Origin of the sequence: Sphingomonas kyeonggiensis, assembly GCF_014204495.1 — a bacterium.
GTDB classification, from domain to species: domain Bacteria; phylum Pseudomonadota; class Alphaproteobacteria; order Sphingomonadales; family Sphingomonadaceae; genus Sphingomonas; species Sphingomonas kyeonggiensis_A.
In genome coordinates this window covers 288,357-346,027 of record NZ_JACHLN010000003.1, presented here as the reverse complement: position 1 = coordinate 346,027, position 57,671 = coordinate 288,357, and the positions used below count along the sequence as shown (strand labels likewise).

Annotated in this window: 48 protein-coding genes and 1 tRNA gene (2 of these 49 cut by a window edge); 28 read left to right on the top strand and 21 right to left on the bottom strand. The window is 67.2% G+C overall.

Annotated features, from left to right (window positions below; genetic code table 11):
* On the top strand, positions 1-252 hold the 3' end of the coding sequence (locus tag HNP52_RS15850) for a TetR/AcrR family transcriptional regulator (RefSeq protein WP_184168601.1). The gene continues 327 nt to the left of window position 1, outside the view; the window shows 252 of its 579 coding nt (coding positions 328-579); its start codon lies off the left edge, out of view; the stop codon is at positions 250-252.
* A 96-nt stretch (positions 253-348) separates the two neighbouring features.
* On the opposite strand, the gene HNP52_RS15845 is transcribed toward HNP52_RS15850, so the two are convergent.
* Both HNP52_RS15845 and HNP52_RS15840 read right to left on the bottom strand, forming a co-directional pair.
* Complete coding sequence (locus tag HNP52_RS15845) at positions 349-2,232, bottom strand: methyl-accepting chemotaxis protein (RefSeq protein ID WP_184168600.1); 1,884 nt, start codon at positions 2,230-2,232, stop codon at positions 349-351.
* A gap of 74 nt (positions 2,233-2,306) precedes the next feature.
* Positions 2,307-4,199 (bottom strand): methyl-accepting chemotaxis protein, encoded by a 1,893-nt coding sequence (locus HNP52_RS15840; protein ID WP_184168599.1) that lies wholly within the window; start codon positions 4,197-4,199, stop codon positions 2,307-2,309.
* Between the two features lie 262 nt (positions 4,200-4,461).
* Here HNP52_RS15840 and HNP52_RS15835 point away from each other — a divergent pair, with 262 nt between their 5' ends.
* Positions 4,462-5,742, top strand: a complete 1,281-nt coding sequence (locus tag HNP52_RS15835; RefSeq protein WP_184168598.1) for an alginate export family protein — start codon at positions 4,462-4,464, stop codon at positions 5,740-5,742.
* A 116-nt stretch (positions 5,743-5,858) separates the two neighbouring features.
* A complete protein-coding gene (locus HNP52_RS15830) occupies positions 5,859-6,209 on the top strand; it encodes a hypothetical protein (RefSeq protein WP_184168597.1) in 351 nt (116 codons plus the stop codon).
* Positions 6,210-6,223: 14 nt separating this feature from the next.
* On the opposite strand, the gene HNP52_RS15825 is transcribed toward HNP52_RS15830, so the two are convergent.
* Together HNP52_RS15825 and HNP52_RS15820 are read right to left on the bottom strand one after the other, a co-directional pair.
* Positions 6,224-6,838, bottom strand: a complete 615-nt coding sequence (locus HNP52_RS15825; protein ID WP_184168596.1) for a response regulator transcription factor — start codon at positions 6,836-6,838, stop codon at positions 6,224-6,226.
* Positions 6,839-9,511: a PAS domain S-box protein gene (locus HNP52_RS15820; protein WP_184168595.1), complete on the bottom strand. Its 2,673-nt coding sequence runs from the start codon at positions 9,509-9,511 to the stop codon at positions 6,839-6,841.
* A gap of 210 nt (positions 9,512-9,721) precedes the next feature.
* Here HNP52_RS15820 and HNP52_RS15815 point away from each other — a divergent pair, with 210 nt between their 5' ends.
* The 5 genes from HNP52_RS15815 (at position 9,722) to HNP52_RS15795 (ending at position 15,110) form a co-directional block, all read left to right on the top strand.
* Positions 9,722-11,152 (top strand): amidohydrolase, encoded by a 1,431-nt coding sequence (locus tag HNP52_RS15815; protein ID WP_409372638.1) that lies wholly within the window; start codon positions 9,722-9,724, stop codon positions 11,150-11,152.
* Complete coding sequence (locus HNP52_RS15810; protein ID WP_184168594.1) at positions 11,152-12,459, top strand: amidohydrolase family protein; 1,308 nt, start codon at positions 11,152-11,154, stop codon at positions 12,457-12,459. Before HNP52_RS15815 ends, HNP52_RS15810 begins: the two co-directional genes overlap by 1 nt.
* Positions 12,460-12,521: 62 nt before the next feature.
* Entirely contained in the window at positions 12,522-12,890 is a 369-nt protein-coding gene (locus tag HNP52_RS15805; RefSeq protein WP_184168593.1) for a hypothetical protein, read from the top strand.
* Positions 12,891-12,959: 69 nt separating this feature from the next.
* Positions 12,960-13,664 (top strand): response regulator transcription factor, encoded by a 705-nt coding sequence (locus HNP52_RS15800; protein WP_184168592.1) that lies wholly within the window; start codon positions 12,960-12,962, stop codon positions 13,662-13,664.
* A 3-nt stretch (positions 13,665-13,667) separates the two neighbouring features.
* Entirely contained in the window at positions 13,668-15,110 is a 1,443-nt protein-coding gene (locus HNP52_RS15795; protein WP_260396184.1) for a HAMP domain-containing sensor histidine kinase, read from the top strand.
* A gap of 8 nt (positions 15,111-15,118) precedes the next feature.
* On the opposite strand, the gene HNP52_RS15790 is transcribed toward HNP52_RS15795, so the two are convergent.
* Positions 15,119-17,674 (bottom strand): TonB-dependent receptor, encoded by a 2,556-nt coding sequence (locus HNP52_RS15790; protein ID WP_184168591.1) that lies wholly within the window; start codon positions 17,672-17,674, stop codon positions 15,119-15,121.
* 334 nt (positions 17,675-18,008) lie between these two features.
* Complete coding sequence (locus HNP52_RS15785; protein ID WP_184168590.1) at positions 18,009-20,468, bottom strand: PhoX family phosphatase; 2,460 nt, start codon at positions 20,466-20,468, stop codon at positions 18,009-18,011.
* A 364-nt stretch (positions 20,469-20,832) separates the two neighbouring features.
* Here HNP52_RS15785 and HNP52_RS15780 point away from each other — a divergent pair, with 364 nt between their 5' ends.
* Genes HNP52_RS15780 through HNP52_RS15770 form a run of 3 tightly spaced genes read left to right on the top strand, consistent with a single transcriptional unit; the run spans position 20,833 to position 22,060 of the window.
* On the top strand, positions 20,833-21,156 hold the full coding sequence (locus tag HNP52_RS15780) for a hypothetical protein (RefSeq protein WP_184168589.1): 324 nt from the start codon (positions 20,833-20,835) through the stop codon (positions 21,154-21,156).
* Positions 21,153-21,620, top strand: coding sequence for a GspMb/PilO family protein (locus tag HNP52_RS15775; protein ID WP_184168588.1), 468 nt, complete (start codon positions 21,153-21,155; stop codon positions 21,618-21,620). The genes HNP52_RS15780 and HNP52_RS15775 overlap by 4 nt, the downstream gene beginning before the upstream one ends.
* On the top strand, positions 21,611-22,060 hold the full coding sequence (locus HNP52_RS15770; protein ID WP_184168587.1) for a hypothetical protein: 450 nt from the start codon (positions 21,611-21,613) through the stop codon (positions 22,058-22,060). Before HNP52_RS15775 ends, HNP52_RS15770 begins: the two co-directional genes overlap by 10 nt.
* A gap of 156 nt (positions 22,061-22,216) precedes the next feature.
* On the opposite strand, the gene HNP52_RS15765 is transcribed toward HNP52_RS15770, so the two are convergent.
* From HNP52_RS15765 to gspG, 6 genes are read right to left on the bottom strand one after another with little or no spacing between them, the layout of a single operon-like run.
* A complete protein-coding gene (locus HNP52_RS15765; protein WP_184168586.1) occupies positions 22,217-22,699 on the bottom strand; it encodes an energy transducer TonB in 483 nt (160 codons plus the stop codon).
* A gap of 16 nt (positions 22,700-22,715) precedes the next feature.
* On the bottom strand, positions 22,716-24,773 hold the full coding sequence (gspD, locus tag HNP52_RS15760; RefSeq protein WP_184168585.1) for a type II secretion system secretin GspD: 2,058 nt from the start codon (positions 24,771-24,773) through the stop codon (positions 22,716-22,718).
* An 11-nt stretch (positions 24,774-24,784) separates the two neighbouring features.
* Positions 24,785-25,615 carry a type II secretion system protein N gene (locus HNP52_RS15755; RefSeq protein ID WP_184168584.1) on the bottom strand — a complete coding sequence of 277 codons (831 nt, stop codon included), beginning with the start codon at positions 25,613-25,615 and terminating at the stop codon, positions 24,785-24,787.
* Complete coding sequence (gene gspI / locus HNP52_RS15750; protein WP_311768490.1) at positions 25,615-26,106, bottom strand: type II secretion system minor pseudopilin GspI; 492 nt, start codon at positions 26,104-26,106, stop codon at positions 25,615-25,617. The genes HNP52_RS15755 and gspI overlap by 1 nt, the downstream gene beginning before the upstream one ends.
* Positions 26,103-26,585: a prepilin-type N-terminal cleavage/methylation domain-containing protein gene (locus HNP52_RS15745; RefSeq protein ID WP_260396183.1), complete on the bottom strand. Its 483-nt coding sequence runs from the start codon at positions 26,583-26,585 to the stop codon at positions 26,103-26,105. The genes gspI and HNP52_RS15745 overlap by 4 nt, the downstream gene beginning before the upstream one ends.
* Before the next feature lie 5 nt (positions 26,586-26,590).
* Positions 26,591-27,028 carry a type II secretion system major pseudopilin GspG gene (gspG, locus tag HNP52_RS15740; RefSeq protein WP_311768489.1) on the bottom strand — a complete coding sequence of 146 codons (438 nt, stop codon included), beginning with the start codon at positions 27,026-27,028 and terminating at the stop codon, positions 26,591-26,593.
* A 195-nt stretch (positions 27,029-27,223) separates the two neighbouring features.
* On the opposite strand from gspG, the gene gspL reads away from it, so the two are divergent.
* From gspL to HNP52_RS15720, 4 genes are read left to right on the top strand one after another with little or no spacing between them, the layout of a single operon-like run.
* Positions 27,224-28,243, top strand: a complete 1,020-nt coding sequence (gspL, locus tag HNP52_RS15735; RefSeq protein ID WP_311768488.1) for a type II secretion system protein GspL — start codon at positions 27,224-27,226, stop codon at positions 28,241-28,243.
* Positions 28,240-28,737: a type II secretion system protein GspM gene (gspM, locus tag HNP52_RS15730; protein ID WP_184168581.1), complete on the top strand. Its 498-nt coding sequence runs from the start codon at positions 28,240-28,242 to the stop codon at positions 28,735-28,737. Before gspL ends, gspM begins: the two co-directional genes overlap by 4 nt.
* Before the next feature lie 5 nt (positions 28,738-28,742).
* Entirely contained in the window at positions 28,743-30,218 is a 1,476-nt protein-coding gene (gene gspE, locus HNP52_RS15725) for a type II secretion system ATPase GspE (RefSeq protein WP_409372652.1), read from the top strand.
* Positions 30,219-30,221: 3 nt separating this feature from the next.
* Positions 30,222-31,448 carry a type II secretion system F family protein gene (locus tag HNP52_RS15720; RefSeq protein ID WP_184168579.1) on the top strand — a complete coding sequence of 409 codons (1,227 nt, stop codon included), beginning with the start codon at positions 30,222-30,224 and terminating at the stop codon, positions 31,446-31,448.
* Between the two features lie 89 nt (positions 31,449-31,537).
* Here the strand turns inward: HNP52_RS15720 and gspN are convergent, their stop codons facing one another.
* Positions 31,538-32,158, bottom strand: coding sequence for a type II secretion system protein N (gspN, locus tag HNP52_RS15715; protein ID WP_260396231.1), 621 nt, complete (start codon positions 32,156-32,158; stop codon positions 31,538-31,540).
* Between the two features lie 95 nt (positions 32,159-32,253).
* Here gspN and HNP52_RS15710 point away from each other — a divergent pair, with 95 nt between their 5' ends.
* From HNP52_RS15710 to HNP52_RS15700, 3 genes are all read left to right on the top strand, one after another.
* Positions 32,254-33,294 (top strand): penicillin-binding protein activator, encoded by a 1,041-nt coding sequence (locus HNP52_RS15710; protein WP_184168578.1) that lies wholly within the window; start codon positions 32,254-32,256, stop codon positions 33,292-33,294.
* Between the two features lie 76 nt (positions 33,295-33,370).
* Entirely contained in the window at positions 33,371-33,943 is a 573-nt protein-coding gene (locus tag HNP52_RS15705; RefSeq protein WP_311768487.1) for a type II secretion system protein GspJ, read from the top strand.
* Complete coding sequence (locus tag HNP52_RS15700) at positions 33,940-34,815, top strand: general secretion pathway protein GspK (protein ID WP_184168577.1); 876 nt, start codon at positions 33,940-33,942, stop codon at positions 34,813-34,815. Before HNP52_RS15705 ends, HNP52_RS15700 begins: the two co-directional genes overlap by 4 nt.
* A gap of 198 nt (positions 34,816-35,013) precedes the next feature.
* Here the strand turns inward: HNP52_RS15700 and HNP52_RS15695 are convergent, their stop codons facing one another.
* Positions 35,014-36,471 (bottom strand): alpha/beta fold hydrolase, encoded by a 1,458-nt coding sequence (locus HNP52_RS15695; protein WP_184168576.1) that lies wholly within the window; start codon positions 36,469-36,471, stop codon positions 35,014-35,016.
* A gap of 111 nt (positions 36,472-36,582) precedes the next feature.
* Between HNP52_RS15695 and HNP52_RS15690 the strand changes: the two genes are divergently transcribed.
* On the top strand, positions 36,583-38,013 hold the full coding sequence (locus HNP52_RS15690; RefSeq protein ID WP_184168575.1) for a LytTR family DNA-binding domain-containing protein: 1,431 nt from the start codon (positions 36,583-36,585) through the stop codon (positions 38,011-38,013).
* Between the two features lie 126 nt (positions 38,014-38,139).
* On the opposite strand, the gene nagA is transcribed toward HNP52_RS15690, so the two are convergent.
* Together nagA and HNP52_RS15680 are read right to left on the bottom strand one after the other, a co-directional pair.
* Entirely contained in the window at positions 38,140-39,264 is a 1,125-nt protein-coding gene (nagA, locus tag HNP52_RS15685; protein ID WP_184168574.1) for an N-acetylglucosamine-6-phosphate deacetylase, read from the bottom strand.
* Between the two features lie 81 nt (positions 39,265-39,345).
* Entirely contained in the window at positions 39,346-40,089 is a 744-nt protein-coding gene (locus HNP52_RS15680; RefSeq protein WP_184168573.1) for a GntR family transcriptional regulator, read from the bottom strand.
* Between the two features lie 222 nt (positions 40,090-40,311).
* On the opposite strand from HNP52_RS15680, the gene HNP52_RS15675 reads away from it, so the two are divergent.
* On the top strand, positions 40,312-43,017 hold the full coding sequence (locus HNP52_RS15675) for a TonB-dependent receptor (RefSeq protein ID WP_184168572.1): 2,706 nt from the start codon (positions 40,312-40,314) through the stop codon (positions 43,015-43,017).
* A 284-nt stretch (positions 43,018-43,301) separates the two neighbouring features.
* Here HNP52_RS15675 and HNP52_RS15670 read toward each other — a convergent pair whose 3' ends face one another.
* A complete protein-coding gene (locus HNP52_RS15670) occupies positions 43,302-44,627 on the bottom strand; it encodes a PAS domain-containing sensor histidine kinase (protein WP_184168571.1) in 1,326 nt (441 codons plus the stop codon).
* Positions 44,617-46,017 carry a sigma-54 dependent transcriptional regulator gene (locus HNP52_RS15665; protein ID WP_184168570.1) on the bottom strand — a complete coding sequence of 467 codons (1,401 nt, stop codon included), beginning with the start codon at positions 46,015-46,017 and terminating at the stop codon, positions 44,617-44,619. Before HNP52_RS15665 ends, HNP52_RS15670 begins: the two co-directional genes overlap by 11 nt.
* 159 nt (positions 46,018-46,176) lie before the next feature.
* Between HNP52_RS15665 and HNP52_RS15660 the strand changes: the two genes are divergently transcribed.
* From HNP52_RS15660 to pelA, 5 genes are all read left to right on the top strand, one after another.
* On the top strand, positions 46,177-46,422 hold the full coding sequence (locus tag HNP52_RS15660; RefSeq protein WP_184168569.1) for a hypothetical protein: 246 nt from the start codon (positions 46,177-46,179) through the stop codon (positions 46,420-46,422).
* Complete coding sequence (locus tag HNP52_RS15655; RefSeq protein WP_260396182.1) at positions 46,419-47,723, top strand: efflux RND transporter periplasmic adaptor subunit; 1,305 nt, start codon at positions 46,419-46,421, stop codon at positions 47,721-47,723. Before HNP52_RS15660 ends, HNP52_RS15655 begins: the two co-directional genes overlap by 4 nt.
* A gap of 20 nt (positions 47,724-47,743) precedes the next feature.
* Positions 47,744-48,424, top strand: a complete 681-nt coding sequence (locus HNP52_RS15650; RefSeq protein WP_184169200.1) for an ABC transporter ATP-binding protein — start codon at positions 47,744-47,746, stop codon at positions 48,422-48,424.
* A 21-nt stretch (positions 48,425-48,445) separates the two neighbouring features.
* Positions 48,446-50,941 carry an FtsX-like permease family protein gene (locus HNP52_RS15645; RefSeq protein WP_184168568.1) on the top strand — a complete coding sequence of 832 codons (2,496 nt, stop codon included), beginning with the start codon at positions 48,446-48,448 and terminating at the stop codon, positions 50,939-50,941.
* A gap of 308 nt (positions 50,942-51,249) precedes the next feature.
* Positions 51,250-52,539, top strand: coding sequence for a pectate lyase (gene pelA / locus HNP52_RS15640; protein WP_184168567.1), 1,290 nt, complete (start codon positions 51,250-51,252; stop codon positions 52,537-52,539).
* Between the two features lie 299 nt (positions 52,540-52,838).
* On the opposite strand, the gene HNP52_RS15635 is transcribed toward pelA, so the two are convergent.
* The 3 genes from HNP52_RS15635 to HNP52_RS15625 all read right to left on the bottom strand — a co-directional run bounded on the left by HNP52_RS15635 (position 52,839) and on the right by HNP52_RS15625 (position 56,246).
* A complete protein-coding gene (locus HNP52_RS15635) occupies positions 52,839-54,701 on the bottom strand; it encodes an ABC-F family ATP-binding cassette domain-containing protein (RefSeq protein WP_184168566.1) in 1,863 nt (620 codons plus the stop codon).
* A 95-nt stretch (positions 54,702-54,796) separates the two neighbouring features.
* Positions 54,797-54,873 (bottom strand) — tRNA-Pro (locus HNP52_RS15630).
* A 77-nt stretch (positions 54,874-54,950) separates the two neighbouring features.
* A complete protein-coding gene (locus HNP52_RS15625) occupies positions 54,951-56,246 on the bottom strand; it encodes an FAD-dependent oxidoreductase (RefSeq protein WP_184168565.1) in 1,296 nt (431 codons plus the stop codon).
* 98 nt (positions 56,247-56,344) lie between these two features.
* Between HNP52_RS15625 and pnuC the strand changes: the two genes are divergently transcribed.
* From pnuC to HNP52_RS15610, 3 genes are all read left to right on the top strand, one after another.
* Positions 56,345-56,899 (top strand): nicotinamide riboside transporter PnuC, encoded by a 555-nt coding sequence (gene pnuC, locus HNP52_RS15620; RefSeq protein ID WP_184168564.1) that lies wholly within the window; start codon positions 56,345-56,347, stop codon positions 56,897-56,899.
* On the top strand, positions 56,896-57,417 hold the full coding sequence (locus tag HNP52_RS15615; RefSeq protein WP_184168563.1) for an AAA family ATPase: 522 nt from the start codon (positions 56,896-56,898) through the stop codon (positions 57,415-57,417). Before pnuC ends, HNP52_RS15615 begins: the two co-directional genes overlap by 4 nt.
* Positions 57,418-57,633: 216 nt before the next feature.
* On the top strand, positions 57,634-57,671 hold the 5' end (the start) of the coding sequence (locus HNP52_RS15610) for a TonB-dependent receptor (protein WP_184168562.1). Its footprint extends 2,281 nt past the window's final position; only the first 38 of its 2,319 coding nucleotides appear in the window; it begins with the start codon at positions 57,634-57,636; its stop codon lies off the right edge, out of view.

The following is a 57,671-nucleotide window of genomic DNA, read 5'->3' as shown; positions in this document are numbered from 1 at the left end:
CCGAGCCTGCCCGAAGACCTTGCGGTATCGGTCCGTGCCCATTTCGCCGAGTTGACCGGCTGGCTGGCCCGGATCCTGGCGCTCGGCGTGCAGCAAGGCAGTGTCTCGCTGGTCGGCAGCGCGGAAGAGGAGGCTGATGCCTTCATGTCCGCGATCTACGGCGCCATGTTGTCGGCGCGCGCTTTTGCCGACCCAGGCCGCTTCGTGACGATCACCGAGACTTTGCTTTCGCGGGTCGTGCGCCTGCACTAGCGATGCTGGCTGCATATCGGGGCGGTGGAGCCCGCAGAATGAAAAAGGGCGCCCCGGCCGGAGCCGGGACGCCCATTCTTCGGGGTAGGGCGGGCTTCAGAACGAAGCCCAGTCGTCTCCACCAACCGATGCGGAGGCGACCGGCAGCGCCTTGACCGGCGAGACATAGCCGGTGCCGGCCTTCGCCGCCGGCTTCGAGGCGCGGGTGGCGCTCGTCGCGGCCGGACGTGCCGCCGGACGCACCGCAGTGGCATTGCCCACGTTGAAGCGGCTGGCCTGATCGGACAGGGCGCTCACCTCGGTGTTGAGGTTGCGCGCGGCTGCCGAGGTTTCCTCGACCATCGCGGCATTCTGCTGGGTCGACTGGTCCATCGTGCCGATCGCGGTGCTGATCTGCGAGATCGCGGTCGACTGGGCGGCATTGTCGGTCGCCATTTCGGCGAGCAGCGTGTGGACTTCGCCCACGTCGCTCGAGATATTGGCGAGCGCGCCGTCGACCTTCTCGACCATCTCCACTGCCGCGACGATGTCGGTCTGGGTGGCGGTCAGCTGGTCACGCGCGCGGCCGGCTTCTTCCTCGGCGCGCATGGCGAGCGCGGAGACGAGATCGGCGACGACCGCGAAACCACGGCCGGCTTCACCGGCGCGACCGGCCTCGACGGCCGCGTTCATCGCCAGAACGCGCGTCTGGAAGGCGATCTTGTCGAGGCCTTCGATAACCGAGTCGATGCCCTTGGCGCTGTCGGCGACGCGGGTCATTGCCTGCACGGCTTCATCGGCAATCGCGCGGCCGCCCGAGACGGTGCTGATCGCGCCATCGGCACGCTCCACGGTGCGGCCGGCCGAACCGGCCATGGTCCGCAGCCGCTGGTCCATCTGCGCGACAGCGGCCGAGGTTTCCTCGAGGCTGGCGGCATTGGCTTCGGTGCGGCGGGCCAGGTCTTCCGATGCCTGGGCGATTTCGGTCGAGCCGGTATGGATGGTCTGGGTCGATTCCATCACCGAGCCGATCAGCGCGCGGAGGCTGCTGAGCGCTTCATTGTAGTTGTTCTTGAGCGCGGCATAATCGGCCGGGAATTCGCGGGTGATCTCGGCGGTCAGATCGCCCTTGGCGACTTCGCCGAGATTGTGGCCGAGCGTGTCGACGACCATCTTCTGCTCGGCATCGGCGATCGCCTTGGCTGCGGCCGAGGCCTCCTGCGCCTGGGCGGTGTCGCGGAAGACCAGCACGGTCTTCGCCATTGCGCCCAGCTCGTCGCCGCGATCGGTGCCCGGCACCTCGACGCGGTTGTTGCCGCCGGCCAGCGCCCGCATCGTATCCTGCAGGCGCGCGAGCGGCTGGGTGATGCCCGAGCGCGAGACGAAGAAACTGATGCCCATCGCGGCCAGGATCGCGACGATGCTGACGATCAGCATCGTGTACGACGCACTGTCGCTGCTCTCGCCGAGTTCGTCGGATTTGGCCTTGCTGTCCGCGATGATCTGGTCGTTGAACTTGACCATCTGGGCAGCCAGCTGGTCGATCAGCTGATCCATCTCGGTCAGCAGGACCTTGGCGCCGTCATTTTCGTTGCGCTGGCCAAGCTTGATCGCGCGCGCGGCGAGGTCGTGGATCTTGGCGATCTGGCCGCGATAATCGTCGAGCTGGGGCTTGAGCTCGGGCTGCATCTTCTCGGCGTTGCCGAGCAGGCGGGTCGCCGCTTCGAAGTTGCTCTGCTCGATCTTGCCGGCTTCCTGCGCAGCCTTCGATGCGCCGTCATAGGACAGCGCGCGATAGCCGGCATAGGCCATGTCGGAGACGCGGCGATTGGCGCGTGCCAGCTCGGTGGGAACCGGCATGCGGTTTTCGACCAGCTCGGCATAATTCGTGTCGATGCGCTGCAGCGTGCTCGACCCGAATAGCGACAGGGCGAATCCCACTGAGGCGACAATGGCGACGAGCGCCAGAATCTTGGTTGGTATCTTGAACTTGGCGAGCATTTCCGCGTCTCCTGTGACGAGGCAGGCCCCTGCACGGACCTGCCTCCACAATTGCTAGGTTGAACGGACCGGCATCAGAACGACGTCCAGTCGTCGTCGCCGGCGGTGGCTGAGGACTTGGCGACAGGCAGGGCCTTCACCGGTGAAACATACCCGTTGCTCTTCTTGCCGATCGGCTTGGCCGGGCGCGAAGGCATCGGAGTAGGGGCGGGAGCGGCGCGCATCGCCGGGCGCACCGTGGCGGCGCCCACCGTGAAGCGGCCGGCCTGCTCGGAAAGCGAGCTGACTTCGGTGCTCAGGTTGCGGGCGGCGGCCGAGGTCTGCTCGACCATCGCGGCGTTCTGCTGGGTCGACTGGTCCATCGTGCCGATCGCGGTGCTGATCTGGGTGATCGCCGTCGACTGGGCGGCGTTGTCGGTCGCCATTTCGGCGAGCAGGGTGTGGACCTCGCTCACGTCGCTCGAGATATTGGCGAGCGCGCCGTCGACCTTCTCGACCATCTCCACTGCGGCGACGATGTCGGTCTGGGTGGCGGTCAGCTGGTCGCGGGCGCGGCCGGCTTCTTCCTCGGCGCGCATCGCGAGTGCCGAGACCAGGTCGGCGACGACCGCGAAGCCACGGCCGGCTTCGCCGGCGCGGCCGGCTTCCACGGCGGCGTTCATCGCGAGAACGCGGGTCTGGAAGGCGATCTTGTCGAGGCCTTCGATGACGCTGTCGATGCCCTTGGCGCTGTCGGCGACGCGGGTCATTGCCTGCACCGCTTCATCGGCGATCGCGCGGCCGCCCGAGACGGTGCTGATCGCGCCGTCGGCACGCTCCACGGTGCGGCCGGCCGAGCTGGCCATCGCGCGCAGGCGGTCGTCCATCTGTGCGACGGCGGCGGAGGTTTCCTCCAGGCTGGCGGCATTGGCTTCGGTGCGGCGGGCCAGGTCTTCCGATGCCTGGGCGATCTCGCTCGAGCCGGTGTGGATCGACGCGGTCGATTCCATCACCGAGCTGATCAGCGTGCGCAGGCTGGTCACGGCTTCGTTGAAGTTGGTCTTCAGCTCGGCATAGGCTTCGGGATAGGCGGCGGTGATCTCGGCGGTCAGGTCGCCGCGGCTCAGCGCCTGCAGCGTCTCGCGCAGCGTGCCCATCACGTCGCGCAGCTCGGCGGACGAGCGCGCATCGGCTTCGGCGCGGGCCTTGGTGCCCAGGCGGAACTGCTCGACGGCGTTGGCGATCTGGCCCAGCTCGTCCTGGCGGTCGCGGCTCGGCACTTCGGCTTCGCCGCCCTTGGCGAGCACGGTGGTCGCTTCGGTGAGCTTGGCCATCGGCTGGGCGACGGTGCGGTTGATCGCAAGCCAGATCGCGCCCAGGCCGCCGAACGCGACGAGCGACAGCAGGATCGTCATGATCAGCGCGAACTGCGTCTGGCCCTGGCCATATTCATTGTCCTTGGCCGAGCGCTCGCGGGTGCGGGTGAGCAGGGCGTCGGCGGCGTCGATCGCGGCACGCGAGCGATCCTTGCCCACGCCCTTGATCGCCTTGACGGCGCCGTCCAGGTCCCCGGCGGCGCGGAGCTCGAAGATCGTCTTGTTGGCATCGATCAGCTCGGTTGCCTTGGCGCGCAGGCCATCGACATCGGCGCTGAAGTCGCTGCCCGCCACCTTGCGATAGGCGTCGATATCCTCGAGCAGCTTGGCCTCGCCCTTGGCGCGGCGCTCAACCAGGCTCGCTTCATCCTTCGGGGTCGCGGCGTTGTAATAGCTGTAGACGATGATCCGGAGCTCGCGGATGTCGGCAAGAACGTCGGTCAGGCCCGAAAGGCCGGTGATGCCATTCTCGACATGGCGAGTGGCAACGCCGCTGAGGGTCTTGTTGGACACATACCCATTGACCCCCAGGCCAAGGACCAGGGTGCCGATAAGGGCGAAGGCCACCAGCATTTTCTTCGCGAGGGGCCAGCTGTTTATGATGCCGAGCATTCTCTTGATCTTCCACTAGCTTCCGGCGTCCTGGATTATTGTAGGCGCCGTGATTGACAGGGGAGCCCTAACGGGCGGGAAACTAGAGCCATTATAGGACTAACTGTGCCCGCCGTTCCCAAACTGCGTAGTTTCCACAGGCCCATCCCGCAAATTGCGGATCATCCTATAATTGCTCGGGTAACCATTTCCGGAGTGTCCCGTGGCCCGTTCTGTTCGCCCTTCTCTCGCCCTTGTGGCGATCCTGCCTCTCGTCAGTGCCATGCCGGCATTTGCGCAGGACAAGGTGAAGCTGAGCGTGAACGGCAGCGTACGTGCCCGTGCCGAGACGATCGGCGGCCAGTTCCGCCCGAACTCGCCGGACAGCGACAGTTTCGTCTCGTTCCGTACGGTGCTCGCGGCGAAAGCTGATATCGGTGCCTTCACCTTCGGCGGGGAAGTGGTCGATGCGCGCGGCTATGGCGAGAATGAGAAGAGCTCGGTGCGCACCAACGAGATCAACGATCTGGAGCCGGTCCAGGCCTATATCGCGGTGCGCCCGACCAAGGGTGCGCAGCTGACGGTGGGCAAGTTCGCGATGGACATCGGCGCCAGCCGCCTCGTTGGCCGCACCGACTTCCCCAACGGCGTGCCGACCTATCTCGGCGCCAAGTTCGAGCTGCAGGACAAGAACAAGAACCAGCTTTACCTGTTCTGGACGCGCCCGTTCACCGCACTGCCGGACACCCCGGCCGATATCTATGACAACAAGGTCCAGCTCGACCGCGCGACCGAGAACATCGAGTTCTTTGGCGGGAATGCGATGCTGGCGAAGCTGTTCAGCAAGACCTCGGTCGAAGCCTATGGCTTCCGCCTGATCGAGCATGACCGCAGCACCCACCCGACGCGCAATCGCCGCCTGATCACCTTCGGCACGCGCCTTCGCCGGGCGCCGGCCAAGGGGGCGATCGACTATGAAGTGGAAGCGGCGCTTCAGCGCGGCCTCGCCCGGGCAACTGCGGCGGTGAGCGATGTCCGCGACCTCAAGGTCCATGCCGGCTTCGTCCATGCCGAGCTGGGCCGTACCTTTGCCGGCAAGTGGGCACCGCGCGTCGCCGCGCTGTTCGACTATGCCAGCGGCGAGACGGCGAACCCGAACACCTATACCCGCTTCGACACGCTGTACGGCGCCCGCCGTGCCGATTTCGGCCCGCTTTCGCTCTATGGCGCGCTGGGCCGCGCGAACATCGTTTCGCCGGGCGTGCGCTTCGAGGCACGTCCCTCCAAGCGCCTCGACCTGATGGCCTCGGTGCGCGGCGCCTGGCTGGCGTCGTCGATCGACGCCTTCTCCTCGACCGGCGTGACCGACAAGACGGGCCGCTCCGGCAAGTTCGGGGGCGTCCAGTTCGAGCTGCGCGGCCGCCGTTGGCTGGTCCCCCAGAAGCTGCGCTTCGAACTGGGTGCCGCCTATCTCGCAAAGGGTGAGTTCCTGCAGGATGCACCCAATGCCCCGCGCACTGGCGACACCAAGTTCGTGCACGGCGACCTCACCTTCTCCTTCTGATCCGCGAGCGCGGTCAGACCCTTAGGTAGAAGCCACGGATGGTGGGACCTGCACGGTTGCGCATAAATCCCGCCAACACGGGCACCAAGTCCGGGTCGCGAATTCAGGAGGGCCAGGTGAGCCCGTTTTCCCCATTGCTGGTGCTTGTGGTGCGTGAGGCGGGCCTCCGCAGCACGCTGATCGCGCGCTTGTCGATGGCGGGCGCCGACCTGGTCACGATCGACAATATCGATGATCCGCGGATCCAGCGCTGGCTCGCGAAAGGCCCTGTGCTGATCCTCGATCAGGCCGCGCTACAGGCGCGCGAGGGTGGGGAAGCCGCATTGCGCGCCGATCCGCGCTGGCGCGCCATAACGGTGATCGGCGGCGTGGCGGAAAATCCCGCATATCCGCCGCATATCCCGGCAGCCGATGCCGCGACCGAGATCGAAGCGATGCTGCCGGGCTGGGGCTATCCGGAGCGCTGAGCTCCGGACGGCTTTCAGCTCTTGGGAAACATGCCCGCGGCAAAGGCAATGCGCAGCGCCTCGGAAAGGCTGCGCACTTCCAGTTTCTCCATCAGGTTCGCCCGGTAGATTTCCACCGTGCGCGGACTGATATCCAGCTCATAGGCGATGATCTTGTTCGAGCGCCCCTCGATCAGCCCCTTGAGCACGTCCTTCTCGCGCGGCGAAAGCTTGCCGATCTTGGTCTCGGCGACGTTGACGCGCGCGGCCGCCTCATTGCCCTCTTCCAGCCTGGAGAAGGCGAGGTCGATCGCCGTCATCAGGAACTCGGCCTCATAGGGCTTCTCGATGAAGTCGAGCGCGCCCGCCTTCATCGCCTGCACCGCCAGGCCGACATTGCCCTGCCCGGTCAGGATGATCGCCACGAAGCGGGGATCGTTGCCCACCGCGTTGAGCACGTCGAGCCCGGTCGATCCCGGCATGTGGAAATCCAGCAGCAGCACGCCCGGATCGAGGTCCGGCAGGGATTCCAGATAAACATCTCCCGAGCGGAACGCTCGGATCACCAGATCTGATCGCAGAGAAAGCAGGCTGTGCAAGGAGGCCCGGACGGCGTCGTCGTCGTCCACGATATAGACCGTTTTTGTCATCTACTCTCCACCCTGTTCCGTGGCGGGAAGAGTGAACCTGAAAACCGCACCACCCTCTGGCCGGTTCTCAGCACTCAGGACCCCACCATGCGCCTCAATGATACGCTTGCTGATGGAAAGTCCAATACCCATTCCCGCGCCTTCCTTTTTTGTGGTCGTGAAACGAGAAAAGAGTTGGTCGAGCATTGGTTCCGGTATGCCCGGTCCGCTGTCTGCAATTTCTATTGCAATCATGTCTTCGCTGGACTTACGCGAACTTACCGTGATCCGCCTGTCGTCCGCGCCCTGCTGGCGAAGAACCTCGATAGAATTGCGCAAAAGATTAACTACGACTTGCTGCACCTGCACACGATCCGCGAAGACGCAGGGTACCTCGGGATCGAGGTCATAAGTCAGCCGGATGTTGAACTGGCTGGTGCCGACCAGCACCAAATCTGCTGCATCGCGAATGGTAGGAGCCAGCGGCGTGATCCGCAGATCGACATCACCACGCATCGTAAAGCTTCGCAGGCGCCGGATGATTTCGCCGGCACGCAATGTCTGCTCATTGGCCATGCGCAATAGTTCGGCGACCCGCTCGAAATCTTCGCCCTTGTCGAGCAGCATCCGCGCTGCTGCGAGGAAGTTCGATGTCGCGGCAAGTGGTTGATTCAATTCATGTGCCATGTCGGCGGCGAGTTCGCTCATCGCCGACTGGCGGCCGACATGGGCCAGTTCGGCGTTGAGGTCGCTCAACCGCTCCTCCGCCGCGAACTGCTCGCTCAGGTTGCGCGCGAAAAGCGTGTAGAGCGTGTGGCCGTCGATCTGGGCCACGCCCGCGCGCACTTCCATCGGGAAGCGGGTGCCGTCCCGGTGCAGGCCGGAGGCGGCGATCGTCTCGTCCCGCGCCATCGGCTTGCCCGCCTTCAGGAAGGCGCTCAGCCGGGATTCCGGATCCTCGTCCTTCGGATAGGGCGTGAGCATCGCGAAATTGTGGCCCAGCACTTCATGGGCGCGATAGTCCCACAGCGCTTCGGCCGCGGTGCTAAACACGCGGATCGTGCCTTCCTCGTCGACCACGAGCATCGCCTCGGGCACCGTCTCGATGATCGAGCGCAGCTGCGCTTCGCGGCGGCGCAGCGCTGCTTCGCGTTCCTCGCGCTCGGTGACGTCGAGCATTGCCCCGACGGTGCGCATCAGATTGCCGTCGGTATCGTAAAATGCGCGGGAAGAGCCTTCGACTGCGAGCACGGTGCCATTTGCCTGTTTGAAGCGATAACGGAAACTGAAACGCGGGGAGCGGTCCGCCACGGCGCGCTCGATTGTTTCGAACACCGCGTCAACGTCGTTCGGCTCGACCAGGGCGCGCCAGCTGTCGAAATCGGTGATCGTGCCCGGGACAAGGCCCAGCCGTTCCTCCGCGCCCGGCGCCCAGCTGATCCTGCCGGTGGGCACGTCCCATTCGAAGACGCCCACTTCATGCGTGGCGATGGCGATGCCGAGGCGCTCCTCGCTCTCGCGGAGTTCGGCGATGGCGCGGGCGCGATCGGAGATATCGGTCATCTTGTGGATGACGACCGGATCGCGTCCCGCGATCTCGACGCGGTGGACATGCTCGAGAATGGCGATCTCGCGCCCGTCGCGCGTGATCTCGATCAGTTCCTGAACGCCGTCCTGGGGGTGGCGGGGCAGGCTGGTCTCGGCGCTTTCGCAGCGCGAGCGGAGCAGCAGATACTTGTTCTGTCCGCGTGCCTCCTCCGCGCTCCAGCCGAACAGTTCCGCGGCACCCGCCGACCAGTGGACGATCCGCCCATCCGGGGAGGTGAGGGCCATGGTGGTGACGTCGATCGCCTCGGTCAGCTCGACCTGGACCGATTGCTCGCGCGCCACCCGCGTCACCGCCCAATAGGCGATGGTGCCGACCACCAGCACATTGCCCAGCATTGCCAGCAATTGGCCGGGCGCGGCGGAGAATGCGATCTGCCGCGAGAACAACAGCTCGAACGCTGCGGGCAGTACGGGCAGGATCAGCGCGGCGGGCAGCAGGATGCGGAGCAGCCGGCGATTGTCCGGATCGCGGGCCAGTTCACGCACCCAGGTAAAGCCGCTGTTCCACGCGATTGCCGCCAGCGACAGGCTTATTGAAGCCAGGGCGGCGGGCAGGGACGTGCCGAGCAACGGCACGCTCGGGCTCGGGCCGGGGTGGGAGAATAGGATGATGATCCCGGCGGCGGCGGCCAGCCCGAGCGCCACCGTCGCCACGAGACTGCGCATCTCCTTGGCCACAAGGTCGCGCACGCACTGGCCGAGCCCGGCAAGGCCCAGGATCAGGAACACCGCGGCAGGATTGATCCCGGTGCGGCCCGGATTGGGGAACGGGAACTGGTTGATCTGGGCGGGGAACAGCAGCTGGTCGACGCCAAGGTCGATCTCGGTCCAGCGCTCGAACAGGGCGATCACCGCAATCCCCAGCGGGATCGCCAGGAGGTTCATCGCAAGGCGCCGGCGCCCGACGAACGAGGCAAGGAAGCCGAGCGAAAGCCCGACATAGCCCAGGCTGGTCCAGGGCCAGATCGGGAAGTCGTTGAAACCGAACCCGCGGAGCTCTGGTACGTCGAAGACCCATCCGCAAAATGCGGCAATGCTGCAGGCCAGCCCGAAGGCAGCGAGGGCGATAGCCACTCGCCGGTTCACGGGCGCCGCCACGGACGACGGCTCGGCAGGGTCAATTGCGACGCGCAACGATGCACCTTCCCCTTCCGGGAACTGTCAATAACACCAATCAAGCCAAGGAGAAAATGGGGATAGTCCAGAGTGGTTCAGTCTCTTTCTGAAGAAGCACGGCTTGCCAAGTGGCTAGCACCTGAGCGATCACCCAACCGTTACGCAAGGGGGAGGAGTCGCTTGATCCGCTCGTTAATCATCTTTGGTGCGCTGGCCGGGCTTGCCGCCTGCGATTCCAGCACCACCAGGGCACAGACCGCGTCGTCGGAGCCTGCTCCGGCCGCCAGCGGACCGGGCAAGGGCAAGGGCTATAGCCACGATCCCTTCCCCTCGACCTATCATGCCTATCCGGGCGCGCCGACGCTGCTCCGCGACGTCACGATTTTTGATGGCGAGGGCGGGCGCTTCGAGCATGCTGCGCTGCTGTTCCGAGATGGCAAGATCGTGTCGATCTTCGCGGACATGAGCGCCGCCCCCGGCGCCGGTGTAACGGTGATCGACGGGAAGGGTAAATATGTCACCCCCGGCGTGATCGACATCCACAGCCACCTTGGCGACTATCCGTCGCCGGGCGTGCAGGCCAATTCGGACGGCAACGAGATGACCGGCCCGGTCACCGCCGAAGTCTGGGCCGAGCATAGCGTCTGGCCGCAGGACCCCGGTTTCGGTCGTGCGCTTGCCAATGGCGGCGTCACCACGCTCCAGATCCTGCCCGGATCGGCCAATCTGATGGGCGGCCGCTCGGTCGTGCTCAAGAACGTCTATGCCCGCACGATGCAGGCGATGAAGTTCCCGGGCGCGCCCTATGGCCTCAAGATGGCCTGCGGCGAGAACCCGAAGCGCGTCTATGGCTCGAAGGGCCGCATGCCCTCCACCCGGATGGGCAATATCGCGGTCGATCGCCAGACCTGGGCGCGTGCCGCCGAGTATAAGCGCCGCTGGGATCGCTATGAGGAAAAGGGCGGCGAGGCCCCCTCGCGCGACCTCGCGATGGACACGCTGCGCGGCGTGCTCGAGGGCGAGATCCTCGTCCAGAACCATTGCTACCGCGCCGACGAGATGGCCATCGTCATGGATATGGCCAAGGAGTTCGGCTACCACGTCTCGGCCTTCCACCACGCCGTGGAAGCCTACAAGATCGCCGACCTGCTCAAGGCGAACAACACCTGCGCCGCGGTCTGGGCCGATTGGTACGGCTTCAAGATGGAAGCCTATGACGCGGTGCCCGAGAACCTCGCCATCCTCGACAAGGAAGGCGCCTGCGCGATGATCCATTCGGACGACGCCAACGGCATCCAACGGCTCAACCAGGAAGTCGCCAAGGCGCGCGCCGCCGGCATCAAGGTCGGCATGAACATCAGCGAGGAACATGCCTGGACCTGGCTGGCGATCAATCCGGCCAAGGCGCTGGGCATCGCCGACAAGACCGGTAGCCTCAAGCCCGGCAAGATGGCGGACGTGGTGCTGTGGAACGGCAATCCGTTCAGTGTCTACACCCGGCCCGAGATGGTCTGGGTCGATGGCGCGCTGATGTACGATGCCAAGGATCCGAAGCGCCGGCCGGTTTCCGATTTCGAACTCGGTCAGCCGGGCGAAGGGGATGTGAAGTGATGACCAAACAGCTCCTTCTCGCCGCCACCGCGGCGCTTGCCTTCGCTTTCCCCGCCGCGGCGCAGACCGTGGCGATCACCAACGCCAAGCTGGTCATCGGCGACGGTGGCCAGCCGGTCGATGGCGGCACGGTGGTGATCCGTGACGGGCGCGTCGTCGCGGCCGGTCCGGGCGTTGCCGTGCCCGCCGGCATCCGCGTGATCGACGCGGGCGGCAAATGGGTCTCGCCCGGCATCTTCGCCGGCTTCACCCGCATGGGCATCGTCGAAGTCGACGGAGTCGACCAGACCAACGACACCGGCCCCGGCAATGTCGGCTTCCACGCCGCTATCGACGTCACGCCGGCGGTGAACCCCAAGTCCACGCCGATCGCGATCAACCGGGCCGAGGGTATCACCCGCGCCGTCGTCGCTCCCGACAATTCGGGATCGATCTTCGCCGGCCAGGGCGCGATCATCGACCTAGGGGCGGACATGGATGCGGTCAGCAAGCCGCGCGCCTTCCAGTTCATGGAATGGGGCGAGAGCGGCGCCCGCGCCGCCGGCGGCAGCCGCCCGGCCGCCTATGCGGCGCTCAAGAACGTGCTGTTCGAGATCCGCGACTATATCCGCGCACCGGCCAGCTTCAACGACCGCAGCAAGGATGCCTTCCTGACGCGCGCCGATGCCGAGGCGCTGGTGCCGGTCCTCCAGGGCCGTACGCCGCTGCTCGTCCATGTCGAGCGGGCGTCGGACATGCTGGTGCTGCTCCAGCTCAAGAAGGAAATTCCGGCGCTCAAGCTGGTGTTCGTCGGTGCGACCGAAGGCTGGACCGTCGCCCCGCAGATTGCGGCGGCCGGCGTGCCGGTGATCGCCACGGCGCTCAATGACCTGCCCGAAAGCTTCGAGCAGCTTGCCGCCAGCCAGTCGAACATCGGCCGCATGGCCGCGGCGGGCGTCACGGTGGCGATCGGCACGATCAACCAGGACGAGTCCCGGCAGGCCCGCTGGGAGAAGCAATATGCCGGCAACCTGGTTGCGCTCACCAAGGTGCCCGGCGCGACCGGCCTGGATTGGGGTGCGGCCTTTGCGGCGATCACGTCGAAGCCGGCGGAAGTGCTCGGTATGGGCGGCGAGTTCGGCTCGCTCAAGCCGGGCCGCCGCGGCGACGTGGTGATCTGGGACGGCGACCCGCTCGAGATCGGGACTTCGGCGGTCAACGTCTTCATCGACGGCGTCGAGCAGCCGCTCGAGAACCGCTGGACGCGCCTGCGCCAGCGCTATCTCGATCCGAAGGAAGGCGTGCTGCCCAAGGCCTATCAGCGCTGAACGGCAGGAACCTTGGTTACGGTCCCGCATTGAAGTGCGGGACCACAATATGGGGAAGCGACATGCGGATTATCGTGCCGATGCTGGCAGCGCTGGCGCTCGCGGGCTGCGGGGGCGGGAGCGAGGGCAATCTCACTGCCAATGATGCGGTGACCGCGCAGCCGCTCAACGGGGAGGACGCGGTCAACGCGGCCGAACCCGTCAATTACAGCGCCGAGGTGCTGAAGCAGAACCACGCGCAGCGCGGCGCGACCTTCATTCGTGCGCTCAAGGATGCGTCGCTCGAATGCGAGCATGTCGACAGCGCCACGCGCATCGCCGATCAGGACAAGGTGCCGACCTGGCGTGTCACCTGCCAGGGCGGCATCAACTACATGGTCAGCATCCCGCCCAACGGGATCGCGAAGATCATCAGCCGCACCGATCGCTGACGCCCTTTCCAATCGACGGGATGCCGCCGCTTCTCTAAGAGAGCGGCGGCATCTGTCAGGATTTGCGCGTTGACCACTCCATCCCCCGAAAGCGAAGCCATCCGCCTACTGCTGGTGGAGGATGACGAGCCCCTGCGCACGATGCTCGCCGACCAGCTCGAGGCACGCGATTATGACGTGCATTCGGTGGCCGACGGGCGCGCGGCGATCGGTGCAGTCGGCGCCACGCCGTTCGACGTGATCATCCTCGATCGCATGCTGCCCTTTGTCGACGGGGTCGATGTGCTGCGCTGGCTGCGCGAGCAGGAGGTGAAGACCCCGGTGATCCTGCTCACCGCGCTCGGCCGCCTGCCCGAGCGGGTCGAGGGGCTGGAGGCGGGGGCCGACGACTATGTCGTCAAGCCGTTCGAGATCGACGAACTCCACGCCCGTATCCGCGCGGTGCTCCGCCGGCGCATCGCCGCCAATGCCGACAGCGCCACGGTCACCGCCGGGGACATCACGGTCAGCGTCGCCCGCCACCGCGTCACCCGCGCCGGCAAGCCGGTCGAGATGCACAAGACCGAGATCAAGCTGCTCGCCGAGCTGGTTCGGGAGGCCGGCACCGTGCTCACCCGTCCGCTGCTGCTCGAACGGGTCTGGGGCTATGACTTCGTGCCGACCACCAACATCGTCGATGCCCATATCCGCCGCCTGCGCCAGCGGCTGGAGGCGACCGGGCTGCCCGATCCGATCGTGACCGTCCGCGGCGTCGGCTACATGTTCCGCGGCTAGCGGATGGGGCCGCTCCGTTCGCTGCGGGCGATCGCCTTCGCCTTCATCGCGGCGATCACGCTGGCGACCCTGCTCACCTTCGCGGCGGTCTATTTCGCGCTGCTCGGGGCGATCGACCGCCAGGTCGACAAGCGGCTGGAGCGCGAGTCCGCCGCGCTGCTCCAGGGCAATCCGGACCGCGTCCTGCTCGGCCTGCGCATCGGCGAGGAGAGCAGGCGGCGTGACAGCGGCGATATCGGCTTCCTGCTCACCGACACCAATGGGCGGCGCCTGGCCGGCAATATCGCGCCCATGGCGGCTATCCCGCCCGGTGTCTCGACCATCGATCACGGCGCAGGCATTCCGGGCCTTACGCGCGGCCGTGCCCTTGTCGAACGGCTGCCGGACGGCCTTACGCTCACCCTGCTCGCCGAGAGCGAGCCGATCGAAGACCATGACGCGCACCGCCTGCTGATCTTGGCATCGGGTTTCGGGGCGATCCTGCTGCTGGTGGTGTTGGGCATATTGGCGCTCAGCCTGACGATCCGGCGCAATATCGAGGCGGTACGCACCGCGGCCGAGGCGATCGTCGAAGGTGACATGCGCGCCCGTGTCCCGGTCGAGGCGCCGGGCACCGCTTTCGGGCGCCAGGCCAAGGCGTTCAACCGCATGCTCGATCGTATCGAGGCGCTGATGGCCAGCCTCGCCCAGGTCTCCAACGACGTGGCGCACGACCTGCGCACGCCGCTTGCCCGGTTGCGCGGACGCCTGGCGCTGCTCGCCGAGCGGCCGGAGGCGGGGTCGGTCGCGCCTGAGCTGGAGGAAGCGGCGGCCGAGGCGGAGGATATCCTCGCCATGTTCGCCGCGATCCTGCGCATCGCCGAGATCGAAGGTGGCGAGCGGCGCGCGATGTTCGAGCGGCTCGATCTCGGCGCGTTTGCCGATGATGTCGCGGAATCGCTCGAAGCAATGGTCGAGGACAGCGGGCGGGTATTGCGGCTCGGCACGCTCGCCCCGGCGCCGGTCGAGGGGGACGCCCGGCTGCTCACCCAGGCGCTGGTCAACTTGATCGAGAACGCGGTCAATCACACGCCGCCTGGTGCGATCATCGCGGTGGACGTGGCGGGGCGGGCAGGGCAGGCGGTCCTGACCGTCGCGGACAACGGGCCCGGCATCCCCAGGAGGCTCGCAGCCGCGCGCTGCGGCGTTTCGGGCGGCTCGATGCGAGCCGGAGCAGCCCGGGCCACGGCCTGGGCCTGCCGCTGGTCCAGGCGATCGCGGCGCTGCACCGGGGTGAGCTTGAACTGGCCGACGCGGCCCCAGGGCTGGTCGCCAGGATCCGCCTGCCGCTGGCGGGCTAGTTCCGTTTCCCCGGCCTTCCCCGGCGAAGGGAGGTGTCCGGTCTGTCCACAAAACGAAACGGCCCGGATGGTGGGTACCATCCGGGCCGCTCCTGTTTGCCTGTAAGGGCAGGATCAGAACTTCACGCTGACCTCGCCGCCGAAGGTGCGCGGCGGGTTGAAGTTGGCATAGTCGCCCAGGATGCCGCCATAGTTGGTCGACACCAGCGCGCCATTGGCGCCGTAGTTGAGCACCGGCGACGAGTTCGCGTTCGAGCGGCGGTAGATATAGGTGTGGTCGAGCAGGTTGCGCGACCACACCGACAGCGTCACCGTGCTGCCGTTCTTCATCTGGATGTCCGCCAGCGCGATGCGGCCGTTGACCACGAAGCTCGGGTCGGTCTTGGTCGGCTCGAGCTGGAAGCTGTACTGGCTGCTCGCATAGTTGGCGTCGAGGTGGATGCGCAGGTTGGCGCCGCCAGCGACGTTGACCGGCAGGGCATAGTCGATCGCTCCCGAAGCCGCGTTGGTCGGCGTGTAGACGATGTAGAGCTGCTGGGGCAGGCCGCCGGTCAGCGGGTTCACCGCCGAAGGTGCCTTCCAATAGGTATAGGCATAAGAGCCGGTCAGCGTCAGCTCGCGGGTCGGCTTCAGCGTCAGGTCCGCTTCGATGCCGCGGATCTTGGTGTCGCCGGCATTCTGGGTCTGCTCGATATGGCTGCCATTGGTCGGGCTGGTCGCCGAGGTGTCGAACAGGTCGAAGTCGAACTGCGTGTTGCTGCGGTTCATGATGTAGCCGGCCAGGTTCAGGCGCGCGCGATGATCGAGGAAGTCCATCTTCGCGCCGATCTCGTACGACTTCACCGATTCCGGCCCGAACGCGTTGAAGCTCTGCGAGCGGTCATTGGCGCCGCCGGCGCGGAAGCCGGTCGAGTATTTCGCATAGAGGTGCATGTCCGGCGTCGCGTCGTACGCGATGTTGAACATCGGATCGAAGCGGTTGACGCTGTTCTCGAAGGAGAAGCCCTGCACGACGTTGTTGACGACGTAGAGGTTGCCGTGGCGCTTGTCCTTGGTGAAGCGGCCGCCGGCGGTGAAGTGCAGGCCCGTGCCCTCCGGCGAGAAGGTCAGGTTGCCGAACGCCGAGTAGTTGTGATCCCAGGCCTTGCTGGCGCGGGTGATGAATTGGCAGCTGTTGGTGAACTGCGGGACGGTGGCGGCCAGCGTGTTCACGCACGAGGCGTTATAGGGCTGGTAGCCCGAATTGGCGCTGGTCACCGTGCCCGACACGATCGGGCTGCGGATGGTGTAGGCAGTGCCGTCCGCGTTCCACAGGTTGCTCAGCGGGGTCGCTGCATATTCGGTGGCGTGCTCGGTATAGTAATAGGCGCCCAGCACGAAATCGAACTGGTCGAAGCTGCCGACGGCCTGGAATTCCTGGCTGAACTGGTGCTGGTCGAGGAACGACAGGCTGTAGCGGCTGAAGTTCGCGTTAGGCGCATAGGTGCTGCGCTCCGGACCGCCCGAATTGTCCCACTGGTCGGTGCTGACGCCGCGCCATGCGGTGATCGAGCGCAGCTCGATGTTCGGCGAGACCTTGTACTTCAGGTTCGAAGTGAAGCCGTGGGTGATGTCCACGCTCGGCTGCTGCGGCACGCCGACATCGGCGACGGTCTGGCGATCGGGATGCACGCCGACCAGCGGTGCGCGCGGGGCGACGCAGACCGGCTTGGTGCTGCCCGCCGCGATCGTGCCGCCGCACGCCGTGGTGGTGCCCGGCAGATAAAGGGTGGTGCCGATCGTGCCGCCCGCCGGGGTGTAGCTGCCGACGGCGTAGTTGTTCGGGTTGTAGTTGATCAGCTGGCTGTACTGTGGCGTGTTCTCGTCCTTGGCATAGTCGTACGAGAAGTCCGCGGTCAGGCCGTCGAATGGGGTCCAGCGCGCGGCGGCGCGGCCGCCCTTGCGGTCATAATAGTTCCAGCCGGTCGAGCCCTCGAGCGGGTCCTTCACGGTCGGATCCTGGTGCTGGTAGACGCCGTCGAACTTGAGCGCGATGTTGGCGAAGGCGGGCAGGTCGATATGCGCTTCGGCGTTGCGGCTGCCGTAATTGCCGAGGCCGGCGGTCATGCGGGCACCGAACTCGCCGGTGGGCGCGCGGGTGACGAGGCTGAGCGCGCCGCCTTCGGTGTTGCGGCCGAACAGCGTGCCCTGCGGGCCCTTGAGCACTTCGATGCGCTCGATGTCGAACAGCGCGGCGTTCAGGCCCTGGGTCTTACCAAGGGCGACGCCATCGATATAGACGCCTACGCCGGCATCGCGCGCGGTCTGGTTCTGGTCATAGGGGACGATGCCGCGGATACCGATCGTCAGTGCCGACTGGCGCGCCTCGAACGTGGCGACGCGCAGCGACGGCACGGTGCCGTCGGCCAGGTTGAACAGGCTCTGGACGTGGCGGTCCTGCAGCGCCTCGGTGCTCAGCACCGAGATCGAGATCGGAGTCTCCTGCAGGTTGGTCTCGCGGCGCTGCGCGGTGACGACGATGTCGGTCAGGCCGGTCTGGTCGTCATCGGGTGCTGCGGTCTGGGTCGCCGGGTCGGCGGCCTGCTGCTGGGCGAGCGCCGGCGTGGCTGCCAGCGCCAGCAGGGTCGAGCCTGCCAGCAGCGACAAACGGAAGCGCGAGAAATTCTGCATTGGATAACCCCCAAAGGTCAGGTCTGGTTCTGACCGGGGCGCCTACGCAGCGTTGTTGGCAGTTATGTTACTTCTATAGTAACGTATAAATACCCGTCATGACATTTTCATTTCATAATCGACATTTAAAAATACAATCCGGAATTGTTTCGACGAATATGAAAAACCTATCGCGTGTTAATTCGAAATGCTCAACTTCAAAAAAGTTCATTTACAATTATTGATCGCAATATTGCGAGGTTGATCGGCCCGGAAATACGGATTTACTGGCTCTCATAAGCAAAAAGGGAGGCCCCTTGCGGAACCTCCCTCTCTGTATTCATGGAGCACCGGATCAGAGGCCGACCACGCCGCCGTCATTCTTGGTGATGATCACGATCGCCGAGCGCGGGCGGATCGTGGCGCCGGCGGTGCCGGTTGCCTGGCTGTCCGGCCAGTGGCTCGACGGCGCCGCCGGGGTGCCGTTCTCGCCCGGGTGCTGGATGCCGACGAACAGCGTGCGGCCGTCCGGCGTCGAGTCGACGCCGGTGATCTCGCACTCGACCGGGCCGACCAGGAAGCGCTTCAGGCTTGCGCCCGGCGCCGCGCCGATGCGGGTCGCCTGGGTCGCGGTCGCGCCGCCCGTGCCGGTGTTGGTGATCGTGCGCGCGCCGCCGTCGCCGACGGTGCCCGGCTGGGCCGCCAGCATCATGCAGTTGGTGACGTCGGTATAGGCACCATCGTCGGTCTGCAGCCACATGATCGGCTTGACCAGGCCCGAGGCGTTGGTCGCGCGGCCGAACCAGCAGCCGTCGGGCGACGAGAAGTCGTTGTCCGCGGTCAGGCCCGACAGGTTGATGTTGGTCGCGTCGAGATCCGCACCCGCGCCGAAGGCGAAGATGTCCCAGGTGAAGGTCAGCGACTCGGTGCTGGTTTCCTTGATCCGGATGATGTGGCCGTTCGGGTTGCCGTACTGGGCGGTGCCGGCGGTGCCGTACGGATCGTTATAGTGGCGCGGATTGGCCGCGTCGGTGCCGTTCAGCGGGCGCAGCGCGGCGTTGTTGTTGGTGAGGGTCAGGTAGACCTCGCCGGTCACCGGGTTAACCGCGGTCCATTCCGGGCGGTCCATCGGGGTCGCGCCGACCACGTCCGCGGCAAGGCGGGCGTTGACCAGCACGTCCGCCTGGTCGGCGAACGGATAGACCGCGCTGGCGGCGGTGATGCCGTTCTGGCCGAACACCAGGGCGATCCAGCTACCGGTGCCGTCGGCGGCGAACTTCGCGACATAGAGCGTGCCGGCGTCGAGATACTTGTCACCGATCGCCAGGCGGTCGGTCGCCGTCGCATCCGTTGCCACCCAGGCGGTGTTCGAGACGAACTTGTAGAGATATTCGCGGCGCGAATCGTCGCCCATGTACCAGGCGGGCTTGGTGCCGGCGACGAACTTGCCCGGCCAGCAGCCTTCATGGCCGAGGCGGCCCAGCGCGGTGCGCTTGCGCGGCGTCGAGGTCGGCGCGTACGGATCGATCTCGACCACCCAGCCGAACTGGTTCGGCTCGTTGCGGTAATCGGCGAGCGCGCTGGCGCCGGTCGCGCGGGCGTCCCAGCGGCGGAACGTGGTGTTGGCGGTGTCGGCGGCCACGACGGTCGACCAGCCATAGCTGCCCGTGCTGCTCGTCACGCCATAGCGGCTGAGTGCGGTCAGCTCCTTGGCGGTGCGGGCGGCATTGTCGCCCGAGCGGCGGAAATAGCCGGCCCAGTTCTCTTCGCAGGTCAGCAGCGTGCCCCAGGGGGTGTAGCCGTTGGCGCAATTGTTGATCGTGCCGCGACCCGCAACGCCGGTCGGCGAATAGGGGGTCTTGATCAGGTCCGAGCCCTTGACCGGGCCGTTGAACACCATCGGGGTGTTCGGGGTGATGCGGCGGTTGAAGGTCGAGGTCGACGAGAAGGTCCAGGCGCGGCTGGCGCCTTCCGAGTATTCGACGACCGAGACGCCGTGGCACTCGATCTCCTTCAGCGCTTCCGCTTCGGGGCGCACGCCGCCCGGCGAGGTCGCACCGGCGGTGTGGAGATACTGCTGGTTGATGTTCTCGTGGTTCTGCACGATCAGGCCGCGGGTCGAGCTGGTCTCGTCGCGGGTGCCGGTGGTGCTCAGGCCGAACCAGAACAGCGCGTCGCCATGGTCGCCGATGCGGTTGGCGAAGCCGGTGTCGGTGCCGTCATTCTTGTATGCCGCGGCGCTGCCGGTGATCGGGTCGCCCAAGCGGGCGCCGATCTGCACGGTGTAGCCGGTCGGCACGGTGACGACGTCGTTCTTGTTCTTGGCGACGGCGGTGAAGCCGAGCGCGGTCGGGTTCACCGTCACTTCGACGGTCGAGATGCCGGCGGTGCCGGTGCTGTTCGCGGCGGCCAGCTGGAAGGTCAGCTTGGTCGCGGTGGCGACCGACGGGGCGAGGAAGCTGGTGGTGAGCGCGTTGGTGCTGCTCAGCGTCACGGCCGGGCCGGCAACCTGGGTCCAGGAATAGGCTTCGGCGGCGCCGGTACCGGTCAGGGTCACGGTGCGGCCTGAGGCGGTGGTGGCAGCCGAGCCGGCGTTGACCGTCGGTGCAGTCAGTTCCTCGGTCTTGCTGTCGCAGGCCGCGAGGACCGAGCCGCCCATGGTGGCGGCGACGATCGCCGCGCCGCCGCGCTGCAGCGTCTGGCGGCGCGAATAGCGCTGGTCGGCCAGCTCGTTCAGCGTCGGGCCGGTATTGTGGATGTTCTGATCGACGTCGCCATCGGTGTAGCCGAAGCCGGTCTCGGTGAGATTGGTCATGGAAACCCCCAAGCAGCCGAGTCACTGGCGACCCGGTCGCCCGGTCCTTGGAAGCGGGACGTGACGGCAGCATGCGATTGTCGTTTCGTTGACGTGACTTTTCTATTGCCACTTCATGACGCTTTGCGCGGGCGCCCGGCAGCGTCTAGGCAGGCGACCGATGGACGTCACCGATCCCGAGCCCCAGACGCCTCCAGCGCCGGCGCATAGCCTTTCTCAGCGTCTGGCAGCCACGCTGCGCGCTCTGCCCTTGCCCGCGGGAGGCTGGGGCGTGGCGATGACATTCGGTGCACTGCTCGCCGCCGGGCCGCTGCTTACCCTCGCTGGCGCCTCCATGCTCGCCCAACATGAAAGGCGTGCGACAGTGAGGCTGCAGGACCAGCTGGCCCCGCGCCTGCAGGCACAGGCGGCCGCTCGCGAGGCGCGCACCGCCCTCGCCAATGCCGCAGGCCGTGCCGCGCCGGGGCAGGTGGTCGAGCTGCTCGCCGGCGTGCTGCCGCCCGAGGCGCAGCTCACCCGGATCGAGCGCACCCGTGACGGCGGGCTCGAGTTCGATGTGGCGGGGAGCGATCCCGACGCGCTGCGCGCCGCGATCCGCCGCGCGCCCGAATTCGCTGGCATGCGCAACACCAGCCAGCGCCATGCCGATGCGGCGATGATCGTCTCGATGCGCGAGGATGCGCAGTGAAGCTGCCTCCGATCGTGATCGGCGGCCTGGCGGGCCTGGCGGTTGCGGTGCTGCTGGCCCAGGCCACCGGCACCGCCCTTGGCGATCTTGCGGCGGCCCGTGCCGAGCGCGCCAGGCTGGCCGCCGTCGCCGCGCAACCTGCCGCACCGCCGCCTTTGCTCGCTCCCGGCCTTGGCCTGCACGTCGCGGATGCCGTAGCTGGTCGCGCCGCAATCCTGCAGCGGGTCCGCGGGCTGGCGCAGTCGGGCGGGGTGCTGGTCGAGGAGGCTGGCGTCGCACCGGCGCCGGAGGGCGTGGTTGCGCTGCGTATCCGCCTGTCGGGCCCGGAGAAGGCCGTGGTTGCGCTCACGGACGCGCTGGAGCGCGGCAAACCGCTGATGCGCCTGCAGACCTGGCGGATCGAGCCGATCCCCGAGGGCGGCGGGGTTCGCCTGATCGGCGAGGTGGTCGCGGCATGGCGGTGAAGCTTCGCCCCGAATGGGCGGCGCTGGCCGCTGCCGCGGTGCTGGCGATCGGCATGCCGGCGCTACTCCTGCTTCCTGCTGCGACGGGCAAGGCGCCGAAGGTGCCGCCGGTACCTGCGTCGATCGGTGCAGGCACGATGCCGCCGCTCGCCCGCGCCTATGAGCGCCCGCTGTTCGGCACGTCCGAGCCCGCCGCGGCGCCTGTAGATGCGCCCCAGCTGGTCGGCATCGTCGGCCGGCTCAATGTCGATGCGGTCGCGCTGGTCAAGTCGAGCGACGGTTCCACGCGCACGCTGAAGGTGGGGGAAAGCGTCGACGGCTGGAGCCTCGCCAGCCTGGCGATCGATGCCGCTTTCTTCACCCGGGGCAGCGAGCGTGTCCGCGTGCCGCTGCCGATCGAGACGGGTGGGGACGAAGCGTCGGCGAAGCCGGGCCAGTAAGCTATCCCCGGTTCTTTCGGGACGCTGACACGAGCATCCGTAGGAAGGGGACATCCGGTTTGGAGCGGCAGGCATCCAGTGCCAGCTGCCAGGTTGCCTCGGCGTCGGGCTTCTGCATGAACTTCATCTGGTCGTTCGTCAGTCCGGTGAAAGAAATCAGGCGATAAAAGTCGGTCTGGCGAAACGAAATCTGCCGACTGAGCAACCAGTCGCTGTCGAGGTTGATCTGCCCGCAGGAATAGGCTGCAAGATCGAGGCTGCCGAAGTGCTGAAAGTTGACTTCCAGCGCACTTCCTTGCCCGAGACCGGCCCCGCGGCGTTGGTGAGGGTTTGCGACTCGGCGATGGTGATTGCAGCGCTATCAAGCTCAGGCGCGCCACTGCTGAGGATCACTGAGGGTGAGGTGATGTGCCCAGCAACAAGCATGCCTCTGACAAGGACCTTGCCATGATGCCCCAGCTTGCGGGATTCCTCGGGGACGGGCTGGAATGCGAGTTTGATCAGAGGTACGTCGCCGTGCGCGTCCGACGTGGACGTCTGTGCGAACGCTGCGCAAGGCACGGCAAGGAAAGCGGCGCCCAAGGCTGCCAGCTTGGTTCTCGGCATTTTATCTTCCCGCTTTGTATGCCAGCGCGACACCGCCAGTACCTCTCCCTCAATAAATCCCGTCGATCTCCACCGTCAGCCGCGGCGTCGGCGGAGCCAGCAACAGGCTGCCGCGCTTGGCGTTGGCGATCTCGTCTGCGCGCAGCCGGGCATAGCGGTCCTTCGCCGCCGCCGCGGCATCGGCGCCGTCGCGCAGGATCGTCGGCTTGAGGAAGATGAACAGGGTGCGCTTCTGGTGCTGCTCGCGTCGGCTCTTGAACAGCTCGCCGACGATCGGGATGTCGCCCAGGATCGGCACCTGCTGGCGCGTGTCGGTATAGTCGTCGGCGGTCAGGCCGCCGAGCACGATCGTCTGGCCATTGTCGGCGAGCACCGTGGTGGTGATCGCGCGGCGATTGGTGACGAGGTCCGATGCCGCGGCGGTCTGCGCGGCGGCGATCGACGAGGCTTCCTGGTTCACCTGCAGCCGGATCGTGTCGCCGGCATTGACGCGCGGCAGCACGCGCAGGGTGATGCCCACATCCTTGCGCTCGATCGTCGTATAGGGGTTCACGGTCGAGCTGTCGGTCAGGATAGAGCCGGTCAGGAACGGCACGTTCTGGCCCGAGACGAACTCGCCCGCGACGTTGTCGAGCACGGTGATCTGCGGGGTGGAGAGCAGGTTGGCGCGGGTCGAGGTACCCAGCGCCTGCACCAGGATCGAGAAGTCGTCGCCGATCGCGAAATTGGCGTTCAGGCCGTTGCCCAGCACCGATCCGGCCGGCACGCCGAGTGCCTTGAGGATCGTGCCCAGCGACGCGCCTGACTGGTCGAACGACGTGCCCACGCCCTTCACCTGGTCGAGCACCGCGCCGCTCGTGCCGATCTGCACGCCCAGCTGCTCGGCATCATCGCCGGTGATCTCGGCGATCGCGGCCTCGATCAGCACCTGCGGGCGGCGCACGTCGAGGTCGGTGATCAGCGGCTCGATCGCGGCAATCGCGGCGGGCGTGCCCCGCACCACCACGGCGTTGAGCTCGGGCGCAGGCTGCACGTTCAGGTCGGGCGTCGAGAAGCCCTTGGGCGTCGGCGTCTGCACATTCTGCATCGTCGCGCCGTTGGTCTGCGCGTTCTGCATCGCGCTGCCGATCCCGCCGCTGGTCGATGCCGAGCTGTTGGGCAGGGCGGAGATGTTCTGGTTGTTCTGGCTCAGCCGCGCGAACGGGTTCGAGCTGCCGGTCCCCAGGCTCTTCGCCACGGGATTGTCGGCGCTGTCGCCCTGGCCGAGCACGCCCCGCAGCACGTCGGTCACCGTCTCGGCATCGGCATAGTTGAGGCGGAACATCCGGGTGATCGGCGTGGCGCCGCCCGGCTGGTCGAGCGAGAGCAGCATCTTGCGGGCCTCGGCAACCGAAGCCGGGGTGCCGCGCACGATCACCGTGTTGCTGCGCCCGTCAGCGGCAACACGCGTGCCGTCGCCGAGCACTGCCTGGAGCGACTGCGCCACGTCGGTGGCGTTGCCGTTCTTCAGCGAGAAGGTGATGAAGGTCGCGCCGCTGCCGCCGTCGAGCTGGCGGGCGATCGCCTCCACCCGGCGGACATTGTCGGCATAGTCGGTGATGACCACCGCATTGGGCGTGCTCAGCGGCTCGACGCTGCCGAAGGTCGCGACCAGCGGGCGCACCACGCGGGCGACATCGGCGGCGGGCACGTTCTGCAGCCGCACCATCCGCGTCACCAGCTCCTGGCCCGAGGCGCCGCGGCTCGGGATGCCGCCGTCGCGCACCGCATTGGCTGCCGGCACGATCCGCCAGGCCCGGCCCGAGCGCACTGCCGCAAAGCCATTTGCGCGGAGAACCGACTGGTACAGCTCCCACACGCCCTGCGGCGACAGCGGGGTCGAGGAGGTGACAGTCACCGTGCCCTTCACCGCCGGATCGAGGATCAGCGTGCGCCCGGTGATGCGCGAGATCTGGTCGGATACGTCCGAGATCTCGACGCCGCGCATGTTGACCACCACGTCGCCGGTGCCGGCATCCTGCGGGGCAGGTGCCGTCTGGGCGATGGCAACCGTGTCCAGGGCGATCCCGGCGAGCGCGAGTGCGGCGATGGCGGAGCGAATCTTCACAAGGGCACTTTCTAACGGAGCGGCACGGCAAGCGTGATACGCTTCCCGTCGCGAAGGATCTGGATCTGGGCGGTGCCGTTCGCCTGGGCGGCCGCGAAGGCGCCCTGGGCTGCGGCGGGATCGGACAGCGAGGTGCCGTTGACCGACTGGATCACGTCGCCCGCCACCATGCCGGGCGGGCCGTTGTCGCCGATGCGGTACCCGCCCTGCACGGGCGACGCATCGAAGCGCTGGAGGATGCTGCCGACGCTCGCCTGGGGCGGGCCGGCGGGGGGAGGCGGGGCGCCCGGAACGGTGCGGATCGGCGGTGCCCCTGGGGGCGCGGTCACCGGATTGGCGGGGGCAGGAGCAGGCTGGCCCTGCGCCGCTGCCTGACGCTGCTCGGGCGTCAGCGTCGGATCCGGGAAGGCGAGGAACTCGTTGCGCCCGCCATTGGCCAGGATCACCCGGTCGCGCAGGATCGACTGGATCGTCGCGCCGTTGATGTTGTCGCCTACCTTATAGGCCTTTGCCGGCTGGCCGCTGATCGAGATGAACGCGCTGGAAAGCTCGCCCGGCCCCGCGGCGATCACGCCCTTGAGCTCGAGCGGCAGGCTGGTCGCCTGGCCGGCCTCGGAGACCGAGGGCTTGCCGAACGGGGCGAGCGCCACCGCCGCGCCGATATCGGGCGCCACCGCCGGGCCGCTGGCGCCCGAAGGCACGGTAATCGCGCCGGTCCCGGCATGGCCGGCGATCCGCCAGGTCAGCCCGGCCAGCGCCACCGCCACCGAGACGACCATGGCGCCGGTGAACAGGTTGAGTCCGATGCGCGCCTGGCGCGGGGTCAGGGTAAGGCCGGTCATTACAGCTTCCGTCCGTCCACGAAGCCGTCGAGCGATGCAAGCGCGCTCTTCTCCTGCCCCGCGAACACCTGGACGCGCACGCGCTGAATCTCGGGATCGTCGGTCCGCCGCCGATCCACCGAAACCCGCCATGCCTGGCCCATCATCTCCACCTGCTCGCTCCCCGGTGCACCCACTTCCAGCTCGGCGAGCCGGTTCTCGGCCACCCACATGGCCGTAGTGCGGCGCTCGATCGCCCGGGTCGAATCGATATGCGATTCGACTGTGCGCATCAGGCCGACGGTCGCGATGGCGAGCACTGCGAGCGCGACAAGGGCTTCGATCAATGAGAAGCCGGCGTCGTCATGCCCGCCGTCATCCGGCGAATAACCCGTTCGCCGGCGAAAGCCGGGGCCCTGAGTTAGGAGCGATGCGCTGCTTGGCTCTGGTCCTCGGCTTTCGCCGGGGAACAGCTTTGCGCGTTCCGCTAGGGGAGGCAGCCCAACCGTCACAGCTTCAATCCCGTCGCCGGAAACGCCCGCACGGTCATTCCGTCATAGACGACCGTCCACTTGCGCTGTCCGCTCTCGATCACTGCCTGCATCGGCTTGCCGGCGCCGTCGACGCCGAGCACCACCGGTGGCTTGACGCTCAGCGTCATCACCATGCCGCCGGGCAGCTGATGGAAGCCGAACGCCTTGTCGGTCCTGGGCACGATCCCGCCGTCGCGGTTCATCACCGCGAAGCCATAGCCGTCCTTGCGCACGGTGAAGGCGATCGTCCGGTCGCCGAGCATCGCGTCGTCCGCCGCCGACTGGAGCATCGTCGCCAGCCGCCGCGCCTCGGTCTCCACGCTCGGCGCGCGCGTCACCGATCCCATGCCGAGCGCGACCGCGCCCGCCATCACGCCGATGATGGCCAGCACCACCAGCATCTCGACGAGCGTCATGCCCGCTTCGGAGGGGCGCTCAGTGATGTCGGCCCCCCGCATGGGGATCAGCCCTTGCCTTCGATATCGGCGTCCACGCCTTCGCCGCCCACCTTGCCGTCCTTGCCGAGCGAGCGAATCGTGAAGGCCCCGCCTTCCGAGCTGTATTCGTAGGGCTTGCCCCAGGCATCGAGCGCGGGGGCGGAGAGATAGCCGCCCTGTGGGAAGGTCGCCGGGAGCGGCGGCATGGTGGTCTTCTCGACCAGCGCCTTCAGCCCCTGCTGGGTGGTGGGATAGTCGCCATTGTCGAGCCGGTACATTTTGAGCGCGCCCGAGATGGCGGCGATGTTGCTCTTGGTGGCGGTCGCCTTCGCCTCGTCCGGGCGGCCCATCACGTTCATCGCGACAAGGCCCGCCACGATCGCGATAATCACCAGCACGATCATCATTTCGATGAGCGTCAAACCGGCCTCGCTCTCGGGCACGGCGTGCTTGCGGTCCTGCACCTTAGGTGCAATGTGAGTGCGCACCTCAGGTGCGATGTCATGGAACTGTTTCAAAACTATGCGCATCCCCGCCCCATGCGTCCTGCCCATGAAGCAAATGTGACAATGAGCCCAAACGCCACGGGTGCGCCCGACCCAAATATTCCCTCCGCCGCAGGTGTGTGGACGCTGGCGGGTGACCGCCTGATCATAACCGTGCGCGATTGGCCCGCAACCATTCTCGTCCCCACCGGGCAGGTGCGCCTGCTCGCGGTGGACCTGCCATTGCCCAGCCATGCCCGCCGCGTCGCCGCGCTGCCCTTTGCGATCGAGGACCGAATCGCCGAACCGGTCGATTCGGTGCACATCGCGCTCGGCGAGCAGATCGCGCCCGGCCGCTACCTGGTCGGCATCGTTCGCCACGACGTGATGGCCCGCTGGGTCGTCCAGGCCGAGGAAGCTGGGATCGGCCATGCCGCGATGGTGCCCGACGTCCTCACCCTGCCGCGTCCAGCCGAGGGTTGGGCAGTGTCGCAGTCCGGCGGCCGCGCCGCGGTGCGCGATGCCGACGGCACCGGTTTCGAAGTGCCCGCGCCGCTGCTGCGCCCAGCCTGGGAAGCCGCGGATCGCCCGGGGGTCATCAGTTATGGCGAGCCGCTGCCCGACGATATGCAGAAGGGCTCGGCCGCGCTCGACGCCGCCGCCTTCGGCCCTGCCGCTGGTGCCGCGGTCGCCGCGCTCAACCTGCGCCAGGGCGCCTATGCGGTGCGCAAGGTCGCCGGATCGAGCCTCTGGCGGAAATTCGCCTGGGTCGCCGCGATCGGCGCCGCCGCGCATGTCGTGATCGCGTTCGGGGATGTGATAATGCTGCGCAGTATCGCCGATCGGCGTGAGGCGGAGACCCGCGCCGCAGCGCTGGTAGCGGCGCCCGGCGTAGCGCTGGGGGACGATCTCGCCAATTCGATCACCGGCCTGCTGCCCACCGGCGGCGGCCAAGTGCCGCAGCTTTTCCTGCCGCTGGTCAACCGCGTCTCGGGCGCGCTCGGGCCGCTTTCCGGCGCGCTGACCGTCCGGGCGATGACCTTCGAGGGTAGGCTGCTCACCCTCGATCTCGACGCCTCGCCCGATATCGGCCTCCAGGGGCAGATCGAGTCGGCGCTCAAGGGAGCGGGGGTAGGGGCGCAGGTCGTCCGCTCGCCCGAAGGTGCGATCCGCATTACGGCGAGTGCCGCATGAGACTGATTCTCGCCCGCATGCCGGCGCTCGACGCCGCGCTGATCCGCTTCGATGGCTGGTGGAGCGGCCGCAGCCGCCGCGAGCAGGTCATGCTCACCGGCCTCGCGCTGTTCCTCGCCGCGCTGGTGCTGATCTTCGGCATCATCAAACCGCTCCAGTCCGCCCGCGCCTCGGCGCTGCAGGATATCCGCACCTATGAGACGCTCACCGCGCGCATCCGCGCCGCGGGCACGCTCTCCTCGGGTCAACCCCAGCGCCGCCAGGGCTCGCCGGCGGATGTGATCAACGGCTCGACGAGCAGCTTCGGCCTTGCCGCCACAGTCGCGCCCGTCACCGGCGGTGCCCGCGCAACGATCGCCGATGGCAGCTATGACAGCGTCATGGCGTGGCTCGCCGATCTCTCGGCAACCTCCAGCCTGCGGATCAAGCGGGTGGACATCCAGCGCACTGCGACCCCCGGCCGGGTCAGCGCCACCGTGGACTTCGGCGCATGAACGAGATGCTGATCCTCACCGACGACGCGCCCGCCTCGCTGCCCTATAGTTTCGCGCGCCGCAACGGCGTGCTTCTGCGCATCACCGATGCCGGGCTGGAATGCGCCCACAAGGCGAGTGCCGCGCTCGACGGTCTGCTCGAAGTGCAGCGCCTCGCTCCCGCAGCGCGCTTCGTCACCTTGCCTGACGAGGCGTTCGACGCCGCGCTCAGCGCCGCCTATTCGGGCGCCGGTGCCGCCGCCGACATCGATCTCGGTGACATGGACCTTGCCGCGCTCGCCGACAGTGCCGCCTCGGTCGACGACCTGCTCGACACCCGCGACGACGCCCCCGTCATCCGCCTGATCAATGCGCTGCTGCTCGAGGCCGTGCGCGAGGGCGCGTCGGACGTGCATATCGAGACGCAGGAAAAGCGCCTCGTCGTCCGTTTCCGTATCGACGGCGTGCTGCGCGACATGATCGAGCCGCCACGCGCGCTCGCGCCGCTGCTGGTCAGCCGCATCAAGGTGATGGCCAAGCTCGACATCGCCGAGCGCCGCATCCCGCAGGACGGCCGCGTGACGCTCCGCATTGGCGGCCATGACGTGGACGCCCGCGTCTCCACCATCCCGACCCAGCATGGCGAGCGCGTGGTGATGCGTCTGCTCGAGAAGGGCTCGCTGCGCCTCGACATGGAAGTGCTCGGCATGAGCGAGCGCGACCGCAGCGTGTTCACCCGGCTGCTCGAGCGTCCGCACGGCATGCTGCTCGTCACCGGCCCCACCGGCTCGGGCAAGACGACCACGCTCTACGCCGCGCTCAACAAGCTCAACGACCGCAAGCGCAACATCATGACGGTCGAGGATCCGATCGAATATGAGCTGGCCGGCATCGGTCAGACCCAGGTCAATCCGCGCACCGACATGACCTTCGCCCGGGGGCTGCGCGCGATCCTGCGCCAGGACCCGGACGTCATCATGGTCGGCGAGATTCGCGACCAGGAGACCGCACAGGTCGCCGTCCGCTCGTCGATGACCGGCCACTTCGTGCTCTCGACGCTCCACACCAACAGTGCGGTCGGCTCGGTCACCCGCCTGATCGACATGGGCGTCGAGCGTTATCTGCTTGCCCCGATGGTCGTGGGCCTGTGCGCCCAGCGCCTCGTCCGCAAGCTCTGCCCAAGCTGCGCGAAGCCCGATGAGGCGACCGAGGCGGATTCGCTCCTGCTCGGCGGCGCCATCAAGCCGGGCAAGAAAGTCTGGCGCGCGGTCGGCTGCTCGGAGTGTCATGACGAGGGCTATCGCGGCCGCGCCGGCCTCTACGAAGTCGTCGCCGTGGACGAGAAGTTCCAGAAGCTGATCCACGACGGTGCCTCCGAGGCCGAGCTCGAAGCCCATGCCCGCAAGGAAAACCCCAGCCTGCTCGACGACGGCATCGCCAAGGTGAAGGCCGGCGTGACCACTGTCGAGGAAGTCGCCCGGGTGGTGAGGGACGAGGGCTAAGCCATGCCCGCCTACGCCTATCGCGCTGCCGACAAGGCCGGCGCCGCCAGGAAGGGCATTATCGAGGCCTCCAGCCCCTCGGCTGCCCGCGCGCTGCTGCGCGAACAGGCACTGCTGCCGCTCTCGGTCGAGGTTGCGGCAGAGAAGGGCGCCAGCCTCGGCAGCATCCAGCTGCCCCGGTTCCGCCGCGCCGGCCTGTCGTCCAAGGCGCTCGCCACGGTAACCCGCCAGATCGCCACGCTGGTCGGCTCGGACATCGCGATCGAGGAATCGCTGCGGCTTGTCGCCACCCAGTCCGAACAGGCCCCAACCAGCTCGCTCCTGCTCGATGTCCGCGCCGCGATCCTCGATGGCCGCAGCTTCGCCGCCGCGCTGGCGCAGCATCCCAAGGCGTTCCCCGAATTCTACCGCGCTTCGGTCGCGGCGGGCGAGGCCTCGGGCAAGCTGCCTGACGTGCTCAACCACCTCGCCGAATTCGTCGAGAACCGCCAGGCCAACGGCCAGAAACTCCAGCTCGCCCTGATGTACCCCGCGCTGCTGGCGCTGGTGTCGATCGGCATGATGGCGCTGTTGCTCGTCTATATCGTGCCGGACATCGTAAAGGTGTTCGTCTCGCGCGGCGCCGAACTGCCCTTCCTCACCCGGGCGTTGATCGCGGTCAGCTGGTTCCTCCAGAATTTCGGGCTCTACCTGCTGCTCGGCATTGCCGTGGCGGCGCTGGTCTTCTTCCGCTGGGCCCGCGTGCCTGCCAACCGCCTGCGCATCGATCGCTTCTTCTCGGAGAAGCGCCCGTTCCGCCGGTTCAGCCGCCAGCTCAGCGCCGCGCGCTTCGCCGGCAGCCTCGCCACGCTGGTCGGCAGCGCCGTGCCGCTGGTTGACGCGCTCCATGCCGCCGCCGCGGTCACGCCCAATCGCTGGGTCCGCGAAAAGGCGATCGGCGTCGCCACCCGGGTCCGCGAAGGCATCAGCCTACGCGCGGCGATGAGCGAGGCGGGGATCTTCCCCTCGATGCTGGTCGCGATCGTCGCCTCGGGCGAGAGCTCGGGCAAGCTCGCCCCCGCGCTCGGCCGCGCCTCGGACGAGCTGCAGCGGGAACTGGACGCGCTCGTTTCCACCCTGGTCGCGCTGGTCGAGCCGCTGGTGCTGTTGGTGATGGGCGGGCTGGTGCTGATGATGGTGCTGGCGATCCTGCTGCCGATCATCAACCTCAACAACCTGGTGGGGCTCTGAGCGTCATCCGGGCGAAAGCCGGGGCCCAGGGTTTCTCTGCCATGTCGCTTGTGGCCCTGAGCCCCGGCTTTCGCCGGGGAACAGTGAAGTCACATCTGCCCCTGCACCGTAACCCCGGCAGGCAGCCCGACGAACGGCAATACCGCCGCACCCTCCGCCGTCATCGAGATCTCCAGCGCGCCGCTCTCGCTCAGCACCGCGGTCATCAGCGTCTTCATCCGCTGGGCCGAAGGCGCCACCCGGATCGTCGTGCGATCGCCGACATGCTCGGCGGTGATCAGCAGGGCAGGGACCGCCACTGGCCCGCCGCCATTCTTCGCCCGGCAGCTGCCCGGATCGGTGGTGACCTTGCCGTTCGCCATCCGCGCGCCGCCACCGCTCGCGATCCGCTGCATCTCTACCTGCATCGTCAGGTTGCAGGTGAAGGGCAGGTTCGGCTGCAGCGCCTTGAACAGGCTGGCGTCCGCCGATCCGCTGACATGGTCGAGCACGGTCCGCCCGCCGAGATGCTGGAGCATCTGCCCGCCCAGGTCGGTATCCGGTCCCGTCGCCTTCCAGTCGGCGGCAAAGGCCAGGCTGGTCAGCGAGCGCAGCGGCGCCATGTGCCAGGCGAAGCTCGCCCCGCCGGCGATGCCCACTTCGCCGTTCCACACCGTGCCCGCCACCCCGGTGCGCCACGGTGCGTTCCGGAAGATCACGCTCGCCGGCATCGTCACCAGCAATGCCAGCAGATACGCCCCTATGCCGATCAGGGCGAAGAGGATAATAGACCGGCGTGACCCGCTTTCCCCTCCCAGAGTCGGCAATGGATCGACGGTCCCTGCTGAAGTCGCTGCAATCAGGACTGGTCGCGTCAGCGGCATCGGTCGTGCTTCCCTCTGTCGTCTTCGCAGCGGAGAAGAAGGACAAGCGCCCGATCGCCCTGCTGCTGCCGCTCACGGGGCCGCGAGCGCGGCTGGGCCTTAGCATGCGGCAGGCGGCGTTGCTCGCGGAAAACAATGCCTATGTGCAGAGCTTCGACACCGGCGGCACCGCGGCCGGCGCGGCCGCGGCGGCGGCCAAGGCGATCAAGCTCAAGCCCGCGCTGATCCTCGGCCCGCTCAGCGCGGACGAAGTCCCCGCCGTCTCCAGCACGATTGCCGGGCGCGTGCCCGTAATCGCGTTCAGCAATGACTCGGTTCTCCGCGCACCCGGCACCTGGATCTTCGGCATTACCGCCGGACAGGTGACCACCGCGATCCTGCGCTATGCCCGCACCCGCGGGGTCAAGACCGTCACGATGATCGACGACGGCTCGCCCTGGAGCGCCGCCGCCGCGCTCGCCGCCGGCAAGAGCGAGGGCGAGCTCGGCATCACCGTCACCATCCTCCAGGTGAAGCCCGGCCAGCCGCTGCCCAATCCGGGCGAGGCGCCCGACGCGGTGCTGCTCCCTGGCTCGGGCGAGACGGTCCTCGCCGCCGCCCGTGCGCTCAAGGACACCGGCATCCAGCTGCTCGGCACCTTCCAGGGGCTCGACAACCGCCCCACCGCGCTCGCCGCGCTCGAGGGTGCCTGGCTCGCCAGCCCCGATCCCAACGCCTTCGGCACCTTCGCCAGCGCCTTCCAGGCCCGCAACGGCGGCGATCCCGGCACGATCGCCGCGCTGGCCTATGACGCCGCCGGCATCGCCAACACGCTGCGCGCCGACAATCGCCTGGGCATCGAGGGGCTGATGGACGCCAAGGGCTTCCACGGCGTCACCGGCCCAGTCCGCTTCCGCACCGACGGCTCGGTCGCTCGCGACTTTGCGATCGTGGTAGCCGGCCCGACGGGCTACACCCCGGTGGCATCGAGTTCGGGTTCGTAGGATTGTCGTGGCCGGCGATGTCCTTCTCCAGCACCCCGGCGAAAGCCGGGGCCCAGGGCCGGGCGGGACCTCGCTCGTGACCCTGGATCCCGGCTTTCGCCGGGAAGCGGAGCGGGACGGAGATGCCGGCTTCACCCTGATCGAGCTGTTGATCTCGCTCGGCCTGTTCGCGCTGATCGCGGTGGCCGGGCTCGCGCTGGTTGACGGCATCATCAAGGTGCAGGGCCGCACCGAGAAGCGCCTCGATCGCCTCGCCGATCTCCAGCGCGCGATGTTCGTCGTGTCGAGCGACATCGACCAGATCTCGGTCGGCCGCGTCGAGGGCGGGGGCGAGAAGCTCAACTTCACCCGCGCCGCGCCCGGTTTCGGCGGACCGGCGGTGCCGCTGCAATATTCGGTCGCCAACGGCAATCTCGTCCGCGGCTCGGGCGCCATGGTGCAGACCGTGGTCGGCGGCGTCGCCAATGTCCGCTGGCGCTTCTTTGACGGCGCCGCCTGGAGCCCGCGCTGGCCGATGCGCGAGGAAGACAAGGATAAATGGCCCCGCGCGATCGAGATCGCCCTCCAGGCGACCGGCCCGGGCGGCACGCCGGGCGCGCTGCGCCGCGTCGTCACGCTGCCCGATCAGGCGGAGTATCCCAAGCAATGAGCCGCCGCGAAGACGAAGCCGGGATGATCCTCGTCAACGTGCTGATGTTCGTCGCGATCGCGTCCGGACTTGTGCTATTGCTAATCAATCGCGAAGAAATCGCACTCGATCGCGCCCTCCGCACCCGCGAAGCGGCCCGCGCGCTGGCCGTAGTTCGCGGCGGCGAACTCTCCGCCGTGGTCGCGCTCCGCCGCGACATGGTCGCCGCGCCGAACGAGGATAACCAGACCGAGCCCTGGGCGAAACTCTCCGAAAGCGCCGCCCCGATCGAAGGCGGCACCTTCGACCTCGCGATCGCCGATGCTGAGGGGCGCTTCAACCTCAACATGCTGCGAAACGGCGATGCCGGCGCGATCGTGCTGTTCCAGACGATCGCCAAGGATGTCGGCCTGTCGGCGGAGGATGTGGTCAAGGCGGTCACCTATGTCCGCCTCTACGGGCCGGTCACCGATATCCGCCCGCTGCGCATGGCCGGCCTCGAGCCCCAGGCGACTGCCCGGCTCGAGCGGCTGGTGACGGCGCTGCCCGGTGCCACCGCGATCAACCTCAACGCCGCCGATCCCGAGATGCTGCAGGTCCTGTTCCGCGACCCGCTCGCCGCCCAGCGCCTCGCCGAGATCCGCGCCCGCAACGGCAAGCTCACCCTCAAGGACCTGGGCGACCTCAACCTCTCGCTCCCCTGGGGCACCGGCTTCCGCTCGAACACCTTCTGGGTCCGCACCCGCGCGACGATCGGCACCACCAGCCAGCAGGCCGCGGTGCTGATCCAGCGCGTGCTGCGCCAGGACGGCAAGATCGCGGTCGGCGTGGTGGAGCGCTGGCGCGGGGCGAGCGTGCCGCCGGACGCACCGGGGTTTGTGGCGGGGCGGTAGGGACGGGTTAGTGCCGACCGGTTTGCGCCCTAATCTCGATCGTTCAGTCTAGTGCGACGCGATCCCGAAACCCGCCATTCGTTCAGCCAACTTTGAACGGCGTCCAGAATGACTGATATGGGACACGTTACCGCCAATCCACCTTTCGCGGAGGTCTAGACATCGGCGGTCGTTCGCCGCTCGGCGTTTCCGGTCAAGTCATCCCAGCTGGAATTTTGGCGGAGGCAGGGCCAGCTTCGTGTCGGCCAGTGTCTCGCCGCTGAAGAACCGCACCAGCAGGCCCTGCACATCGGGATGGGCCTCGAAGACATTGTGGCCTGCATTCTCGACGATCATGCGGGATTTGCGCTGGAATTGCGCCGCTACCTCGGCTTGTTCGGCCAGCGGTGTGCGGCCGTCCAGCGATCCGGCAACCAGCAGGGCGGGGTGACCGATGCGGATCGGTGCCCGGAAGCCTTCGCCAAGGTCGACCGCCGGGACCGCGCCCAGCAGGTGCGGCATCGGGAAGTTCAGCGCATCCCCCAATACGGCTGTCCGCGCCTCGCGCTGCACCATGGCCAGGCGGCCGGGCGAAATTCCCGATGCCAGGTCCATGGCCTCGGGCATGCCGCTGATACCTAGAAGGCCGGTAAACTCGCCCAGGAACGGCGCGAGCACCTCCGTTTTACCGGCATCGAGCGCCCGATATATTTCCGGCAGCATCACCAGTGTGCGCGGATTGGCGATCAGCCCGCCCGACATGAGCTGGATGCCGAAGCCGCCCAGCTGCAACTCGATCGGTGTGTTTCCCAGCTTGGTGGCCATCCGGATGGGGTTCGCCTCGAGCCGGGTATGAACGCGGCGCATCAAGGCCTTGAAGTCGGGTATCTTCGCACGGATCGCCGGGTCCGTACCCAGCAGGGCGTCGACCTGATCCAGGAAAGCGTCGATCCGCGCCGGGCGCTTCACGGTCTGGTCCTGCCCTTCAAGGCTGGCCAGCGCGACGCGGTTCACCCGGTCACCGTGTCGCTTGAGCACGCTGAGCGCGAGGTGCGAGCCGTAGCTGATGCCCCAGAGGTCGATCTTCTCCGTGCCCAGATGCTTCCGCAGATCGTCGATGTCGTCGGCGTTCTGTTCGGTGTTGTAGCCGCGGATTGCGATGCCGGCTGGTTCCCAGTCCTTCCAAGCCCGCTGGAGGTCTTCGCGGAAATAGGCCGTCAGCCCCTCACGCGTGAACACGGGCAGCGGAGCCACAGGATCAGGCCTGGCAGGGATAGCGGCGGACATGCCTGTGCCGCGCTGGTCGAAGGCGATCACATCGGCGACTTCGCGCAAGGCCATGAAGATCGGAAAGCGCGGTCCGGCAGCGGCCGAGGATCCAGCTCCGCCGGGGCCACCCGCCAGGTAAACGATCGGCGGGCCGGGCCTGGCTGCGGTGGAAGGAAAGCGCACATAGCCCAGCCGGATTTTCCGCGAGCGCGGATCGCGGCGATCTTCCGGGACCTCGAAGAAGCCGCGCTCTGCGTCGGTCTCAGCGCCGCGCCAGCCCTTGAAGCGGAAGGGCCCTTCCTGGGACGGCGGTGCCACCTGTGCAGAGGCCCGGGCGATCACCAGGGCGGGATAGGCAAGGGCGGCTGCGGCAAGCAGGGCGCGGCGATTGAGCGATGTGTTGGTCATGACACCGGCTGAGCCGTTCGAGGCACGCCTGGCTACGCCGGCTCGGTCAATGGCACCCGCGGATCGGCGAATGGCGGTGCATCCCGGCGAACGGCAGCCTAGAGGGGGTGCATGTGGCGAATCCCGTTTTTCACCTTCCTCCTGGCGATATTCATGTCCCCGGCGCACGCTCAGGGCGGCGCGTGGCAAGCCTGTCATGGCGTGGCCAGTCCGGCCGGCCCAGTACTCGGCGATTGCCGGCCGATTGCCGATGTCGTCGATCCGCAAGGGCGGGAAATCTGGATCCGGTCTATCGTCCAGGCCCCGGCGGATACCCGTCCGCGCGTCCTCTATGTGGCGGGTGTCGCTTCGTCGGAAGCCTGGCTCAATGGGAAGCGTCTTGGCGCGAACGGTCGCCCCGGCAGCGCGGCGCAGGAAGAGATACCCGGGCGCTACCAGGCGATCTTCCCCATCCGCGAAGTCATCTGGCGGGACGGCGAGAACGTGTTGGTGCTCCGCCTGTCGTCGTTTCACGGCGGCCTGCGTTTCGCACGGCCGATGAGTGCCGTTGCCGTCTTGCCCTATCCGTATCCGCCGCGCATCGCGCCGCTGGCTATCACCTTCCTGGCAGCCGGCACATTGCTGGCCGCGGCATTTGGCTTCGGGGTCATCCACGCCATGCGCCGCACCGGGACCAGCCTGATCCTGGCTGCCATGGCGAGCGTTGCGACGCTGCAGGCCATTGTCGAGAGCCTGCGAACGCTGTTCGACTATTCCTATCCTCTGCACGCCTGGCGGATGAGCGCCATCTGGGTGCTGGCGGCGATCTTCGCGGTCCTGCTGGTGCGCTACGTCTCCACCAGGTTCCTGCCCGGAAGACGCGGCGTCATCACCGGCTTCTCCCTTGGTCTTGTGGGCGCGACTGCTCTGCTGCCGGGCTTTGACGTGAAGACGATATGGGCACTCATCCTGGGCGTTGCACTTGCCGCCCTGCCGGCTGCGGCAGGCGCGTGGCGGCGGCTCCCCGGCGCGCGGCCGACGCTTGCCTATCTCACACTTTTTCTGGCGCTGGCCCTCGGCCTTCCCGAATGGTTCACCGATCTTTCCTACTTTCTGCTCGCTGCCGGGCTCGTGCTGCCGTTGCTGATGGTCGAGGTCGTGCGTCTTGGTCGCGATGATCGCGGCCGCGAAGCCGCCCTGACGCGTGCGGCCAGCCAGCCTGACCGACTGACGGTGGCTTCGGCGCGTGGCGTCGAATTGGTGCCGATCGCGGAGATCCTGGCCGTGGTGGGCGCTGACGATTATGTCGAACTGCGACTGGCTGGCGGACGCAGCCTGCTGCACGCGGCGCGCCTCGACGGGCTTGCGAGCCAATTGCCGGCAGGCTTCCAGCGCATCCATCGGTCCGTGATCGCAAACCTGTCCCGGGTGCAACGGCTGGAACGCGACGGCGACCGCTGGCGGCTGCACTTGAGCGAAGGGGTGTCGCTGCCGGTCAGCCGTTCCCGCCTGCCTGCCCTGCGCGAGGCCCTGGAGGCCCCTTCCGTCGCTGTGGCGGCGTAGCGCGGCCGGTTTAGGATCAGCCGTCGCGCCGCGGAAAGACCGCGAACGGGTGGTTGGCCGGCCGACAACTTTCGCGCAGGACAAACTATGAAACCACTGTCCGGTTCGGGCCTGTTAGGGGATAGGCTAGCTCCCGCCGATCCAGGTCGCAATGACCTTTCCTGCGTCGTCGAGCAGCACGAGGTCCGCCAAAAGGCCGGCGGCAATGCGGCCGCGCGTACGAGCCAGGCCGATCAGCGCAGCGGGGCTAGCGCTCGCCAACTCCACCGCCGTCGCGATGTCGAGACCGAGCATCGACATCGCGTTTCGCACCGCGGCCGCCATGTCGAGATGCGAGCCGGCCAGCGTCCCGTCGTCGCTGCGGCAAGCCCCGTCCTTCACGGTGATGCGGCGGCCCTGAAGCAGGAATTCGCTCGCAACCGAGCCGACCGAGGGCATCGCGTCGGTCACCAGCATGAAGCCGCTGCTGGGCTTGCAACGTAGCGCTAGGCGAAGCGTCGCGGGGCTCACATGATGACCATCGACAATCAGGCCGCATGTCAGTTCAGGCGAATCGAGCGAAGCGCCGACCATCCCCGGCTCGCGCGAACCGAGCGGCGACATCGCGTTGAACAAGTGGGTCACGCCGCGCATGCCGGCAGCCACCGCCGCCTTGGCCTGGATATAGCTGGCATTGGTATGCCCGGCCGAGACGACCGCGCCGGCGGCGACAAGGGATTCGATTTGCTCTGGGGAGACGCGCTCGGGCGCGAGCGTGATTAGGGTGCGGCCGCGCTTCAGGCCGGTCAGCGCTGCCATGCCGTCCTCGTCCAGCGGGCGGATCTTCTCGGCCGAATGGATGCCCTTGCGATCGACGTTGAGGAACGGACCCTCGATGTGGATGCCGAGCACCCCCGGCACGCCCGCTTCGATCGCGGCATCGACTGCCGCGACTGCGCGACGGATCACGTCGAGATCGTCGCTGATGAGCGTCGGCAGGAACCCGGTGGTGCCGAAGCGGCGGTGCGCCGCACCAATCGCGGCGATGCCCGCGACGGTGGGTGCATCGTTGAACAGTACGCCGCCACCGCCGTTCACCTGGGTATCGATGAAGCCGGGGACCAGCGTGCCCGGCAGGGACTCCGGCACGGCATCCGGGGGAAGGGCGTCGGCAGGAACCAGGTCGACGATGCGCGCTCCATCGACCAGCACGGCGATGCCGGTCTGCAGTGCGCCGTCCACCAGCGCGCGCATGGGAATCAGCGCCCGCATCGTATCTTCCCGGTCGTCTGGGTAAACCGATCGGCGTGCGCGCGGATGGTCCCGCGGCGCGGATGGGAGGAGATCATCGGCTTAGCCGCGTGTGTCGAGTTCGGCGACGAAGTCATAGGCGTCGCCGCGATACCAGCTGGTCGTCGCCTCGATTACCCGGCCATCCGCCAGGAAGCCGCGCCGCTCGATATAGAGCACGGGCGCGCCCACCTCGACGCCGAGCAGGGCCGCCCGTTCTGCGTCGCACAGGGCAGCGCGCAATCGCTGGAGCGCCCGAACGGGGCGATTTCCGGTCGCTTCGAGCGCGGCGTACAGCGAGGAGCTGACCGCCTCGATCCCCGGCAGGCCGAAGCCTGGGATGATCGCGAATTCGAGCGCCATCGGCACGTCGTCGGCATAGCGGATGCGGTGGAAGCGATAGACTTCGGTGCCCGGGCTCAGGCCGAAGGTGAGCGATTCCTCGCCCGTCACCGCGCTAGCGGTGCGGATCAGCCATTCGCTGCGCACGGTCCGCCCGCGCGAGGCCATATCTTCCGAGAAGGACGAGAGCTTGGCGAACTGCTTTTCGACCCGGCTGGCCACGAAGGTACCCGCGCCGTGGCGGCGGACAAGCAGCCCCTCGTCGACCAGCTTGTCGATCGCCTTGCGCAAGGTGATCCGAGAGACCGAGAGGTCCGCAGCCAGATCCCGTTCGGCGGGCAGCGCTTCATTCGGCTTGAGCAGGTTGTCGAGCAGGGCTTCGCGCAACGCGTTCTCGAGCTGCCGGTATAGCGGCCCTTTTCCCCGGCCATCGAACGGCCTGATCGTTTTTGCCAGCAGCGGCATGGCTTCCCCATAAACGGCTGTGCGCCTTATGCAACACTAGTACCACTAACGTACCATTGTCAGTAGAAAATTTCAGAGGACTGTAATCCCAATGTAAGAATCCGTCTTGACGACCTTCATTACCTAAGGAATGGTACGGATATTGGTACGCGACTGGTATACCAACGACGTACCACAAGGAATAAAAGGAAGTTCAGAAACATCTGACCAAGGGGATGAGACATGGGAATCCGGGGATTTCTTATCGGCACGGCCAGCGCCATGGCGCTGCTCACCGGCGCCGCGCATGCACAGACCAGCGACACCACTGCCCAGCCCGCCGATGAAGGCGAGATCGTCGTCACCGGCTTCCGCGCCTCGCTCGCGCAGTCGATCGATGCCAAGCGCAAGGCCGATGCGATCATCGACTCGGTTTCGTCCGAGGATGTCGGCAAGTTCCCCAACACCAACGTCGCCGAAGCGCTGACGCTGGTTCCGGGCGTCACCGTCGACCGCCAGTTCGGCCAGGGCGAGAAGGTCTCGATCCTCGGCACCGATCCGGCGCTGAACCGCACCCTGCTCAACGGCCAGACCGTGGCCTCGGCTGACTGGTTCATCCTCGATTCGCCGGGCCGCACCTTCAACTATGCGCTGCTCGCGCCGCAGCTGGTCAACCGCGTCGACGTCTACAAGTCGCCCGAGCCGCGGATCGACGAAGGCTCGGTGGGCGGCACCGTCAACGTGCTCACCCGCAAGCCGCTCGAGCTCAAGCCCTTCGTGGTCGCCGGCTCGCTCGGCTATCTCTACAATGACCGCTCGGAAAAGGGCGACGTCCAGGGCTCGGCGCTGGTCAGCTGGCACAATGCGAGCAAGACCTTCGGCGTCCTCGCCTCGTTCCAGCGCACCAAGGACCGGCTGCGCCGTGACGGCCTCGAGGCCTATGGCACGATCAACGCCAACTTCTGGAACGGCGCCAACGACGCGCTGACCAGCTCGCTCCCGCAGAGCATGATCCCGGTCAATCCGGATCCGACCAAGCAGATCACCGGCACCGGCCAGTGCACCGGCACCTGCGCTACCACCCTGCTCGCCAATCCGAACGCCAAGTTCCCGAACGCGTTCGGCACTTCCTATTTCGAGCAGGGCCGCGAGCGCCTGACCTATTCGGCCACCGCCCAGTGGAAGCCGGTCGACCAGCTGACGATCACCGCCGACTGGCTGCGCATCGACGCTACCTATGACAATCTCAACCAGTCGATGTACGCCTTCCCGGGCAACACTTGGAACAGCGCCGGTCGCCTGACCGGGCTCAACGTGCAGGACGGCATCGTCAAGTCGGCGACCTTCAACAACGCGCTCTCGGTGCTCGATGCGCAGTATCGCGTCGCCGAGATGCACTCGCAGACCTTCCACGGCCAGATCGGCTGGGACGACGTGCACTGGGACCTGAACGTCGAGGGCGGCGTGTCCGATGCGGACGGCGGCACCAAGAAGCAGGTGTTCCTCGAGTTCCTCAACTGGGCGAACTACACCGTCGACATCAGCGGCGCGCCCGACAAGCCCGGCACGATCAGCTACACCAGCAACGTGCTTGGCAACCCGGCCGCCTTCGCGACCGATCCGGGCTGGAGCGGCAACCTGGTCAACAAGCCGACCACTGACAAGGAGCGCTATGGCCAGGTCGATTTCGGCCTGAAGTTCGATGGCGTGCTCAAGCGCATCCAGCTCGGCTACAAGTATCGCAAGCACGAGACCGCCCAGGAATATGAGGGCATCGCGCTGACCGGCCTGGCCGTGCCGGCGAGCAACTTCGACACCCGCACCGTCAAGGACAATTACCTGTCCGGCTTCGACGGCATCAACGACCAGATGGCCGGCCGCTTCATCATCAACGGCGATTCGATGGTGAACTATGTCCAGGGCCGCCCGGGCCTGCCGACCCCGTCCAAGTTCGCGGCTTCGGAATTCACCGCCGGCAACTGGGACATCAACGAGCAGATCCACGCCTTCTACGCCCAGGCGAACTTCGACGCCGGCGGCTTCCGCGGCAATTTCGGCGTGCGCTACGTCCACACCAGCACCGACAGTGCGGGCTATGTCTGCAAGCCGGGCGCGACCTGCAGCGCGCAGGCCGACTGGGTGTGGCAGACGACCAAGTCGAGCTACGACAATGTCCTGCCCAGCGTGAACATCATCGCCGATGTGAAGAAGGACCTGATCTTCCGCTTCGCCGCGGCGCAGGTGATCGCCCGCCCGAACTATGCCGACATGACCAACTATTTCTGGCTGTCGGACCAGATCGGCACCGGCGGCGGCGGCAATCCGGACCTGAAGCCCTACAAGTCGAACAACTTCAACGCGTCGCTCGAATGGTATCTGGCGCCGCGGGCGATCCTGTCGGGCGAGGTGTTCTACAAGGACATCAGCAACTACATCCTGCAGCAGACCGCCCCGGAGCAGCACTTCAATTCGTCGCGCAATGCAGTGACGACCTATCAGATCGCCCGGCCGTTTAACGCCGGCTCGGCCGAGGTGAAGGGCTTCGCCATCGCCTATCAGCAGAGCCTGCCCTTCGGCCTGGGCATCCTCGCCAACTATACCTACTCGGATGGCAAGGCGAGCACCGGCGGCGACCTGCCCTATAACTCGCGCCACCAGGCGAGCCTGAGCCCGTTCTTCGAGACCGGCCCGATCGCCTTGCGCGCGACCTATACCTGGCGCTCGAAATACTTCACCGGCATCGACCGCGGTGACCAGATGTACGTCCGCGACGCCGCCAACGTCGACGTGTCGGCCACCTACAACATCACCAAGGAAATCGGGCTGACCGTCTCGGGCATGAACCTGACCGACAGCCAATACTACGCCTATGCCAACACGCAGCGCCTGCCGCGCGGCGTTTACAAGAACGGCCGCAAGCTCCTCGCGACCGTCAATGTGAACTTCTGACCCTCCAACCCCTGGGCTGGCGGCCGGGCGCGCAATCGTCCGCCCGCCAGTCCTTTTTACCTTGCAGCTTCGCCCGGTCGCCACGCGCTTTGCGAATGTCTGGAAGGATGGCCGGACTTCCTCACGCTCAATCTTTGGAAATCACCACGGCAAATCTGCGGTGAAATCGTTCGAGCACGCCGGAATTCCCAGAGTATCAGAAGCTGGCTTTGCCAGTCCCAAGCCGCAAAGCTGCCAGTCCGCACCCGGCCCAATACCGGACCTCGCGACACAACGCCCAAACCCTAAATCAAGATCCGGAACACCGCCCCGCCACCAGCGGCATCGCCCACATCGATGCTCCCGCCATGCGCCACTACGATCTGCCGCGCGAGGTTCAGCCCCACGCCGGTCCCCGTCGCGCGGGTGGTGAAGAAGGGCAGGAACACGTCCTGGCGCAGCCCTTCGGGCACGCCGGGGCCATTGTCCTCCACTTCGATCACCAGCGCGTCATGCTCGGCGAACATGCGCAGCGCGAGGCGGGGCGGGCGGTCCTGGCCGGCCATCGCCTGGGCCGCGTTCTGGAGCAGGTTGATCAGCACCTGGGCGAGCAGGTCGGGATCGGCCTCCAGTGCCAGCCTCGCCGGGGTGACTTCGATCGTCAGCGGAACCTCGGGCTCGCGCGCGGCGAAGATGCGGCCCAGTTCCTCGGCCCAGGGCTGGGCGGCGAAGGTCTGGCGCTGCAGCTCGGGGGTATGCGCCACCGCGCGATAGGCCTCGATGAAATGCCCCAGCCCATGCGCACGCCGGGCAAGGGTGGAGACCGCCGCGCGCGCATCGCCGATCCGCGGGTTGCCGGCCAGTTCGGGATCGTCGAGCAGGTCCGCCGCCGTCGCCGCCAGCGAAGTCACCGGGGTCAGCGAGTTGAGGATCTCATGGGTCAGCACGCGCACCAGGTCGGTCTGCGCCGCCATCTCCACGGCATCGAGCGTGCCCTGGATCGGCTGCACCGTCACCGCACGGATGCTGCGGCCGAGCCGCTCGAGCGTGCCCGAGCGGACCAGCACGCGCTGCGTCCGCCCCTCGATCGCCAGCAACAGGATCTCCTCGGCCGCATCGCCGCCCGCCAGCCGCTTTGCCAGCGTCGCGCCATAGACGGCATAGTCCTCGGCCCGCGTGCCCGGCGCGCCGCGGAACAGCCGCCGCGCCGCCTTGTTGGCGGGGTCGACATGGCCCTCGCCGTCGATGGTCAGCAGCGCCACCGGCATGTCGTCGACCAGCGCCTCGAGGAAGCGCATCTCCGCCGCGCTCGCCATCTGGCGCTCGCGCAGCCGGTCCATCGCGCCGTCCAGCGCCGTGCCCAGCGCCTCGAAGCCGCCGCCATGGGTGCCGCCGAAGCGGGCCGAAGTGTCGTCGAAGCGCAGCGCCTCGACGAAGCGGGCGAGCGCGACATTGGTGCGCGATACCAGCCGCCACATGCCCCACAGCGCGCCCGCGACCAGCAGCAGCGCGACGATCCGCGCGGCGCCCAGCCCGGGGGTGAGGAAGCTCAGCACCGCCGCCGTCACCGCCGCGGCCAGCGCGGCGATCCAGGCGATCAGGCCCAGCGTGAAGCGCCGGTCAAAGCCCATGCTTCTCCATCCGGCGATAGAGCGCGGCGCGCGACAGGCCGAGCTCGTTGGCGGCCAGCGAGATATTATAGCCGTGCTTCTTCAGCGCCTCCTCGACCAGCCGGCGCTCCACCCGCTCGAGGTTGAGGTCGTCGCTAGGGCCGGGCGGGCGGGGCGGGGTGATCGCCGCGGCGGGCACGACGCGCGGCATCGCGCGGACCAGCGCGAAGTCCTCGGGCTCCAGCGCCTCTTCGCGCGCCAGGATCACCGCGCGCTCCAGCGCGTGGCGCAGCGCGCGGACATTGCCCGGCCAGTCATGGTCGAGCAGCGCCATCCGCGCCGCCGGGCTCAGCGCCGGCACCGGGCGGCCATAGCGCTTGGCGTAATGCTGGAGATAATGCTCGATCAGCTGCGGCACGTCCTCGCGGCGGTCGCGCAGCGGCGGCAGGTCGATCTCCACCGTGTTGAGGCGGAACAGCAGGTCCTGCCGGAAATGGCTCTCGTCGCGCAGCTTCTCGGGCGGCAGGTTGGTCGCGGCGATCACGCGGATATTGACCGGCACCGGCTTGTTGGCGCCGACCGGCGTCACCTGGCGCTGCTCGAGCACGGTGAGCAGCTTGGGTTGCAGCCGCAGCGGCAGATTGCCGATCTCGTCGAGGAACAAGGTGCCCCCGTCCGCCGCCTGGATGCGGCCCACCCGGTCGGTCCGCGCATCGGTGAAGGCGCCCTTCACATGGCCGAAGAGCTCGCTGTCGATCAGCTCCTCGCTCACCGCGCCCAGGTCGACGGTCAGCATCACCTGATTGGCGCGCAGCGACTGGCGGTGCAGCTCGCGCGCTACCAGCTCCTTGCCGGTGCCGTTCTCGCCGAGCACCAGCACGTTCGCATCGGTCGGCCCGGCGCGGCTGATGAGCGAGTGGACCCGCGCCATCGCCGGCGAATCGCCGAGCAGGGGCGAGGCGCCCGCCTGCGCCGCCGGGGCAGGAGCGGCGTTGCCGCCACCCACGGCCTTGCGCGAGCGTCGCAGCGAAGCGGCAGTGCGCACGGTCGCCAGCAATTTCTCGTTCGACCAGGGCTTGGAGACGAAGTCGGTGGCCCCGCGCTTCATCGCCGAGACCGCGACCTGCACCCCGCCATGCGCGGTGATCATCACCACCACCATCTCGGGATCGACCGCGAGCAGCTTGTCGAGGAAGGCCAGCCCCTCGCTCGCGTCGGTGGCGCCGCGCGCGAAGTTCGCGTCGAGCAGCACCGCGTCGGGCGTACGCGCCCGCACCAGCGGCAGCGCCTCGTCGGGGCTGCGCACCGCCTCGACATCCTTGAACAGCCGCCGCAGCAACAGCCGCGACGCCATCAGGATATCGTCGTCGTCGTCGATCACGACGCAGAAATCGAATTCCGGATCGCCCATGCTGCCCACTCCCGTACAGTTACTGTGCGGAACCGGACAATCAAATTGCGTGCCAAGCCACGGTCCCCCCGAAAGCGCAATTGGCACGGGACATGCTGACACTGGGATGAACGGCGCATCCGCCGGCGGAGGAAAATCGTGCAGCGGTCGGCAGGGGGAATGCGCAAGGGAGCAGTGATCGCGGTGGCGATCCTCCTCCTGTGCCTGCCCCGCGCGCCGCTGGGGATCGATCTCCGCATGGACGGCGCCGGCGGTCATGCCGTGCTTCGGCTCGGCGTCACGTCGTTACGGATCGCGTTCGATTCCGGACGCGCCTGTCCGAAATCGAACACTTGCCACGCCGCCGCCGATCCTCGGCCCGAGGGCGCGGGGCTGGCACGGCATTTGCGAGGATTGGGGGCATGACAGTGCTACGGATGCAGAAGGAAAAAGCGGGCGCCGTCTCGGGCAGCGGGATGGACCAGGTGGTCGAGAAGCGCGCGCTCTCGACGCGCCTCAAGGTCGCGCTCGGCGTGGCCGCCGCCGCGCTGGCCGTTGCCGCCTTCTGGTGGTTCGCCCCGTCGGGCGCCAGCCAGACCGTGACGATGGACCGCGTGACCATCTCCAATGTCACGCGCGGCACCTTCGACGATTTCATGCCGCTGCGCGCCCGCGTCACCCCGCTGCTCACCGTCTATATCGACGCGGTCGAGGGTGGCCGGGTCGAGAAGATGCTGGTCGAGGACGGCGCCACCGTCGCCGCCGGCCAGCCGATCGCGCTGCTGTCGAACGCCGAGCTCCAGCTCTCCACGCTCGCCCGCCAGACCGAAGTCGAGCAGCAGATCAACAACATGCGCAGCCAGGAGCTGTCGCTTGCCCAGACCCAGCTTTCCAACGAGCGCGCCGTGCTCGCGGCGCAAACCACCTATGAGAAGGCCCGCCGCCAGTATGAGCGCGAAAAGCCGCTCGCCGAGCGCGGCTTCGTCTCGGGCAAGCAGTTTGCCGATACCGAGGCCGATTACGCGCTGAGCCAGCGCAACCTGGCGGCCCTCAAGCGCAGCCAGACCACCGATGCCCGCCTCCAGGGCAGCCAGCTCACCCAGCAGCAACAGGCGGCGAAGTCGATGCAGTCCGGCCTCGCCATCGCCCGCGCCAATCTCGATGCGCTCCAGCTCCGCGCACCGGTCGCCGGCCAGCTTTCGGGCTTCTCGGTCCAGGTCGGCCAGTCGCTCGGCCGCGGCGAGCGCGTCGGCCAGATCGACAGCCCCGGCCGCAACAAGCTGATCGCCGGCGTCGACGAATTCTACCTGGGTCGCGTCCAGATCGGCCAGAAGGCGGCGCTCGACTGGAACGGCAAGCGCTACGGCGCGAAGGTCACCAAGATCTATCCCCAGGTGCAGAACGGCCAGTTCCAGGTCGATCTCCAGTTCACCGATGGCGAACCGCCCCAGCTCCAGCGCGGCCAGACGATGCAGGCCCGGCTCACGCTCGGCGATTCCGCCCCGGCGCTGCTGATCCCCAACGGGGCCTTCTACAGCGATACCGGCGGAGCCTGGGTGTTCGTGGTCGCCCCGGGCGGCGGCAGCGCGGAGAAGCGCAACGTCCGCCTCGGCCGCCGCAACAGCGATTTCATCGAGGTGCTCGACGGCCTCGAACCCGGCGAGCGGGTGATCACCTCGCCCTATACCGGCCTCACCGACAAGACGCGCCTGGACCTCACCAAATGACGAACCAGAAAGGGAATCCGATGCTGCAGATGCGCGAACTCTCCAAGGTCTACCGCACCGACACGGTGCAGACGACGGCGCTCGACGCGATCGACCTCGAAATCGCCCAGGGCGAGTTCGTCGCGATCATGGGCCCCTCGGGCTGCGGCAAGTCGACCCTGCTCAACATGATCGGCATGCTCGATAGCCCGTCCTCGGGCTCCTACCAGTTCAACGGCCAGGAAGTCGCCGGCCTCTCGGAGAGCAAGCTCGCCGATGTCCGCAAGGAGAATATCGGCTTCATCTTCCAGAGCTTCAACCTGGTCGACGAGCTGAGCGTCCGCGACAATGTCGAGCTCGCCTTGCTCTATCACAATGTCCCCGCCGCCGAGCGGAAGCGCCGGGTTGACGAGGTGATGGACCGCACCGGCATCGCCCACCGCGCCAAGCATCGCCCCAGCCAGCTTTCGGGCGGCCAGCAGCAGCGCGTCGCGGTTGCCCGCGCGCTCGTCGCCAGCCCGAAACTGATCCTGGCGGACGAGCCGACCGGCAATCTCGACACCCAGCATGGCGAGGAAGTGATGCACATGCTGCAGACGCTGAATGCCGAGGGCTCGACGATCGTGATGGTCACCCACTCGCCCGCGCATGCCGATTATGCCGGCCGCATCGTCTCGATGCTCGACGGCCGCGTCCTCCAGGAACGCCGCCGCGCGGCCTGATCGAGAAGGGGGAGAAAGCCCATGTGGCGCAACTATCTTACGGTCGGCCTGCGCGCGCTCGCGAAGAACCGCACCTATGCCTTCATCAACCTGTTCGGGCTGGCGATCGGCCTGGCCGCCTGCCTGCTGATCCTGCTCTACGTCCAGTATGAGCGCAGCTATGACGACTGGCTGCCCGATGCGAAGCGCACCTATCAGCTCCAGGTCTATTATGAGAGCAAGACCAACGGCGACAAGTTCCAGAACCAAGGCGCGCCCTATGTGACCAAGGCGGCGCTGCTCAAGGATTTCCCGCAGATCGAGAGCGCCACCTATATGGGCGGCCCGCCGCTCACCCTGATCAAGGATGGCCAGGCAACGGTCGTCGATGACGGGCGACTGGTCGACAGCGCCTTCCTCGACACGATCGCGCTGCCGATGGCCCAGGGCGACAGCAAGGCGCTCTCGCGCCCGGGCACCGTGGTGATGAGCGAGTCGGAAGCGGTCCGGATCTTCGGCACGAAGAATGTCGTCGGCCGCACGGTGACGCTGCTCACCGCCGGGCGGAAGGATGACTACCGCGTCACCGGCGTGTTCAGGGACATCCCGAAGAAGTCGCACCTGACCGGCAAGATGTTCGCCCGTGCCGACTTCCCCAGCATGTTCCCGGAAGACAATGGCTATCTCACCAGCTGGGGTTGGACCTCGGGCTGGGTCTATGTGAAGCTGCGCCCGGGCACCGATGTCGCGACGATCAACGGCCAGTTCGATGCCTGGGAAAAGCGCAACATCCCGGACGAGACCTTCAACGGCAAGAAGGTCAATGCCGGCGACGAGCGCACCTTCGCTCTGGTCGCCGCGCCCGATGTTCATCTCGGCCGCGCCACCGGTTCGGGCATGGCTCCGGCCAACGACGTGCAGACCATCGCCACCTTCGCGGTGATCGCGCTGCTGATCCTCGCCATGGCCTGCATCAACTTCACCAACCTTGCCACTGCCCGCGCCAGCCAGCGCGCCCGCGAAGTGGCATTGCGCAAGGTGCTCGGCGCCACCCGCCGGCAGCTGATGGCCCAGTTCCTCGGCGAATCGGTGCTGCTCGCCACGATCGCAATGCTGCTCGCGCTGGCGGTGGTCGAGATCGCGTTGCCCTGGTTCGGCAACTTTCTCGATGCCGATCTCGAGCTGCATTATTTCGGTCATGGCGGGCTGATCCTGCCGATGATCGGCCTGGTGCTGCTCGTCGGCGCGGCGGGTGGCCTCTATCCGGCCTTCTATCTTTCCCGCTTCCAGCCGGCCCGTGTGCTCAAGGCGAACAAGTCGGCGTCCGACGCGGAAGGCTCCGGCCGGCTGCGCAGCGCGCTGGTGGTGATCCAGTTCGCCGTCTCGATCGGCCTGATCATCTGCACCGCGGTGATCTATGCCCAGAATGTCTACGCGCGCTCGCTCGATCCGGGGTACAAGCGTGCCGGCCTGATCCAGCTCGCCGGTGTCGGCTCCCGCATCCTCGAGCCCCAGGCCGATGCGCTTACCCGCGCGATCGCGAAGGTACCCGGCGTCGAATCGACCGGACGCACGATGATCGGCGTCATCACCGGCCAGACCTCCAATACCGGCGTGGTCGTGCCGGGGCGCGAGGATCCCGTGGATCTGGGCATCTACGGCGTCGATGCCGGCTTCTTCCCCACCATGCAGATCCGCACCATTGCCGGCCGGGTGTTCGATGAGCGGCCCGCCGACGACATGACCACCCCGGTGCCGGAGGATCCGGCGGCCGAGCGGGCGCTGGTCGCGCGCGGCGGGCATATCGTCATCAACGAGAGCGGCGTGAAGCGCCTCGGCTTCAAGACCGCGCAGGACGCGATCGGCAAGACGATCCGCTACGGCGTGCGCGATGAATATGGGGGGATGATGAACCTCACCATCATCGGTGTCGTCGCCGATGTCCGCTTCCGCACCGTGCGTGCCGCGATCGAGCCGACCATGTACCTGCTCGACAAGCATAATGTGAACTGGCTGGTCGCGCGCTTCCACGGCGATCCGCGCACGGTCCGCGCGGGCATCGAGCAGGTCTGGCGCCGCTACGCCCCCGATCTGCCCTTCGATGCGACGCTGGCCGACGAAATCATCGCCCGTGCCTATGAGAAGCTCGATGCCCGGGCGCAGATGTTCGGCATGTTCGCGATCCTCGCGGTGGTGATCGGCTGTCTCGGCCTGTTCGGCCTGGCTGCCTTCACGGCGGAGCGGCGGACGAAGGAGATCGGCATCCGCAAGGTGCTGGGCGCGCGCACCATCGACATCGCCCGGCTGCTCGTCTGGCAGTTCACCCGCCCGGTGGTGATCGCCAACATCATCGCCTGGCCGGCGGCCTGGTGGCTGATGCGCGAGTTCCTCAACGCCTTCGATGCCCGCATTTCGCTCACGCCGGTGCCGTTCATCGGCGCCAGCCTGCTCGCGCTGGCGATCGCGGTGCTCACCATCGGTGCCCACGCCATCCGCGTGGCGCGCACCAATCCGGTTCATGCCCTGCGCTACGAGTAGGCGCGTCAGTTCGGGGTCATGAAGGGCGGGCGAGGGGGCAACCTCTCGCCCGTTTTTGTTTACTCCTGAACTCTTCTTGCTCCCCTCCCTGCAAGGGAGGGGCTGGGGGTGGGTGGATGCCTGGCGATACGGTCACCGGGAAGGTCGGGACCGCCGTACCGCCCGGCCGCGACCCACCCCTCGATCCCCTCCCTTGCAGGGAGGGGAGGTCAGCGCCATTGCGCTCCTTTCGCCGGGATGACGGAGGGGGATTTACCCAAATCCAGACCGCGCTATCCTCCGCCCAATACCAAAAATCGGGAGGGGACATGATTCGTATCGCAAAGATCGCTCTGTTCGCAGCTGCAGCGATGACACCGGTGGCATATGCCGCGGTCGAAGTAATCGGCAAGATGACGCCGGCCGAGCCGATCACGCATGCGCGGATCGCGACGCTGCCGATCGGCCAGCAGCGCGCCTGGAACGTCTATCTCGACAAGTCGGTCGGGCTGATGGAGGCCGACAAGGCCGCGCTCGCGGCCGAGCGCGCCGACGGCACCTTGCCCACGCCCGTGTCGCCGCCCACCGGTCCTTCGGGCGGCAGCGGCATGCCGCTCGACAAGCCGGCCGGCTGGTACGCGGGCGCCGATGCGCGCCATGTCGCCGACAATATCGTCAGCTTCCAGACGCCTGCCGGCGGCTGGGGCAAGAATGTCGATCGTACCGGCCCGGTCCGCGCGCGCGGCGAACATTATGTGCCGATCGAGAAGCTGCCGGCCAATGCGAAGTCCGACATGTCGGACGAGAATTGGAGCTATGTCGGCACGATCGACAACAACGCCACCACCACCGAGCTGCGCTTCCTCGCCCGCGCCCAGGCCGCCGCGCCGGGCGCCGAGGGCAATGCCTATCGCGAGAGCTTCCTCAAGGGCATCCGCTACCTGCTGAACGCCCAGTTCCCCAATGGCGGCTGGCCCCAGGTCTATCCGCTCCAGGGCGGATATCACGACGCGCTCACTTTCAACGACGATGCGCTCTCGTCGGTGGTGGGCGTGCTGGCCGAGGTGGCGCGCCACCAGGGCGATTACGCCTTTGTATCGGACCAGCTCGCTCTGGAAGCCAAAGCTGCCTGCAACAAGGCGATCCAGCTGATTCTCAAGACTCAGGTGGTTATCGACGGCAAGCGCACGGTGTGGGGCCAGCAGCATGACGCGCTCACGCTCGCCCCGGCGGGCGCCCGGAACTTCGAACCGGTCGCACTGTCCTCGGATGAGAGCGCCGACCTTCTGGTCTTCCTGATGAAGCAGGCGGGGCGCTCGCCCTCGGTTGACGCGGCGGTGGCGGACGGGGTCAACTGGCTGAAGGCGCACGCGATTCACGGCTTCGTGTTCGAGAAGGGCCCGGACGGCCGCAAGCTCGTCGCCAAGCCCGGCGCCGGCCCGATCTGGTCGCGCTACTATGACATCCAGACCGGCAAGCCGATCTTCGGCGACCGGGACCGTACGATCCATACGGACGTGAACGAACTCAGCGCCGAGCGCCGCAACGGCTATAGCTGGTACAATAACGGCCCGGCCAAGGCCCTGGCGACCTACGACAAATGGGTGGCGAAGAAGTAACGGGGACGATCCGTCATCCCGGCGAAGCCGGGATCTCAGGCGAAGGCGCGGGGCAGGAGCCACCTGGGACCCCGGCTTTCGCCGGGGTGGCGAATTGGCTGTCCTACACGCATATGTTCCACTAATGTTCCGGCGTCCCGCAAGGGCCGCTCTTTGAACCGTCAGGGAACCCGCGCAAACTTTCGCGCTCGCAAGCGTAAGCAGATGCACTGCCTCCACACACCGCGAACCATATCGAAAACCGCGCGCGCAACACCGCGAGGCGCGCAACTTACGCCAACATCGGCGACTGGAAGTGTCTAGTTCGCCGATTCCAGCGTCTCGGTCGCCCGCAGCCAGGTCGCCTCGGCCTCTTCCAGCTGCGATTCGACCTCGCCGCGCCGCTTCATCAGGTCGCCCATCGACAGCGCCTTGAGCCATTTGGGCGGCTTGCCGGCTAGTGCCGCGTCGATTTCCGCCAGCGATTTCTGTGCCTTGGCGATGGCATCCTCGGCGTCGCTCACCGCCTTGCGCAGCCCGGTCGAGGCTTCGCGCGCCTGGGCGGCGGCACGGCGCTCTTCCTTCTTGTCGCCCGAGGCGCCGGGGCTGCCGGGCACCGGCTTGCCCGAGACGACAAAGGCGGCATAGTCCTCGATCGTCCCGTCATATTCGCGGGCGGTGCCGCCATCGACGAGGAACAGCCGGTCGGCGACCAGCTCGAGCATGTGCCGGTCGTGGCTGACCAGCACCACCGCGCCCTTGAACTCGGCGAGCGCCTGGACCAGCGCCTCGCGGGTATCGACGTCGAGGTGGTTGGTCGGCTCGTCGAGGATCAGCAGGTGCGGCGCGTTATGGGTGACCAGCGCCAGCGCCAGCCGCGCGCGCTCGCCGCCCGAAAGCTTGCCGACCTTGGTCAGCGCCTTGTCGCCGGAAAAACCGAAACGGCCCAGCTGGTTGCGCACCTGCACCGGCGTCGCGCCCTTCATCACCCGGCCCATCGTCTCCACCGGCGTGGCGTCGGGATCGAGTTCCTCGACCTGGTACTGGGTGAAATAGCCGACCGTCAGCTTGGTGGCGGTGGTCATCTCGCCGGCCATCACCGGCAGCTCGCCGGCGATCATCCGGGCGAGCGTGGTCTTGCCGTTGCCGTTCCGGCCGAGCAGCGCGATCCGGTCGTCGGGGTCGAGCCGCAGCCCCAGCCGCGAGAGGATCGGCTTACCTTCCTCATAGCCGACCGCGGCATGGTCGAGCGTCAGCAGCGGCGGACGCAGGCCCTGCGGATTGGGGAAGTCGAAGCGCATGCTCGGATCCTCGGCCACCGCCGCGATCGGCTGCATCCGCTCCAGCGCCTTGACGCGGCTCTGCGCCTGCTTGGCCTTGCTGGCCTTGGCCCGCCAGCGATCGACGAAGGCCTGCAGCTTCTCGCGCTCGGCGACCTGCTTCTCGCGCGCCGCCGCCTGCTGCGCCATGCGCTCGGCCCGCTGCCGCTCGAATGCGTCATAGCCGCCGACATAGAGCGTGGTCTGGCCGCGATCGAGGTGGAGGATATGGTCGGCGACGTTGTTGAGCAGGTCGCGCTCGTGGCTGATCAGCAGGATCGTCCCGCGATAGGCGCGCAGGAAGCCCTCGAGCCACATCACCGCTTCGAGGTCGAGGTGGTTCGAAGGCTCGTCGAGCAGCAGGATGTCGGGGTTGAGGAACAGCAGCGAGGCGAGCGCCACGCGCATCCGCCAGCCGCCCGAGAAGCTGTCCATCGGCCGCGCCTGCATCGCATCGTCGAAGCCCAGGCCCTTCAGGATCCGCCCGGCGCGGGCAGGGGCCTCATAGGCGTCGATCTGGTCGAGTCGCTCGTAGATATGCCCCAGCCGGTCCGGATCGTCCTGGGTCTCGGCCTCGAGCAGCAGCGCGGCCCGCTCGACATCGGCTTCGAGCACGGTGTCGAAGGCGCTGGTCTGGCCGCTTGGCGCGTCCTGGCGGAGATAGCCGAAGCGGGCCTGGCGCGGGATATCGACCGAGCCGTTGTCGGTCTCGATCATCCCGGCGATCGCCTTCATCAGCGTCGATTTGCCGGCGCCGTTGCGGCCGATGAACCCGACACGGGCGCGGGGCGGGATCGCGGCACTCGCGTTCTCGATGATCGCGCGGCCGCCAAGCCGGATGGTGATGTCGCGGAAGGAAAGCACGATCGGGCCCTCGGAACAGTCAGAGGCGCACCCGAGTGCTTGGTGACCCCTGGTTGGTCACTTCGCGTAAAGTGCTGATTTAGCGGGAATTTAAATGGTCGGGGAAAGAGGATTCGAACCTCCGGCCCCTGCCTCCCGAAGACAGTGCTCTACCAGGCTGAGCTATTCCCCGACCGGCGCCTCCGGGGCGAACCCCGACTGCGAGGGGGCGCCTATAACCACGCTATTTGAGTCACGCAAGCCACTGAATCAGCTTTTCCGCGCGTCCATCATCGCATCGACCGAAACGAACTTCTCGCGGGGGGCCCCGATGCGGGCCGCGGCGATCTCCGCGGCGTCGATCTTGAGCCAGTCGCGGAAGGTGACCGGCTCCACCGTACGGGCCTGCAGCAGCGCGTCGAGGCCGGGGCGGCCGGGCTTGCCCGCGCCTTCGCCGATGTCCTCGGCGATCTTCTCGGCGATGTGGAAGCCGTCCGGGCGGTTGGTACCGATCGTACCCGTAGGGCCACGGCGCGCCCAGCCGACCGCATAGAGGCCGGGCAGTACCCGCCCGTCGATATTGGCGAATCGCCCGGACTTGTCGTCATAGGGCACGCCCTCGATCGGCGGCGTGCGATAGCCGATGCAGCTCACCACCAGGCTGGCGGGGATGGCATAGGTTTCGCCCGTGCCGTGCGCGTTGCCCTCGAAGTCCAGCGCGGTGCGCTCGACGATCACCCGCTCGACCTTGCCGTCGCCCTCGATCGCGATCGGCATGGCGAAGAAATCGAAGACGATGCGAATCGGCTTGTCCGGCATCCCCTGCGCGAATCGGCGCAGATGGCCGACCGACTTGCGCTGGCCGGGATCGAGGGCGCCATCCTCCTCCACCGGCGGGAAATCGGCCGGATCGACCACCGGCGTGGCGTGCCCCAGTTCGCCCAGCTCGCCCAGTTCCTTGGGCGTCATCGCGATCTGGTGCGGCCCGCGGCGGCCGAGCAGGGTGATGCTGTGGACCTTGGAGCCGTGCAGCGAATCGAGCGCATGCGCGACGACGTCCGACGCCTCCAGTTCGTCCTCGGCCTTGGCGAGCACCCGGGCGACGTCGAGCGCGACATTGCCGTTGCCGATCACCACGGCCGGCCCGTCGAGCGGCGGATGGAGGCCCGCATAGTCGGGATGGCCGTTATACCAGCCGACGAACGCCGCCGATCCGGTGACGCCCGGCAGCTCCGCGCCTGGTATCTCCAGCCTGCGGTCGTGCGGCGCGCCGGTGGCGAGGACGACCGCGTCGTACAGTTCGCGCAGCTCGTCGATCGACACGTCCTTGCCGATGGTGACATTGCCGACGAAGCGCACATTGTCGGTCAGCGCCACCGCCTCATAGCGGCGGGAGACGCCCTTGATCGACTGGTGATCGGGGGCAACGCCGGTACGGATCAGCCCGAAGGGCACTGGCATGCGATCGAGGATATCGACCCGAACCTGGTCGCCGAACACCTTCTGGCAGGCTTCGGCAGTGTAATAGCCTGCCGGCCCGGAACCGATCACCGCGACATGACGCATGGGCCTCTCCTCCCGCGATCTAGGCGCTTACCGTAGCGGCAAGCGGGGGGAGGGCAAGCCTCTCGACGTCGGGCGCAACTTGTTGCTAGGCCGTAACCGTGAGCCCGATCGAAGCGACTGCAAGCCTGCTGGGCCTGATCAACATCGTGCTGGTCGTCCGGCGCAGCATCTGGAACTACCCGTTCGCGCTGGCGATGGTCGCGCTCTATGCGTGGATCTTCTTCCACGAGAAGCTCTACAGCGACGCGCTGCTCCAGCTCTTCTTCTTCGCGGTCAATCTCTATGGCTGGCGGAACTGGGCCCGTTCGCGCGGGGAAAGCGGCGAAGTGGTGGTCGAGACCCTGGGCTGGGCCGCGCGCGGCGGCTGGGCGATCGGTGCCGCCCTGGTGATCGTGCTCTGGGGCGCCATGATGCACCGGCTGACCGACGCGGCCTGGCCCTGGTGGGACGGCAGCATCGCGGTGCTCAGCATCGCCGCGCAGATCCTCCAGTCGCGGCGCAACTGGGAATGCTGGGTCCTCTGGATCCTTGTAGATTTACTGGCTGTCCCTTTGTTCGCCGTGAAGGGACTTTGGCTCACCGCGGCGCTGTACTGCGTATTCCTGGTGTTGTCCGGATGGGGGCTGGTCGATTGGCTGAGGGCAAGAAAATGAAGCTGCGTACCATCTGTCTCCACGGGCCCGAGAGCACGGGCAAGTCGACGCTGGCGCCGCGCATCGCCGAATATCTCGGTGGCGAGGTGGTGGACGAATATGGCCGCGAATATGCCGAGGCGCGCGGCATCGAATTCACGATGCGCGACCTGCTCGAGATCGCCAAGACGCATGACGCCGGCACCCGCACGCTCCTTGCAGCCGGGATGACGCCGCTGATTCTCGACACCGATCCGCTGATGACGGCGGTGTGGGCGGACATGCTGTTCGGCGAGCGCGATCCCTGGTTCGACGAATGGCAGGGCACCGCCGATTTCTACCTGCTGTTCGACATCGACATGCCCTGGCGCCCCGACGGCACCCGCATGTTCGGCACCGAGGAGCTGCGGCGGAAATTCTTCGAGTTGAGCAAGGCCGAGCTGGAGCGGCGCGGGGTGCGCTGGGCCCTGGTCTCGGGCCAGGACGAGGAGCGTTATGCCAAGGCCATCGCCGCGATCGAGGCCGTTCAGGCGGGCTGATTTGCCGGCCAATTCGCGATTGCGTTGCACGGATGCTGCAGTTGCGAAAAATCGTAGATGATTGTCACAGTTCGTACACAATCCAATCCTAACCGCCGCCTCGGAAGGGGCAGGCAAGCCCCTCGATAACGAGAAATGTCCGACGCGACGACGGCACGACTCCGATCGGGGACGTGGCCGCTGCTGCGCGTTGGACGCACAGCAGGGAACAATCTCATGAAGACTGGCATCACCAAGTCTGCTCTTTTCCTGGG

Bases quoted from the DNA above. Each gene is read 5' to 3' on its own strand.
- pelA (WP_184168567.1), top strand. From the start codon at position 51,250: ATGATTCGTATCGCAAAGATCGCTCTGTTCGCAGCTGCAGCGATGACA.
- gspM (WP_184168581.1), top strand. From the start codon at position 28,240: ATGAGACTGATTCTCGCCCGCATGCCGGCGCTCGACGCCGCGCTGATC.
- HNP52_RS15655 (WP_260396182.1), top strand. From the start codon at position 46,419: ATGACAGTGCTACGGATGCAGAAGGAAAAAGCGGGCGCCGTCTCGGGC.
- HNP52_RS15745 (WP_260396183.1), bottom strand. From the start codon at position 26,585: ATGCGGGGGGCCGACATCACTGAGCGCCCCTCCGAAGCGGGCATGACG.
- HNP52_RS15690 (WP_184168575.1), top strand. From the start codon at position 36,583: ATGTGGCGAATCCCGTTTTTCACCTTCCTCCTGGCGATATTCATGTCC.
- HNP52_RS15835 (WP_184168598.1), top strand. From the start codon at position 4,462: ATGCCGGCATTTGCGCAGGACAAGGTGAAGCTGAGCGTGAACGGCAGC.
- HNP52_RS15670 (WP_184168571.1), bottom strand. From the start codon at position 44,627: ATGGGCTTTGACCGGCGCTTCACGCTGGGCCTGATCGCCTGGATCGCC.
- HNP52_RS15805 (WP_184168593.1), top strand. From the start codon at position 12,522: ATGCGGATTATCGTGCCGATGCTGGCAGCGCTGGCGCTCGCGGGCTGC.
- HNP52_RS15615 (WP_184168563.1), top strand. From the start codon at position 56,896: ATGAAGCTGCGTACCATCTGTCTCCACGGGCCCGAGAGCACGGGCAAG.
- HNP52_RS15680 (WP_184168573.1), bottom strand. From the start codon at position 40,089: ATGCCGCTGCTGGCAAAAACGATCAGGCCGTTCGATGGCCGGGGAAAA.
- HNP52_RS15675 (WP_184168572.1), top strand. From the start codon at position 40,312: ATGGGAATCCGGGGATTTCTTATCGGCACGGCCAGCGCCATGGCGCTG.
- HNP52_RS15665 (WP_184168570.1), bottom strand. From the start codon at position 46,017: ATGGGCGATCCGGAATTCGATTTCTGCGTCGTGATCGACGACGACGAC.
- HNP52_RS15795 (WP_260396184.1), top strand. From the start codon at position 13,668: ATGGGGCCGCTCCGTTCGCTGCGGGCGATCGCCTTCGCCTTCATCGCG.
- HNP52_RS15695 (WP_184168576.1), bottom strand. From the start codon at position 36,471: ATGACCAACACATCGCTCAATCGCCGCGCCCTGCTTGCCGCAGCCGCC.
- HNP52_RS15845 (WP_184168600.1), bottom strand. From the start codon at position 2,232: ATGCTCGCCAAGTTCAAGATACCAACCAAGATTCTGGCGCTCGTCGCC.
- HNP52_RS15840 (WP_184168599.1), bottom strand. From the start codon at position 4,199: ATGCTCGGCATCATAAACAGCTGGCCCCTCGCGAAGAAAATGCTGGTG.
- HNP52_RS15810 (WP_184168594.1), top strand. From the start codon at position 11,152: ATGACCAAACAGCTCCTTCTCGCCGCCACCGCGGCGCTTGCCTTCGCT.
- HNP52_RS15710 (WP_184168578.1), top strand. From the start codon at position 32,254: ATGGATCGACGGTCCCTGCTGAAGTCGCTGCAATCAGGACTGGTCGCG.
- HNP52_RS15700 (WP_184168577.1), top strand. From the start codon at position 33,940: ATGAGCCGCCGCGAAGACGAAGCCGGGATGATCCTCGTCAACGTGCTG.
- nagA (WP_184168574.1), bottom strand. From the start codon at position 39,264: ATGCGGGCGCTGATTCCCATGCGCGCGCTGGTGGACGGCGCACTGCAG.
- HNP52_RS15825 (WP_184168596.1), bottom strand. From the start codon at position 6,838: ATGACAAAAACGGTCTATATCGTGGACGACGACGACGCCGTCCGGGCC.
- HNP52_RS15660 (WP_184168569.1), top strand. From the start codon at position 46,177: ATGCGCAAGGGAGCAGTGATCGCGGTGGCGATCCTCCTCCTGTGCCTG.
- gspN (WP_260396231.1), bottom strand. From the start codon at position 32,158: ATGCCGGCGAGCGTGATCTTCCGGAACGCACCGTGGCGCACCGGGGTG.
- HNP52_RS15650 (WP_184169200.1), top strand. From the start codon at position 47,744: ATGCTGCAGATGCGCGAACTCTCCAAGGTCTACCGCACCGACACGGTG.
- HNP52_RS15720 (WP_184168579.1), top strand. From the start codon at position 30,222: ATGCCCGCCTACGCCTATCGCGCTGCCGACAAGGCCGGCGCCGCCAGG.
- HNP52_RS15755 (WP_184168584.1), bottom strand. From the start codon at position 25,615: ATGACCGGCCTTACCCTGACCCCGCGCCAGGCGCGCATCGGACTCAAC.
- HNP52_RS15625 (WP_184168565.1), bottom strand. From the start codon at position 56,246: ATGCGTCATGTCGCGGTGATCGGTTCCGGGCCGGCAGGCTATTACACT.
- HNP52_RS15790 (WP_184168591.1), bottom strand. From the start codon at position 17,674: ATGCAGAATTTCTCGCGCTTCCGTTTGTCGCTGCTGGCAGGCTCGACC.
- gspE (WP_409372652.1), top strand. From the start codon at position 28,743: ATGCTGATCCTCACCGACGACGCGCCCGCCTCGCTGCCCTATAGTTTC.
- HNP52_RS15645 (WP_184168568.1), top strand. From the start codon at position 48,446: ATGTGGCGCAACTATCTTACGGTCGGCCTGCGCGCGCTCGCGAAGAAC.
- HNP52_RS15785 (WP_184168590.1), bottom strand. From the start codon at position 20,468: ATGACCAATCTCACCGAGACCGGCTTCGGCTACACCGATGGCGACGTC.
- HNP52_RS15770 (WP_184168587.1), top strand. From the start codon at position 21,611: ATGGCGGTGAAGCTTCGCCCCGAATGGGCGGCGCTGGCCGCTGCCGCG.